Here is a 56,471-nt window from a genome sequence, read left to right on the forward strand (position 1 = left end):
GAAAATCTTTGCATGATTCTTGTTATCATCAACAACTTTTCTGAATAGATTGAATTCATTAACTATATTTTGCAGGGAACGCATATCACTAATATAAAGTGACATCTGTTTAAGAAGGGCTTTCTCATTTGATGGGAAATCAATTAATTTATTATTTAAATGAGTGTAGGCATTTCGAGTATCCATGACTGGTATCACAGGTAAGATGAAATCAAAAAATTTAGTTCTTATGTCTACTCCAAGAAAAATATCATCCCGGCAAGCATAAACAAATCTCACAGGTGAATTATATAGGTTATTATTTACTATCTGATTAATTTCTCTTAGTTTTATAAATACCTCTGTATTACCTAATCGGTCCAAATCTTCAAACACAACAATTTTATATTGAGATTGAGAAAAAAAGTAAACTATTTCGTCCAAGCAATTATTTAGCAGAGAGGATGGTTCTTGAGTGGACATATCGGCACTTGCTTGGAGAAATGCGATTTTGCTTAACTTTATCTTTTTATCGAAGATCCCTGCTTTAGATGCAACTCGTACTATAAAAAATAATGATATTATACTTAAAATAATGCTGATTATTAACCTTTCCGGATAAGCATTTATGATTGTGTTAAGTACTCCATTTTCAAGTGAAAATAATGAAAGGATCTTTCTTGGGAATACGACGGTAGTCAATAATATTAGTGGAGCTACAACTGATAACACTGTAAAAAAAAGAGATGTTACATGTTTCTTATTTCTATTCTGAATTCGATCTATACGTGAGTCTGGTAACTTATCTTTATTTTCTTTATACAAAATCTGTTGGAGTATACTCATTTCAATTTCAGAGTTATCCAGCAGATTTTTATCGCTTTTACCTGATAGCGAAAAATCAGCCAGCGAAACAGTAATGAAGTCCTTTTTAAGTCGACTTTGCAGATAAGATAATATTACAGTACTTTTTCCTGCGCCATAAGGGCCTGTGATAGCGATGTTTTTTACATCTTGTTTTGTAAATGCAAAATCCAGTGCATCGAAGTAGGGTTTAACACTGTCATCGGTAATTATTTTTGGAGTTAATGTATCATAACCTACTTGCTGATCAGTGTGTGCATCAATTACTTTTTTTGATAAGCAATGTCTTTTGATTTTTTCCAGCAGAGCCATGTCCATTCCTTAAGTTTCTGCAAAAAGAGGGCTCACGAGCCTAAGTAACTATAAAATAGCACCTAATTATACTTTATTTCCACAGATTTAAAGGAAAATGAATGCAACACAACGGGATCTTGTCAGTCAGCCTTAAGTTAGGATTGTGTAAATTTTTGTATGCACTGAGAGATTAGCTTGCACTCCTGTTCTTGATTATTAATTTTTAAAATTGGCAAAAATCAGTAAGGTTTGAAGCCAAGCAAGTCGAAGCAATGGCACACATGTGGACTCGCTTTTCTTTTCCAACCAAAGGGCGGAAAAGCAAGGTCAACCCGAAGAAGCATACGCAGTAGCTTCGTAGGGTTAGCCCTTGCTTATCTTATAATTGGCATTAGTCATTAAAGAACAATAAGATCTTCGCTTGCACAAGCGAAGCTATAATATAGATCTGGCGATTAATTATTATAAAAATATTTAACCAAAACCTATTGACATAAATAAAAAATAAGTTATTTATTAAGTATGCCATAAATAAAAGAGTTTTTATGTCATACGTCTCCTGCACCATGTGCAGTTAATATACTACTTGCCCCATATATGGGGATATTGGAAAGGTTACTTTGTTTTTGAAGTAGCCTTTCGTCCTTCAAGGCTCACCATCGCTTTTTGCTCCTACCGAAGCCAACCGAATTGAAGAACCTTTTCTATCTGAAACGACTTCGAACACCCGGTTAAGGTCCAAAAATTGTATCCCATACGTAGACCAAAGAAAAATATACTATAATTACTGTGTATTTTTCATTATCTTAGGTTTGATACTCAGATACTGCTGCATCATCGGCGTGTGGGCGTCGAGATTGTCAATTGTGCTCATGGGGTGTTATCCAGATCCCTGATTTGAAATGGCTGCGATTTTGTAGTTGTCGTCGTTATCACATGGATGAGACATAATAACGGAGATGGGCAGGTGAGGGAAACCGACGAAAGCGCGCGGCGCGATCCGGATTCCAGTTGCAGCGGGGGCGGGGTACCGTCACAGTGGCTGAATCACCGCCACGCGATCGTCTTCATACATTACGTTCGCCGTCGATGTTGTTCTGCCTTCTGGCCGCAGACCTCGTTACGACAACGGCTTGTGGTTGCTAGTCGTAAAGCCATTTACCTGCTTTTGCTGATTCGGCAAACATTTTGATGGTTAAAGGTTTACGCGTTTTTTCTACATCTTCTCGTTTTACTTTAAACCACCGAGTTAGTATTGGCGTATTCTCCCAAGGGAAATAACACGACCATTTAACACTGGAAAGATCAACATTTAATTTTTGTTCAAATTTATTTAAAGCGTCATGCAGATCGTCGCCGGGAGCATGAAATAAGTCATAATCAAGTTCCAATGGGATTTCTTTCCAATTTTTATCTAAACGGGTTGAGATCTCATCTTTAAACAAGTCTAAAACCTGATCTTGAATGCTTTTCATTAAAAGGATGTCCATTGTATACGGTCTTTGGGGCGAGCTATTAGGTTGTATTTTTCCTGAGTTTTCCTTGAAACTTGATAAATTGAGTTTACAAGTCCTATCCAACCTAACCACGGAACATAACGGGCGATAACACATCGCTACCACCTTTGATTAGTGCCCCACCGTCGTCGTATATCCACATATTACCTGGAATAGCCATGCTTCTTCTTCCCTCTATTATCATTAGTAAGAAAACAGTGTATCGAGTTGATTAAGCGCAGTAAATAATCAATGTGTCGTTTTTGGATTAATAGGGGGAATATCTTCTCTGTAATGATGGTTTATATTTAAAAATAGCTGTCGTAAATATTTTATTGGGTTATTACGCCATTGGTATAGATTTTAAATATAAATGACCCTCAATAATATAATGCAGGCAATTATTGCCAGAAAGCGTAAGCGCGGCGCGATCCGGATTCCAGTTGCGCCGCGCGGGGGTTACGGCGCCAGATAAACCTGGGGGACCGCGTTGTCCGGGTGCTGGACGAGGCGGACATCCGCCCCGTACCAGCGATGGATAACCGGCTGCTGGATCACCTCCTGCGGCGTGCCCTGGGCGACGAGATTTCCCTGGTGGAGCAGCAGAATGCGGTCGGCCCACAGGGCGGCGAGGTTAAGGTCATGCAGCACCACGCAGACATGCAGTTGCCCGCCGGCGGTGAGCCGTTTGAGCAAACGCAGCAGGTGCTGCTGATAGTAAAGGTCCAGCGCCGAGGTGGGCTCATCGAGAAACAGCCAGCCCTGCGGCGCGCCGTCGCGCCATAGCTGCGCCAGACAGCGGGCCAGCTGTACCCGCTGCTGCTCGCCGCCGGAGAGGCCGGGATAGCGGCGACCGGCAAGGCCATCGCAGCCGGTGACGGCCATCACCGCCGCCAGCACCGCCGGATCCGCCGTCGCGCCCCACGGTGAGCGTCCCATGGCAATGACCGTTTCCACCGTCCAGTCGGCCTGCAGGGCCGTTCGCTGCAGCATGACCGCCCGCCGGCGCGACAGCGCCTCGGGGGACCAGGCCTCCAGCGGCTTGCCTGCAAGATGGCGGGTGCCGCTGTCCGGAGTCAGATAGCCGGTCAACAGGCGCAGCAGAGTGGATTTCCCGGCGCCGTTCGGCCCGATAAGCGCCGTCATCTCGCCGCCGCGCAGCGCGACGGAGACGTTGTCGATAATCTGTCGTTTACCAAGGTGAAGTGACAGCCCCTGGGCGCAGTATTCATTAACCATGTCTGGAGTTCTCCCGACGAAAGACCAGCCACAGAAACCAGGGGGCGCCCAGCAGGCTGGTGAGCAGACCGACCGGTATCTCCGCCGGCGCCGCCACGGTGCGGGCCAGGGTGTCGGCCAGCAGAAGCAGGATCGCGCCGGCCAGCAGCGAGCCGGGGATCAGTCCGCGATGGTCCGGTCCCAGCCACAGGCGCATCAGGTGCGGCACCACCAGGCCGATAAAGCCGATGACTCCGCTGATGGCCACCGCGACGGCCACCAGCACCGCGCTGCACAGCAGCAGCCAGCGCTGCAGCGCCTGCACCTTGACCCCAAGATAGTGCGCCTCTTCATCGCCAAGCTGCAGCAGATTGAGGCGGGACGCCATCCACCACACCGCCAGCGCCGCCGGGATAATCAAGGTCGCGGCCACCAGCAGCGTCGGCCATTCGGCCTGGCCCAGGCTGCCCATTCCCCACAGCGATAGCTGGCGCAGCTGGGCGTCATTGCTCAGCCAGGACAGGACGCCGACCAGCGCGCCGCACAGCGCGTTGATGGCGATCCCCACCAGCAGCAGGCGCGACAGCGAACCCTCATCCGCCCGGCTGAGGATGAAAATCACCACCATCACCGCCAGGCTGCCAATAAACGCCGCCAGCATCGGCATATACAGGGCGATCAGCCCCGCAGCGGAGAACGGGAGCACCAGCCAACTGGCCACCGCCAGCGCGGCGCCGCTGCTGATGCCCAGCAGGCCCGGGTCGGCAAGCGGGTTGCGAAACAGCCCCTGCATCACGCAGCCGGAGAGGGCCAGCGCTGCGCCCACCAGCAGGGCCAGCAGCACCCGCGGCAGACGGATGGTCAGCCAGATGTGGCGCAGTATCTCATCCCCGGAAGGCAGCAGGTTGACCAGCGGCAAGCGCATGGCGCCGAGGGTGGTGGCAAACAGCGTCAGGGAGACCAGCAGCAACGTCATCAACAGCAAACGGCGGGCGAGGGCAGGGCGCATCAGGGCAACTGCTCCGCTTTGTTTCGCAGCGCGATTATCGCCTGCGGTGTGCGCGGCCCGAAGCCCAGCAGGGCCATATCGTCGATCGTCAGCAGCTGTTTATGACGCCCCGCCGGGGTCTGCGCCAGGCCGGGCAGTTTCCACAGCCCGGCTTCGCCGCCCATCCCTTTGAGACCATCGGCGGAGATCACCACCAGATCCGCCCGGCTGGCGGCCACCCCTTCCTGCGACATGGCACGATAGTGGTCAAAGCCCTGCATGGCGTTCTGCAACCCGGCGGCGCGAATGGCACCATCGGCCGCGGTGTGCTGCCCGGCCACCAGGGTATTCATTCCGCCGTGGCTGAGAATAAACAGCACCCGCTTAGCAACCGGCTGCGTTGGAATGGCGGCGATCTGTTGCTGGAGCTGCTGGCGCAGCGCGTCGCCCGCCGCCGTTTTGCCTAACGCTTCGGCAATGACGGCCACTTTGTTATCGATCGCGGACAGACTTTCGGCGCCCGGCACGTTAACCACCTTCACCCCGCTCGCCTGCACCTTGTGTAAGACCAGCGAGGGCTGCGCCTGGGCGCTCGCTAATACCAGCTGCGGGCGTAATGCGAGGATCCCCTCGGCGTTCAGCTGCCGCAGGTAGCCAACGTCCGGCAGCTTTTGCGCCGCCGGGGGCCAGCTGCTGGTGCTGTCCCGCGCCACCAGGCTCTGTTCCGCGTCAAGGGCATAGACGATCTCAGTGACATCTCCGCCGAGCGTGACGAGCCGCTCAACGGCGGCGTGGCTCAGCAGCGGGAAAGCGATGAAGAGCAGTAACCAGCGCATCATGCGGGCAGCCCTTCACGGGTCAGGTGGTCTACCTGCTGGCGCCATTGCGCCTGCTCGGGGTGGCCCTCGCTGCGCTGGCCATAGAGCTGGGCAATCTGGGTGCCGTCTTTGGCGAACAGTTCGACGCTGGTGACGTGTCCGTCCGAGGTCGGCTTGCGGGTCACCCACACTTCATCGATGCTCTCTTCGCGCAGATGCAGGGTAAAGGTGGTATTGAAAATATTCAGCCAGCCGCGCATGGGGGACAGCTTTTCCAGGGCGCCGGTGAAGATCTGCACGCAGCCGCGATTGCCGACGAAAATCATGATTTCATTACCTTCCTGGCGCACCGTCTCCAGCAGCGACGGCAGCGCATGGCGATCCACGCGGCAGGCGAGATCGTCGCTCACGAGACGAAAAGCCTGCTGGCGGGAAAGCTGATATTTTCGCAGCAGACCGAAGAACTGGTGAACGTCGGTCATCGCACGCCAGTCGTTCTCCAGGGCGGCGCCGTCGGCGGTATCGGCATATTTCACCGTCTCCAGCGGGCGCAGGGCCAGCGGTGCCGGCGCCGCCACCCGATATTCCGCGATCAGGGTGTCCCAGGCCGCCATGTTGGTCTGCGTGGTCGCATAGACTTTCAGCAGGGCATCGCCGTGGTGGTCGAAAAACTGGATGCTCTGACGGCCATTATCGTTCAGATGGAAGGCGCTGGCCCACTGGCTGAGGAACAGGCGCAGGTCGAGCGCGCGCGGGTTTAGCACCAGCCCGGCGTGGCCGCTGAGGTGCTGGTGCGTGAACTGGCCCACCTGCTCATGCACGGCATACTCGTTGCGGCAGATGCATTTGGTTTCGCCGACGTGCTCCAGGGCGGCAATCAGCGCCCGGGCGTCATCGCTCAGGCGCACGGCATCATGGCCGAGGCGGGCGGCGGTCAGCTCGGCTTCGCTGATCCCCATTTCCGCGGCGATGTCGCGGGCATATTTCGCGGTACTGGCCGCTTTGGTGGCCTGGTAGCGCTGCCACAGGTCAGGTTGTGCATTTGGCATAATCATATCCTTCTCGACGATGAATATCCCCGGCCGGCGGGCCGGGGGCAGGTGCGTTATTATTCGGGCAATCAGAAGTCGACGTTGACGCCCAGCTGCCAGGTGCGGCCCGGCATCACCGCCAGCGCTTTATCGTTGGCGTCCTGGTTGGTGCCGGTCTCGATATTGCGGCTGCTCAGGTAATCCCAGTATTTACGATCGGTGAGGTTGTAGACCCCGCCATTGAGGCGCACGTTTTTCGCCACCTGCCAGTATGCGGTCCAGTCCAGCATGCCGTAGCCCGGCACGCGCATATAGTCGCTGCTGGCATCGGTGATGGCGGACCCGCTGTTGCTGTAGCTTTCGCGGTTGGTGGCGGTCGCCTGTTTCCCTTTGACAAAGGTTGCCGTCAGGGCGGTGCCGTAGCGTTTCGCCGGATCGTCCCACGCCACGCCGACGATGGCTTTCATCGGCGCCACGCTGTCGAGGTCGACGTATTTATCGCCGCTGTAGCTGGATTTCGATTTCCCTTCGCTATAGCCGAGGGCGAGGGTGGCGCTCAGGCCGTTCACCTGCTCAAACCAGGTGCCAAAGTTAAATTTGGTGCTGATCTCACCGCCGTAGATATAGGCTTTATCGCGGTTTTCCGCCTGATAAATGGTGTAGATGTTCGACGGCACATTCGTGAACTGGCCCGGATTATTGGCGCGGGTATAGCGGGTATAGGCGATAAAGTTCTTATAGCTGTTGTAGAACAGCGCCGTGCGCAGGGTGATGCCTTCGGTGACTTCCCCTTTCAGCCCCCACTCGAGATTATCGCTGGTTTCCGTCTTCAGATCGGTATTGCCGATCAGGGCATATTGCTGGCTGCCGGCGTAGCTGGAGCCGAGGTTCCAGGAGCCATACAGCTGGCTGGCATTGGGGAACTGCGCCCCACGCTGGTACTGCAGGTAGGTCATCAGGCGCGGGGTGAGGTCGTACTGGAAGGTCAACGAGGGCAGAACCTGGGTATCGCTGTTTTTGCCGTACAGATTCGCCACCGACGATTCGGTCAGTACGCTGCTGTTGGCGGCGAGGTCGGACAGATTTTCCGGCTTCGTTGATTGATGCACCACGCGCACGCCGGGGATGATAGCGAAGTTGTGGCTATCGAGATCGAAGTTGATCTTATCCTGGACGAAGCCGCCGACGGTGTAGCTGCGGCTGTCTGCTTCCGGCTGCATGATCTCGCTGTACACGCTGGGGATCGGCGACTGGCTAAATGGCCGCTGGGTTTTGCTGGTGCTGGCGTTGAAGCCGGCGCTCAGATCGTGGCGGCCCAGGGTTTTCGCCAGCGCGGTCTGCAGGCCCCAGGTGTCGGTATCGTAGTTGGAGTTCACCGTCTGCATGCTGCGGGTGACGCTGTCCGGCATATAAGTCCAGTCATGGGCTTCGGTATGTTGGTAGTAGATTTTCGTGGAGACGCTGTCGAGGTAGTCGTTCATCGGCGTCCAGTCATCCTTCAGGCTCAGGCCCCAGCGCCGGGTCTGGCTGGTCTGGTTGGCGGTGCCGATGGTGCTGTTGCCGCTGGAGTCCCAGGTATCGTAGTGGGTGTGGTTGGTTTTATGGTAATAGTCGAAGGTGCTGGTCAGCTTGTGCTCATCGTTAGGCTGCCAGATCCCGGAGGCCAGAAAGGCATCGGAGTGCCAGTTCGCCGGGTAGGCGTCGACGGTGCCGCTGTTGTTCTCGGTTTCCTGGCCGTCACGGCGGCTGTAGACCAAAATGCCGCGCAGGAACTCGTCCCCGCCGGCGACGGTCACCCCGTTGTGCCAGCTGCGATCCGCAGAGTCGTAACCGCTGCGGTAGCCGAAGGCGCTGGTCTTGCCCGGGCGCAGGTAATCATCCGCCGATTTCGGGCGGAAGGAGACATTTCCCCCGATAGCGCTGTTGGCCGTTTCCGTCGAGGTGGCGCCGGACTGGATATCCACGCTGCCGTACATATACGGGTCGATATAATCCCGGCCGATGCCGAAGGTGTTGAGCCCGGCGCGGCCGATGTAGCCGCGGCCGGTGGCGTTGGGCTGGGCGATACCGTCCACGTCGATGCCGACGCGGTTGCTCTCCATACCGCGAATGTTATAGCCGGTGTAGCCCCCGCGGTCGAAGCCGCTTTTACCGTTGCCGGAGCCGCCGCTGGCCCCGGTGGCGCTGATGAGCGGCTCATAGCGCATGATCGAGCCGAAATCGTTAGCGCCTTTATTCTCCAGCTCCCGGGCGCTGATGCTGTGTTCGCTACCGGCTTTCTGCACCGGCGCGGGAGCGGTGACGGTCATTTGTTCCGAGGTGTCATCTACTGCCTCGCCGCTAACGGCGGAAGTGTCTGCTGCGACGGCAGAAGTCTGGTAAATTGCTGCAAGCAAAGAGGTCACCAGCAGGCGTTTTTTACACCATGCTGCTGACGGAGTCGATTTGTACATAGTCGCCACGCCTTGATCGTTATTAGTATCGGCTCACGCGTTACTTCCAGAGTTGCAGGTTGCTCCGTCTTTTCCGTTGCGGATGGGGTCTTACTCCATTTGTTGATTGCGAATGGTAATGATAGGTATTATCGTTTGCAACAAAATAATCATGTGTTCTTCATTTAAACTGCACTTTGTTTACAATTTGCCCTTTCAGACTTAGCGAGACGACGATGAACTCAAAAGCGGCCATCACCATCACCTACTGTTCCCAGTGCAACTGGATGCTGCGCGCCAGCTGGATGGCGCAGGAGCTGTTACATACTTTCAGCACCGACATCGCCTCGGTGACGCTGGTGCCGGGGACCGGCGGGATCTTCACGATCGATGTCGACGGTCAGCAGATCTGGGAGCGCAAGCAGGATGGTGGTTTTCCGGATGCGGCCGAGCTGAAACGCCGGGTGCGCGATGTCTGCTTCCCGGAGAAGCCGCTGGGCCATGTGGATAAAGGTGACCAGAAGGGGTGACAACCCCCTCCGGACGACCAGCGTCCGGAGGAGAAGCCGTTAGCGGGCTAACTGCACGTCAACCAGCACGCTTTGTCGGCGAGTGCGTATGAGGGTGACCGCCTCTTCCAGCACGCCGGGGAGATCTTCGGCCCGGGAAACCGACAGGGCCGCCGCGCGGCTGGAGGCGGCGATGGCGGCGAAATCCGGCGAGGTGGTAAAGGCGGTGGCCGGGATGGTCTCCGCGCGGGCTGCGTAGCCGTCCGGATAGAGCGCTTTGGTGCCGCCCGCGACGGCGCCCCATCCGCCATTGTTTCCGATCACAATAAGGACAGGCAGCTTCATTACCTCCGCAATATGGTGGCAGACCGCTGGGTTGGCGAACAGGTACGACCCGTCGCCGACGGCGGCAATAATCAGTTCTTCCCGGCGCGCAAGCTGCAGCCCCAGCGCGATGGGCAGGGCTTCGCCCAGGCCGCCGGCCAGCGCCTCCTGGTAATAGCTCTCGGCGTGGGTCAGCCCGGCGAACTGCGGCAGCGTGGTCAGTTCAGAGACGATCCGGCCGTGATGCTGATTGGCCAGATGGCCGAGGCAGTAGCTGAGCCAGGGTTTGGTAATGGCCCCGGTCTGGCTGGCATGCAAGAGCGCATCGCGCTGGTTTTTCTGTTGCTGGATCCGATGGAGCGTATATGCCGCCCGCTCCGCCACATGCTGCTGGCGGGCGGCCTGCAATGGATGGAGTGCCTCTTCCAGCAGGCCAAAGACTTCATCGGTCTCGCCTGCCAGGTTGATGTCCGCGCGATAGCCGCGCACTGGATAGCGGGAGAAGAGCGGGTCGGGGCCCATCTGGATCACTGTGCAGTCCTGGCGACAGTCGCCCTCGGCGATCATCCACGGCGCCTGCGAGTCGACCACCAGAATGACATCGGCGTCGGCGAGCCAGACGCTGGGATCGGCCCCGGCGAGCAGGGGATTATCGGCGCTCAGGGTAACCTCGGTGCCCCAGTATTCCACCAGCGGGATCGCCCATTCGCGCACCAGACTATCGAGGCGCGCAAAGCCTTCCGCCGTTCGGGCGCCGCGCTGGGCGAAGATGACGGGATGTCTGGCACAGGCGATTGCCTCGGCTGCACGGGCGATATCTTCCCGGACTGGCGCATAGCGGACCGGCTGCTGCGAAGGGCCAGCCTGCAGCGCGGCCTCATCGACGGCAAAGGTTTCGCACAGTGGCTCACGCGGTAAGCTCAGGTAGACCGGCCCTTTCGGCAGGGAGCTGGCAATCGCCCAGGCCCGGTCAACATGCTCGCCGATCTGATCGGCCAGCCGCAATTCAAAATCCCACTTCACGGATTCACGGATCAGCGCCGCCTGGTCGCGCATCTCCTGGCCGTAGCCAATCGGCGTATTACGGCAGCCGAAGTGGGAATGTTCGCTAATCGGCGTGCGGCCGCCAAAAATCAGCACCGGAATATTGCTGTTCGCCAGATTGATGACACCGCAAGCGGCGTTGGCTAACCCGACGTTGGTGTGAACCATCACCGCCTGCACCTTGCCGGTGCCGAGGTAGTAGCCATGCGCCATGCCGATGGCGGCGTTTTCATGCGGGCAGATCACTAACTCCGGTACCTTTTGCCCGGTCGCCCGGGCCTTTGCCCAGGCTTCAATCACCGGCGGGTAATCGGTACCCGAGTTAATAAAAATATATGCCACGTCCAGCGCCTGTAGCCGATGCAGTAACAGTTCAGCAGCCGATAATGTGATAGAGGCCATATTCTCTCCGTATTCACGCGGTGTAATCGCGGTAATTAAAAGGTTAAGAAAATAAATCCGCCCATCGTAATGATGGAGGCAATAATACTCAGCGCCATCGTCGAGGCCATTTCCTGCTCGCCGGTTTTATACTGCATGGCAATAATTATCGCGATGGAGCCTACCGGGATTGCCATCGTCAATACGACTTCCTTTATTTGCTCCATGCTGAAGCCCATTTTTAATAACAGGAGATAACAGGCGCCGGGGACCAGAATATTGCGGGCGATAACGGTGATAATGGTAGCGGTGGTGATAACAATGCTGCGCGTATAGAGCACGATCCCGGCGGCGAACAGCGCCAGTCCGCCAGAGGCTTTACCCAGCAGACCCAGCGACATCGAGATTGTCTGTGGAATATGGATATCCGCCAGCACGATGATCAGGGCGATCACCGGTGACCAGACCACAGGTTGTTTAATGGCGTTTATCACCCGTGTGCCAAAGGAGATGTGCTGGCTCTTATCGCCGGTGGCGACCGACATCAGAATCATTACCAGCGGTAGCTGGAAGACGTTTTGCGTGATGCTGGACACGGTGATCAGCGACGCGCTGACGGTGCCAAATAAAAAGGCCAGCACCGAAGTGCCGATAAACGGAACTGCCGGCGAGCCGATGGCCAGCGCTTGCAAGGTGCTGAGGGCGAGGTCGCGTCGAAACAGATAGCGGGCAGCTAATAACGGAATAACGAAACTGAGAATCAACGCCAGGATAATAGCGACAGCGACCGGGCCCATAGTCATGACAATGTGTCGCGGCGTCATCACCATATTGCTGAAAATACTCAGCGGCAATGCATAGAGCATCACAATTTTATTGATGTCTCCTGCCTGCTGCCAGTTAAAGTCTTTTCGTTTACCGCTTATATAGCCGATGATGACGGTAATGATGACCGGTAATATAGCGCCTGAAATTAATAGAATATTGTTCTGTGTCATGGTGATATATTCTCATTATAAATTATCGTCGGGTCAGAAATGTGTTTTGCCGTGCGTGATGAGGTAAATAAATCCTTTTGAAGCATGCGTTCCGGTGATTTTGAGCGTATTGATGGTGACAGTTATTCGCTAAAAAAGGCCGCAGGGGAAATGTAAAAATCGTTTGTTCAATGAGTAAATATCATGCCAATGAAATTTAAGCAGATTCAGGCATTTATTACCGTCGCCCGTGAAGGCAATATGACCCTGGCCGCAGAGAAAATGGGGATTACCCAGTCGGGACTGAGCCGACTGCTATTGACTCTGGAAGCGGACCTGAACGCGTCCTTATTCGAACGACATAAGCACGGTATGGCGTTGAGCGAGTACGGTAGCGCCTTTTTACCCTATGCGATGACGATGCTGAATACCGAACAAAAAGCCCGCGAGGAGATTGCGCTTATCCGCGGCGCCGGGAAAGGCATCCTGCGGATTGGCTGCGTTTCCAGCCTGCTGACCAGCCATTTCATCGATAAGCTGGCGGTTTTCCATCAGCGCCATCCCCAAATCCATCTGCGCATCGTCGATCGCATAGATTCCGAGCTGTTTAAATTATTGCTGATGCACGATATCGATATCGCCCTCTGCGGTCCCTTACCGCATGATGAGAAAATCGTGGTGCGTGGCAAAATTAACTGGCAGGACCGGATCTGCATCGTCGCCAGACAGCAGCATCCGCTGCATCAGGCGGCGGACGTCACCCTGGAGGCGATGCTGGACTATCCGTGGATCATGCCGCCGCCGTTAAGTACCCCAATGAACATCCTTGAGGATATCTTTCGCGCCCATCAGCTACCCTGTCCGCAACCGGTTATCGAGTGCGCCTCTTCCTCAGCCATTAAGGCCTTTCTGTGCGAGAGCGATCTGTTAACGTCGATGCCGTCTCCGGTTTACCGGCACGAAGAAGCGCTTGGCCTGCTGCGCCCGTTTGAGCTCGAGGGCAGTGTTTTTATCCGGGACTTCTACGCCTACAGCCACTTCGGGGTGCTCTCCGGGGCAGCCCTGCAGTTGATTCAGCATCTGAAGCAGTGAGTCTGGTCGGGTATGGATATTAAGGTGTATGATAAATGCATCTTAAAAGCAGACGAAAGGCGGGGAGATGGGGAAGCGCATCGAACGGGAAAAAATGACGATTCAGCGGATGATTGCTCTCTACCAGCGGCGCTGTCCCGAGGCGCTGGCCGACAATGCGCATTATCAGGCGCTGAACGCCTACGCTGACAAGCGCCTTGATAAGTGCGTGTTTGGCGAGAACAAACCGGCCTGCAAGCAGTGTCCGGTGCATTGCTACCAGCCGGCGAAGCGCGAAGAGATGAAGCAGATTATGCGCTGGGCCGGGCCGCGGATGCTCTGGCGCCACCCGATCCTCACTATTCGCCATCTGCTGGACGACAGGCGCCCGGTGCCGGCGCTACCGGAAAAATACCGACCGAAAAAATAGCGGCCTTCTCCTGGTCGGCACGGCGCGTAGCCGGGCGACAAGTCGGCCCCGGTAAGGCATTAGCCGCCACCGGGGATAGTTGCTGAAGCCCTCTGTTTCTGACTATCGCGGATTGTGCTTGCGACAAAGGCGACCACAAACAGCGCGGTAAACAGCACCACGATAGTCGGCGCTGGCGCGCTGTCGAGATAAAACGCCAGCCACACCCCTCCCGCCGAGCAGCCGATGGCCACCGCTACCGCCAGCAGCAGGGCGTGGATAAAGCGCCGCACCAGCAGAAGCGCGATCGCCCCGGGGGCAATCAGCAGCGAAATCGACAGAATAATCCCCACCGACTGCAGCGTCGCGACGATGGTCAGGGCGATCATGCACAGCAGGCCGTAGTGCAGCAGTCCCCCGCGCAGGCCGCTGGCTTTGGCCTGCGTCGGGTCAAAGGCGTGCAGCAAAAAATCGCGCCATTTGAGACCGATAATCAGCGCAATCACCAGTGCGATAGCCGTCGTTTGCCCAATATCGCGAAGGGATATCCCCAGCATATCGCCGAACAGGATATGGTCGAGATGAACATCGGACTGGATCGCTACGTACAGCACCAGTCCGGCGCCAAACATGCCGGAGAAGACAATCCCCATGATGGTATCGCGCTTGAGTCGGCTGTTATCGTCGAGAAAACCGGTCGTCACGGCGCACAGCAGCCCGGCGATAAACGCGCCGATGGCGAAAGGAATGCCAAGGATGTAGGCCAGCACCACGCCCGGAAAGACCGCGTGGCTCATGGCGTCGCCCATTAGCGCCCAGCCTTTGAGCACCAGAAACACCGACAGTAGCGCGCAGGGCACGGCCACGACGATCGATACCGCTATCGCATTGACCATAAAAGGAAACTGGAACGGGGCCAGGAACAGATTCAGCATGCGGCCTCCCTGGCGCGGCGGCGGTTGGCCAGCAGGCCGTGCTTCGGCGCGAAGATAAAGGTGATGAGGAACAACAGCGTTTGCGCGACCACGATAATGCCGCCGGTGGCGCCGTCGAGATAGTAACTGAGCCAGGCGCCGAAGAAACTGGTCAGACTGCCGATAGCCACGGCGATGGCCAGCAGGCGCGGAAAGCGGTCGGTTAACAGCCACGCGGTGGCCCCGGGAGTCACCACCAGGCAGATGACCAGAAACGCGCCGACGGTCTGCAGCGCCGCCACGGTGCAGGCGGCCAGCAGGGTAAAAAACAGCAGCTTCAGGCCGCGGGTGTTCAGGCCAATCGAGCGGGCGTGGTTTTCATCAAAGAAGGTCACCATCAGGTCTTTCCATTTCAGCAACAGGATCGCCATCGAGATAAAGCCGATCGCCGCCAGCTGGATAATATCCTCCGGGGCGATGGCCAGAATATTGCCGAGGATAATGGTCTGAATATTCACCGACGTCGGATTCAGCGACACCATAAACAGCCCGATCCCGAAGAAGGAGGAGAAGATCAGGCCGATAATGGCATCCTCTTTTAGCCGCGAGCGCTGCTGCAAAAACAGCATGCTGCCCGCCGCCAGACCGCCGGAGAGAAACGCGCCGAGCGCGAAAGGCAGGCCGAGCATATAGGCCCCGGCGACGCCGGGCACAATCGCGTGGGAAAGGGCGTCACCAATCAGCGACCAGCCTTTGAGCATCAGGTAGCAGGAGAGGAAGGCGCAGACGCCGCCCACCAGCGCCGACACCCACATCGCATTGAGCATATAGTGATAGCCAAACGGCTCCAGCAGCCAGCTCATTGCGGGCCTCCCGCCGCGCGCCGGCTGATAAACGGCCGCTCGTCATCGGTGATAACCTGGGCTTCCCCGCCGGTCAGGGCGACGTGGCGCAGCACGCCGCTGAAAGCCCGCTCCAGATTCTCGGCGGTGAAGGTGGTTTCCGTCGGGCCGCTGGCCAGCACGGTGCCTTTCACCATCACCGTATAATCACAAAATTCACTCACTGACCCGAGGTTATGGGTGGACACCAGCATGGTACAACCCTCAGCGCGGAGTTCGCGCAGCAGGCTGATGATGCGCGCTTCGGTCTGCACATCGACGCCGGTAAAAGGCTCATCCAGCAGGATCACCTGACCCTGCTGAGCGATGGCGCGGGCAAGGAAAACGCGCTTTTTCTGCCCGCCGGAGAGCTCGCCAATCTGCCGATGGCGGTACTCGCTCATGCCCACGCGGGCCAGCGCGGCATCGACAATCTCGCGATCGCGCGGCTTTGCCCGCCGCAGCCAGCCCATATGGCCGTAGCGGCCCATCATCACCACATCCTCCACCAGCACCGGGAAGGACCAGTCCACCTCTTCCGACTGCGGGACATAGGCGACCAGGTTCTGGCGCAGTGCGCGGGTAACCGGCTGGCCGAGTATGGCGATCTCGCCGTGGCCGACGCGCACAAAGCCCATCAGCGCTTTAAACAGCGTGGATTTACCCGAGCCGTTAACCCCCACCAGCGCGGCAATGGAGCCGCGCGGCACGCTGAACGAGGCGTTGCGCAGGGCAGTGTGGCCGTTGCGCCAGGTGACGGTGAGCTGGTCGACATACAGTCCCGCTTGCGCTGCATTCATGGCTGCTTCCTCATCCCGTCCTGGATACCGTTGACGATGGTTTCGGTGGTGACGCGCAGCAGGTCGAGCCAGGTCGGTACCGGGCCGTCGGCGGCGCTCAGCGAATCGACATACAGCACGCCGCCGTAGTGGGCGCCGGCTTCGCGCGCCACCTGACGCGCCGGTTTATCGGAGATGGTGCTTTCGCTGAAGATGGTCGGGATGCGTTCTTTCTTCATGGTGTCGATAACCTTGCGCACCTGTTGCGGGGTGCCCTGCTGGTCGGCATTGATCGGCCACAGATACAGTTCGCGCAGGCCATAGTCGCGGGCCAGATAGGAGAAGGCCCCCTCGCTGGTGACCAGCCAGCGCTTATCCGCCGGCAGCTGGGCCAGTCTGGCCTGCAGCGGCGCCATCGTCTGACGGATCTTCTCTTTGTAGGCCTCGGCGTTACGGCGATAGGTCTCGGCGTGAGGCGGATCGTACTTCACCAGCGCATCGCGAATGTTATCGACATAGATCAGCGCGTTATCTGCCGACATCCAGGCATGGGGATTGGGCTTCCCGCTATAGGGGCCCGCGCTTATGCCCATCGGCTGGATCCCCTCGCTGACCACCACCTCCGGAACGCCCTGTAAGTGCTGATAAAAACGGGCAAACCACCGTTCGAGATTAAGCCCATTGCTGAGGATCAGCTGCGCCCCCTGCGCGCGTTTGATATCGCCGGGCGTGGGCTGGTAATCATGGATCTCCGCGCCCGGTTTAGTAATGGAGCTCACGTCGGCGGCGTCGCCGGCCACGTTCTGCGCCATATCGGCGATAACCGTGAAGGTGGTGATAACCCTGAATTTCTCCTGCGCCGAGGCCGGCGTCGCGGCCAGCAGAGCCAGCGCGCTGGCCAGCAGCAATGATTTCAGCGGTGTCAGGTGTAGCATAGGATCCCTCGCAATAGTGTGGTTAATTTCCCAGCGTTTATAGCCATTGCTATGTTATATAGCACAAGCTATTTATAAATGAAAATAATTCTTATTTGCATGCGTGGGTAATAATGAGCCGGGAAACGAAAGCGCGAAAGGGGGAGGTAAGTCTGGCCCGGCGCCAACCGGGCGAAGATCAAGAGATATCGGCGACCGACTGGCGCGGGATCAGGCGGCCAGCCAGCGAGCGGCCCTCGGCGGTGAAAGTTGGCCGGTCGTCAATCAGGCTGCGAATACGCTGAATACAGTTATCCAGCAGCGCCTCCAGTGGCCAGGAGATGCAGGTCAGCGGCGGATAGAGCAGCGAGGCGAGGGGGGAATCCTCAAGGCTCAGCAGGGAGACCTCCTGCGGGACGGCGATGGTGAATTCGCGCAGCAGGCGCATCGCCTCAGCCGCGTAACGGTCGCGTTTAACGATAATGACCGAGTATTTACTGAAGCTGTTAATTAAGGTCAGCAGCGCCTGCTCGACGTCATCGTTGGCCGTCAGCACCAGCTGACGGTTAAAAGGAATGGAGTAGTTCTGCAGGACGTTGCGGTAGCCTTCCAGCATCTGACGGCTGGCATCGTCGCTATCGCTGTCCACCAGCAGGGCGATGTTGCGGTGTCCCTTGCCAATCACATAGCGGCAGGCGCTTTCGGTGGCAAAGGCGAAGTCATAGCCCTGGCTGTTGCTCCCGGCGACGCCGAAGCGGTCAAAGGCGATAACGTTGCGCGGCGCGTCGGCGGCAACGGCGCCCAGCACCACCACCGCCACGCACTGGCGCTGCAGATCGTCGATCACCGCCGCCTGCTCTACCGGGTCGCTGACGTACTGGACCAGCAGGCTTTTATTCAGCCCTTTCATCGCCTGAGAGAGCAGCGGCAGCAGACGCGCGCCGTGGCTTTCATCCTGCGCGGAAATCACCAGACCAACGTGGCTGGATGTCTGACTGGCGAGGTTTTGCGCGGCAAAGCTCGGGCGATAGTTGAGTTCTTCAACGGCCCGCAGCACAGCTTCCCGGCTCTCTTCGCGCACGCCCCGGGTGCCGGTCAGCACGCGGGAAACCGTCGCTCTTGAGACATTCGCTAATCTTGAAACATCATCAATCGTTGGCATGGCTTTTTCTGTCTGGACATTTTCGCCTAGCTTAACATACCTGCTGAAAAAAGTGTCTACAGCTGCCCTTGCGCAGCGCCGGGCAGACGGGGCAACCAGGCCGCGCCGCGCACGCCGCTGGCGTCGCCGAAACGGGCCGGTTTGATCTGCGTGCGGCAGGTGTCGGAGAAGATCCACGGCACGATGGCGGTAGGCAGATCGCGATAGATCTGGCTGACGTTGGACAGACCGCCGCCCAGCACAATCACCTGCGGGTCGAGAATATTGATCACCGACGCCAGGCTGCGGGCAAAGGCATCGATAAAGTGTCGCCAGTGAGCCAGCGCGCGCGGATCGCCGTTTTGCGCCGCGGCGACAATGGCTTCCGCACGGGCTTGTTCCCCATAGCGGCGGGCGAAGCCGGTGCCGGAGAGAAAGCTTTCGATGCAGTTCGTTTTGCCGCAGTAGCAGGGCTGCGGCGGACCATCGCGCTCAGGAGTATAGCCCGGCAGCGGATTATGCCCCCATTCACCGGCGATAGCGTTGGGGCCGCTGAGCAGCTGTTGATGAACGGCGATCCCGCCGCCGCAGCCGGTACCGATAATCACCCCGAAGACGGTGGAGGCCCCGGCGCCGGCGCCATCGACCGCCTCCGAAAGGGTGAAGCAGTCGGCATCGTTTGCCATCCACACCGGCTGGCCAAGCTGCTGCATGATATCCCGGCGCAGATCGTGACCGTTGAGCACCAGACAGTTGCAGTTTTTAATGCGCCCGCTTTGCGGATCGATAGCCCCGGGCAGGCCGATCCCCAGGGTGAACGGCTGCGGGCTGACCGCGCGAATATCGGCAATCAGGGTTAGCAGCTGATGCATAAAGGCGTCATAGCTCTCTTTGTGGGTCGGCCGACGCAGGCGCTGGACACATTCGCCCGCCGGATCCAGCAGTACGGCTTCCATTTTGGTGCCGCCAATATCTATTCCAAGATGTAACATAGTGACCTCGGGGAATCAGACCCGGCCAGCGCGTCTGGCCGGGCAAGGCGCTAGGCGTGAAGCGGCTGCGCGCGGTAAATCGCAATCAGTTCGGCAATCAGCTCTTTCGCCAGAATGGAGGTCATCAGGTGATCCTGAGCATGGACCATTACCAGCGTCATTTTGGTTTTTCCCTCGCCTTCGTCAGCTTCGATAAGCTGGGTCTGTACAAGGTGAGCTTCGCGGGAATAATGGGCCGCTTCCTGCATTTTGGCGTCGGCGGTGGCGAAATCACCCGCTTTAGCGGCGTGCAGCGCTTCGTAGCACAGGCTGCGTGACTGACCGGCGTTGATGATGATCCCCATCACCTGTTCTTCTAATTCCATGATTATCCTCTGAATCGTTAGCGTTAAGCGGTTTGCGCCGCGTTGTCAGCCTGGCCGACGGCGTTTTCACGCTCCTGGGCCAGCAGCTGTTTTTCGTAAGCTTTGAGAAATGGCAGGTACATCACCATGGCGGTGGCCATACAAATGAGGCACAGGATCACCGGGCTAAAGCTCCAGTTCGCCGCCCACGAGGCGCCGATGGGGGCCGGCGTTGTCCACGGCGTCATCGACACTACGCGGCTGACCAGGTCCAGCTTCAGCGCAAAGTACGCCAGGGTCGCGTTGACCATCGGCACCAGCACGAACGGCAGGAAAAACAGCGGGTTCATAATGATCGGCGCGCCGAACAGGATCGGTTCGTTAATATTGAAGACCCCCGGCACGACCCCCATCCGGCCGATCGTCCGCAGATGCACGGCCTTGCTGCGCAGCAGCATCAGCGCCAGCGGCAGGGTGGAACCGACGCCGCCGATCAGCAGATAGTGATCCCAGAAGCCCTGGACATAGATGTGCGGGATAGCGATACCTGCCGCCATGGCCGCCTGATTGACCGACAGGTTGGCCATCCAGAAGGGGTTCATGATCCCGGTGACGATCAGCGCACCGTGGATCCCGGCGAACCACAGCACCTGACAGACCAGCACTGACAGCAGGATCGCCGGCAGCGTATCGGAAGCCGCGACCAGCGGTTTGACCAGCGACATGATCGCTTCCGGAATGATCATCCCCAGTTGAGCCTCGATGAACAGGTTCAGCGGATGCAGTGTCAGAATGATCGCCAGCACCGGGATCAGGATCTCGAACGAGCGCGCCACCCCGGCAGGCACTTCCGGCGGCAGGCGAATGGTGATGTTATGCCGTTTGAGGAAGGCGTACAGCTCGGTGGAATAGATGGCCACCAGAATGGCGGTGAAGATCCCCTGGCCGGAGAAGTAGGCAGTAGAGATCTGGCCATCTTTCAGCGGGGCAGCCACCAGCAGAAACGACATTAGCGACAGCATCCCGGCGGTGAGTGAGTCCAGATGATGGTGCTTGGCGAGGCTGGCGGCGATCCCGACGGCAATGAACAGGGTCATCACCCCCATGCTGAAGTTGAACGGCAGCATCAGCGCATCGCGATGATCGAGCGAAAATTGCAGCCAGGCGCGGGCAAAGCCCCACGTCGTATCCGGAGAAAACGGCGGGAAGATAAATACCAGCAAAAACGAGCCGACGATCATAAAGGGTAGGGCGGTAATAAAACCGTCGCGGATGGAGGTGACGTATTTTTGCTGGCCGATCGCCCCCGCCATAGGCGTGATCTGCCGTTCGATCACGTCGATCAATTTAGCGTACAGAGAGCTCATGTTCTTTCCTTAGTTCTTGTTTTCGATGAGGGAAAGGGCGAAATCAAGGACCGCGGCGCCTTTTTGCATGCCGTAGTCCATCATATTGATGGGTTCGACGCGGATACCGTATTTATCCGCCTGTTTTTGCAGATCCTGCTGCATGTATTTCACCTGCGGCCCCAGCAGCACCACCTGATAATGGCCAACCTGTTCGGCGAACTCCGCTACGCCATAGGCGTTGATTTCTACCGGCAGGCCCCGCTGTTCGGCTTCGGCAATCATTTTTTTCATCAGCAGGCTGGTGGACATGCCTGCCGAACAACACAACATAATTTTTTTCATAACTACCGCTCCTGATGAGGTTGGATGTGCGGACTATAGTCAAAATGGATGCATTACGGAAAGCGCTTTCCGTTTGTGGATTTATTAATTGTGACCATGATCACCTATGGCAGGCTTTCACTTTCCGGTGTTGTGGGCGATCATCCCGGCGAGACAACCATTCGCAAAGGTACGAGTATGAACATTCAGTTAATGAATGTGGCCGTGGACATCATCGAGCAGCGGCTGGCGCCGCTGGCGAATGTCCTGACGCGCAACAACCACATTACGGCGATGCGCGATAGCTTTGCGCTGGCAATGCCCTTTGTGATTGTTGGCAGCCTGTTGGTTCCCATTTTGTTTCCGCCCGTTTCCATCGACGGCGCCTCGCGTGTCGGCCAGGTCTATTTGCTGCTGCGGCCTATCCTGCTGCCGACCTTTCAGCTAACCATTGGCCTGGTGGCGCTGATTGTCGCCTTTGGCGCCAGCGCCAGCCTCGCTAAGCAGTACCGCCTGCCGGAACGACTGTGCGGTTTAACCGGGTCTTTGGCGTTTTTGCTGTTTATCGGCTTTCGCGAGAGCGCGGTGAGCAACGTTTATCTCGGCGGCATGGGGATATTTACCGCCCTGATATCCAGCACCTATTCCATTGAGATAATTCGCTTTTTTTACAAAAAAGGCTGGTGTATCCGCCTGCCTGATGAAGTGCCGCTGATGACCCGCAATGGCTTTCAACTGCTGATCCCGCTGCTGGTGGTGATGCTGTCGATAAGCGTGATGAATGCCATACTGCTGCAGACTACCGGACGCATCGTACCGGAGTTGATCAGCGAAGCGGTGCGACCGCTGGTGCTGGCGTCCGACACGCTGATGGCGGTACTTATCTCTTTGTTTATCTGTAACTTACTCTGGTTTATTGGTATCCACGGCGCGCTGATCATCACCGGGATCATGAACCCGTTCTGGATGACCTATCTGTTTGAAAATCAGCAGGCGCTGGCGGCGGGGTCGCCAACGTTGCCGCATATTTATCTGCAGGGGTTCTGGGATTTTTACCTGCTGATCGGCGGTATTGGCTCCACTCTGCCGCTGGTGCTGATGGCGATGCGCAGCCGCTCGCGGCAGCTGAAAAGCGTGGCCAAAATTGGTCTGCTGCCGTCGCTATTTAATATCAACGAGCCGATACTGTTTGGCTTTCCGGTGATCATGAACCCGGTTTTTTTACTGCCGTTTCTCTTTGTTCCCCTGATAAATGCCTGTATCGCATGGTATTTAACTCAGCTGGGTATTCTTGACCGTGCGGTGGCGATGCTGCCATGGTCGATGCCTTCCCCGCTGGGGGCGGCATGGTCGGCGAACGGTAGCTGGAAAAATTTGTGCATGAGCCTGTTCGCGATGTTTAACGCCTGGATGCTCTATCGCCCCTTCTTCAAAGTGTACGAACGCCAGCTCGCGGAAACCGAACGCTGACCCCCTCGCCGTCGGCGGCTTATCCTCGACGGCACATATTCATCTGCTCCTCCTTCCGCTCTGCTGCCGGCTCCCGGCGGCATTCTTGTTATTTTATGTGATCAGTCTCACGAATATATTCGCCGCAGAGCTAATTTTGTGAACCAGATAGGCAATTATGGAAAGCGCTTTCCATTAACGGATGTACATTTCCATTTTTGATCCGTAAATTTCCCCTCCGTTATCGGTTCGTGTTAACAAACATAACGTGGGAAAAAAATAATGATAAAGCTGAAACACTCAATACCTCTGGCTCTCCTCTCGCTGGCAGGGGCCAGCAGCCCGGCCTGCGCCGATCCGAAGTATGATTTTGCGCTGCATGGCTATATCCGCTCCGGGATCCTGGCCAATTCCGATGGCAACCGCGCGGACTCCGTCGGCCTGATGCCGGACGGTAAGTGGCGATTGGGCAACGAAGAAGATACCAAGATCGAACTGATCCCCACCGTGACGCTGACGGCGGACAGCGGCGTGGTGGCGAAAGTGCAGGCCAACCTCACTCATCAGTCGAAATGCACCTCTGACTGGAACTGTCAGGATGACGATGGCCATGACGTACAGTTTCGTGAAGGGTTCGCCGAGCTGAGCAATCTGGATTTTGCGCCGGAGATGACCTTCTGGGCCGGTAAGCGCTACAGCAGCTCTAACACCTCCAGCCATCAGTTCGACTGGGAGTACATTCAGTACAACGGCACCGGCGGCGGCTTCGACAACATGGATCTCGGCTTCGCCCGCTTCGACGCCGGGGTATACGCCTTTTCCCCCACCGATGAAACCAAAGCCTACCCGGTGGATAAGGGAGATCAGGGCTACCCGGATGACTATTCCCTCAACCTGTGGCTGAAAAAGATTGCGGGAACAGGCTTCGATCTGGAGCTGATCGGCCACCACATGAACCGTAACGAAAACCATCCGACTTCCGCCGAGAAGGGCTATGGCGTGACCGGTATTTATAACTTTGACGGCTTCTACGGCCTGACCGGAGGCTACTCCCGCCTCGCATTGCAGTACGGCAAAGGGCTGGCGGCGGGTGACTCGCTGGGTAAAAACGGCTGGGGCTGGGCCAACCTGGAAAACACCCAGTCCTGGCGAGTGGTGCTGGATAGCGTGGCCTCGATGGGCGATCTGGAGATCTCGACCTTCGCTTTCTGGCAGAAAGATAAAAACTACCGCTGGTGGACGGAAGATGAAAATGGCTGGGGACGCTCGATGTGGGTCGCCGGTATCCGCCCCTATCATCAGATCACCCGCAACTTTGCCATGCAGTACGAGCTGGGCTACGAATATCTGGATGACAAAAACTACAAAGGGGTGAACGGCAAAGGCAAAGGCGGCCTGACTAAAGTCACCGTTGCGCCAACCCTGACCTTTGACTCCGGTTTCTGGGCACGCCCGCAGCTGCGCTTCTTCGTCACCTATGCGAAGTGGGATAAAGGTGTCTCCGATGCGTTAGACGGCAACTACAACTGGGATACCAATACCATCACCGCCGGCGGGTATTCCCGCAGTGGTTCCACTGACACCGTTAACTTCGGCGTACAGGCCGAAGTCTGGTTCTAAGGAGAGACAACGATGAAGCCGATGAAAAACCTGCTGCTGATGGGGCTGCTGTCCGCGCTGGGGGCCAGCGGGGCGCTGGCCGCCGAGCGCTCGCACTTTTCGCACTTTATCACTCGCGATGGCGCCACTCTCAAGGATGGCGACAAGGTGTTTCGCTTCGCCGGGATCCACGCCCCGGAGCTGCACCGCATTGAAGACGACGCCCGCGGCCCCTGCAAGGCAGATCCGCGCGGCTGGGGGCAATATTTTAAGTGGCCGACGGCCCAGGAGCAGCAAAACTGGATCCAGGCGATGGTGCAAACCGGGGCGAAAGCCCAGCGCGTCTACGTACTGTCGGTGCAGCAGGAGTTTGATAAGGCCTGCGGGCGCGAGACCCATATTCTGGCGCCGGAAACGGCGGACGGCATGCCGCGGCTGAATGAGAAAGCCATGCGGGTGTATGACAACATGATTGCCGAAGCGGATAAACAGGGATTGCGTTTGATCCTGCCGTTTATCGACCACTGGTGGTGGTGGGGCGGGCGCGAGCAGCTGGCGGCGTTCTATCACGAAAAAGCGGAAGACTTTTATCGGACCGATAGCAAGACCTTCAAAGCCTATCTGGATGTGATCCGTCAGGTCATCACCCGGACAAATACCGTCACCGGCCGCGCCTATTATGATGAAAAAGCGATCATGGCCTGGGAGACCGGTAACGAGCTGGAGGATACCAACGCCGATTTCCTGCATCAGACCGCGGCGTGGATTAAAAAGTGGGCCCCTCATCAGCTGGTGGTGGATGGCACCTATAAGAAAATCAATCCGTTTGCGTTGACCGACCCCAATGTGGATATCGTCAGCAATCACTATTACACCAATGCCGATAATAACCATCCCGGGCAGGTGACGCAGGATCTGCGCGCCGTCGGCGGACAAAAAGTCTATCTCGTCGGCGAGTTTGGCCTGCTGCCGGCGGATCAACTGAACGCCATTATGCAGTCGATTGTTCACAGCGAGGTCAACGGGGCGCAAGCCGCCGGCGGGCTTATCTGGGGCTTCCGCGGCCATCGTCACGACGGCGGCTTCTACTGGCATAAGGAGTCGACCGGGCACTACAGCTACCACCTGCCGGGGTTTGCCAAAGAAGGCGAAGCCAACCAGGAGCAGGCAGTGGTCGATCTGGTGCGCACCGCCGCGGCGCAGATGGCCGGGCAGCAGACGATGGCGCCGCTGCCGAAGCCGGACGCGCCTTTACTGCGCGAGACCACCTCGCCCTTCACGATCAACTGGATGGGCGCCGCGGTGGGGCGCAGTTACGATGTCGAACGCGCCGCCTCGCCGACCGGGCCGTGGACGGTGGTGGGCCAGGATATCTCCGATGGCGTTAACGAATGGAACCCGGAAACCATGGTTCTGTTCCGCGATGATTATCGTCAGCTGCAGCTCGGGCACACGTATTACTACCGGGTGACGGCGAAAAACGAGAGCGGTCGTTCGGCCCCTTCCAATGTGATTAGCGTGAAGCATAGCGAGGAGAATCAGCCGCCGGTTATCACGCTGGCACCCGCCTTAACCACCACTCAGGACCAGGGCGTTGAGCTTACGGCCAGCTGGCAGGACGATGGCCTGCCGTCGCGAGAGGTTAAGGTGGGCTGGCAGCACGCTGGCGACGGACAGGTGCACTTTTGCCATGCCGATCGGGCTCAAACCCGGGCCTGGTTTACGGCGCCAGGCACCTATGCGCTGACGTTCACGGCGGACGATGGGCTGCTGAAAAGCAGCAAAACCGTGACCGTGACGGTGGGCGAGGCGACGGGGAAAGCGCCAGCGGATTTTTGTCGTTTTCACGGCGAAGTTTATGGCGTGGCTGATGGGCGGCTGACGGTGATGAAGAGTGATAAAGACGCGCTGGCAGTTGGCGAGGACGGCTTCCTCGGCCCATTCGCCAACGAGGGGGATAAGATCGGCTGGCAGGTGCAGGCGCCGTGGAGCGGTCAGTTCCTGCTCAATGTGACCTTCAACGGCAAATGGGGAGGTAAGCAGAACTCGTTTGTCGTCAACGGGGGCGCTCCGCAGGCCGTGGCCTTCCCGCAGACGGATGAGCAGGGCCAGCAGCTACGGATACCGGTGACGCTTAACGCCGGGAGCAATCAGATTGACTTCGGCCGCTTCGCCGGCGACTGGGGTTATATGTTTATTAAATCGATCGAAGTGGTCGCGGAGTAGTACGCTCAGGCTGCGCCAGACGGGCGCAGCCTTTTTTCGAAGGAGAGGTTATGCAGCAGTATCAGTTTCCGCAAGGGTTTCTGTGGGGGGCGGCGGCGTCTGGCCCGCAAACGGAAGGAGTTACCAATAAGCGCCATCGTTCCATCTGGGACAGCTGGTTTGCCGAACAGCCGGAGCGATTTTATCAGCAGGTAGGGCCGCAAACCGTATGTGATACTTATCATCAGTATCCGCAGGACGTGGCGCTGATGAAAAAGACCGGCTTCAACTCGTTTCGCACCTCAATTCAGTGGTCACGACTGATCGCTGATTTAGAAACCGGCGCACCGGACCCGGACGCGGTGCGTTTTTATCACGCCTATCTCGATGAGATGATCGCCAACGGCATTGAGCCGATGATCAATCTTTACCACTTTGATATGCCGGAAGTGCTGCAGAAACAGTACGGCGGCTTTGAATCGGCGCACGTGGCCGAGCTGTTTGCCCGCTTTGCCCGCACCGCCTTTAGCCTGTTTGGCCATAAGGTTAAATACTGGATAACCTTCAACGAGCCGATTGTACCGGTTGAGGGGGGCTACCTGTACGACTTCCACTATCCGTGTAAGAAAGATGGCCGGCTGGCGGCGCAGGTGGCGTTTAACATTATGCTGGCGCACGCTAAAGCGGTAACGGCTTATCGTGAACTGGCGCTGGTGGGCGAGATCGGCGTGGTGCTCAACCTGACCCCGAGCTATACCCTCACCGACAGCGACGCGGATAAAAAAGCCGCCGGGTATGCCGACCTGTTTTTTAACCGCAGCTTCCTTGACCCGCTGGTAAAACATGAATTCCCCAAAGCGCTGTGCGAGATCCTCGCCGCCCACGATTGCCTGCCGACGACCAGCAAAGACGACGTGGCGTTGATCCTCGGCGCGGATATCGATTTTCTTGGGGTGAACTATTACGTGCCGCGGCGGGTAAAAGCGCGTGAGAGCGAATATGACCTCGATTATTTCACCCCGGAATACTATTTCGAAAACGCGGTTAACCCGCAGGGCCGCTTTAACCCCTATCGTGATAACAACGAGATCCTGCCGCAGGCGATCTATGATATTGCCGCCAATATTCGCGATAACTACGGCAATATTAAGTGGTATCTTGCGGAAATCGGTATCGCGATGGATCGACAAGCAGAGGGTGAGCCTGGGGCGGACGGGGTGATAGACGATACTTTCCGCATCCAGCTGATGGAGGAGCATCTGGTGCAGCTGCACCGGGCGATAGCCGACGGCGCGAACTGCTTTGGCGTACACCAATGGACGTTTATCGACAACTGGTCGTGGATCAATGCCTTCAAACGGCGCTACGGCTTCTGGCGACTGGATCTGGAGACCGGCGAGCGACAGATAAAACGCAACGCGCTGTGGTTTGCCGAACTGGCGACCAGCAACGGTTTTACCAGCGATAAATAGCGCGCTGCGCCAGCGCTCCCTCTTACCGGCGCGGAAAGGGGGAGCGCGCGAGGCTACACCAGTTCGTCTTTATTAATGCCCAGCCGCTTCATGCGCGACAGGAGCGTGGTGCGCTTGAGCCCCAGCCGCTGGGCGGCGCCTTTCGGCCCGGCCACCACGCCGTTGCTCTCCTTCAGCACCCGGACGATCAGCTGATATTCATCCTCACCTTCCTCAGGCAGGACCTCTGGCGACCGCGGAGGCTCGACGATATCCCGCTCCGGCAGGGAGAGCTGCAGCACGTTACCGCGGGTCAGCAGGACCGCACGTTCGATGACGTTTTCCAGCTCGCGTACGTTGCCCGGCCACTCCATACGGGTCAGAGTGCGCAGAGTTTCCGCCGGGATGCTGTCAATGTTGCGCCCCATGCGGCGGGCGATTTTAAAGGTAAAGGCCTTCACCAGCAGCGGGATATCGTCGGGACGTTCGCGCAGCGGCGGCAGGTGGATCGGGAACACGTTGAGCCGGTAGTAGAGATCGCTGCGGAATTCCCTGTCGATAACCATCTGCTTGAGATCGCGGTTGGTGGCGGCGATCAGCCGGACGTCGGTCTGGATCAGCTTGTTGCTTCCCAGACGTTCGAACTCCTGCTCCTGGAGGACGCGCAGCAGTTTGGGCTGCAGCTCCAGCGGCATATCGCCCACTTCATCAAGGAACAGGGAGCTTTTGTCCGCCAGCTCGAAGCGGCCGATACGCTGGGCGCTTGCCCCGGTGAAGGCGCCGCGTTCGTGACCGAACAGATCGCTCTCCAGCAGCCCGGCGGGCATCGCGGCGCAGTTCATCTTCACCATCCGCCGAGCGTTGCGTCCGCTCAGGTTGTGGATGGCGCGGGCGATAAGCTCTTTGCCGGTGCCGGTTTCACCGAGGATCAGCACGGTGCTGTCGCTGTGGGCGACCATCTCGACCTGCTTGAGCACATTGTTCATCGCCTCGCTGCGGCCGATGATCTCCCCGAATTCGCTCTCGACATTATTGAGCTGCTCGGTGAGCGCGAGGTTCTCATCCACCAGCCGCTCTTTCAGGCGCTGAATTTCGCGGTAGGCGAGGGCGTTATCGATAGCGATCGACACCCGCTCGGCGATCTGCCGCAGCAGCTTGAGATTGGTGGTGGTAAAGACCTGTTCGTCGCACTGCGCCAGCTTTAGCACCCCGAGCAGAGTATTACCGGACATCAGCGGCAGCAGGCACAGGGTCTGGATTTTATTGCCCCACATCTCGAAGAGCATTTTCTCGTATGGCGCGAGGGTGTCATGCTCATGCAGGTTGAGCAGCAGCATCTCTTTGCTTTTGAACACGCGCTCGGTGAGGGTGCCGGCTTCGTCCACCTCGCTCTGGTCGTGAACCGGGTGGCTGGCGTCGAGATAATGGGTGGAATAGATGTTGAGCTTCCCTTTGCGGTCGCTGCGCAGCACCACGCTGATGGCATCGATCCGGAAATAGCGATGGATCTCTTTCGCTACCTCGCTGACCAGCTCGTCGATGTCCAGTCGCGAGAGCACCGCGTTGGTGATGGCCACCAGAATGCGGAAGTTGTCGCGCTCGTGGCACAGTAGATCGTAGTCGACGTTGTTGCTGACCCGGTTCTGAATCTGCTCGGTGACGACGGCGACAATCTGCGTAAAGGTATGCAGCCGCTGAAATTCTTTCTCGCTCCACGGCCGGTTGTCGTGGCGGAGAAATTCGCAGCCGCCGAAGATCCGCCCGTCCGCCGCCAGCGGCAGCAGCGAGTAGTAACCGAACGGACGATACAGTCCGCTGCGGATAAGCTGCGGCCAGGTGTCGGCAAAGGTCTCATGATCGCAATGCAGGGCATCTGGCCGGGAGAGCAAGCGGCGCACCGGGCCGTGGGCCAGGACGGTTTCATCCTCGTAGCTCACTGGGTGGCCGGCCTCATCGCAGGCGTACCTGGCCGCGCGGTGATTACCCGCGTTCCACAGGATGATGGCCGCCTCATCGGCCAGCGCGGACTGTTGCACCAGGCGGGTCAAGGTTTCGCTTAGCGCGGCCAGATCGGGCTGCTGTAATAAAAGCCGGGTGATATCGAACAGCCCTTGCTGGCCGAGATCGCTCATCGGTGTATACGACATTGCTTACGTCCAAAACGCGCCGACAACGTGGCGCATAAGAAAATGATGGTACAAATAATAGTATGTTAATAAAGCGGTTGTGACCGCCGTTAACCCATCCGTGGGCGCCCGCTGGTCTGGGCGAAATAATTATGCTGGCTTTTTCCCGGCTCGCGCTGCGCTTAGCCGGGCTACATGTGTGCGCAGTTTTGTCGCCCGGATAAGGCGCCAGCCGCTATCCGGGAGCCGACGCCGTCGTTAACAAATTCTCGGCAGCGGTTCGGCGTGGGGAAGATCGAGCGTACGCTTCACGCCGTACAGCCCAACGGAACGTACGCCCGGGCGGGCGACCACTTCGCCGATTATCGCCGCATCGCGTCCTAACGCGTGAGACCGTAAATGCGCCAGCACGTTTTCCGCCTCGTCGCGGGCGACGGCGAGCACCAGCTTGCCTTCATTGGCAAAGTTCAGCGCGTCCAACCCAAGCAGCTCGCAGACGCCGCGCACCGTGTCGTTGACCGGCAGCGCCGCTTCATGCAGCTCAATGCCGCAGCCGCTGGCGGCGGCGAACTCATGGGCAACGGCGTTCACCCCGCCGCGGGTGGCGTCGCGCAGGGCTTTCACCCCGCTCAGCGGCCGCAGGGTCTGGATAAGCGGCGTCAGCACCGCGCAGTCGCTGGACAGCGCGCCGTCCAACCCCATCTGCTCACGCAGGTTAAGGATGGTGGCACCATGATCTCCCAGCGTACCGCTGACCAGCAGCATATCACCGGCGCTAATCTGCTGCGTTCCCCAGTGAACCTCTGCCGGGATGGCGCCGATACCGGCGGTGTTAATAAACAGCTTATCCGCCGCGCCGCGCGGCACCACTTTAGTATCGCCGGTGACGATGGCGATCCCTGCAGCCCGGGCGGTGTCGGCCATGCTGGCGACCACTGCTTCCAGGGTAGCCATCTCCAGCCCCTCCTCGAGAATAAACCCACAGGAAAGATAGCGTGGGATGGCGCCGCTGACCGCCACATCGTTGGCAGTACCGCAGACGGCCAGCTTGCCGATATTGCCGCCGGGGAAAAATAGCGGGTCAATCACGTAGCTGTCAGTGGAGAAGGCGAGGCGATCCCCCTGGGCTGCGAGCGCCGCCAGATCGAGGCGCGCCTGGTCCTCCTGCTCCGCCAGCCAGGGGTTGGCAAAGGCTTGCATAAACAGGTCGCCGATCAACTGCTGCATTGCCTGACCGCCGCTACCATGGGCTAACTGGACGCTTTTCATGCTTCATTTTCCTGACTGCGATATTGATACCAGGCGGCGCAGGCCCCTTCAGAGGAGACCATCAGCGCGCCAAAGGCGCTTTGCGGATTGCAGGTGCTGGCGAAGAGCGGGCACTGGTGCGGTTTGCAGCGGCCGGTCAGCACCTCACCGCAGCGGGCGCGCGGATCGTCGCACACGCGCTGCGGCGCCGGGCGAAAATGCGCCTCGGCATCGAAGCGCTGATAGGCTGGCGTGAGGTGCACGCCGGAGTCAGTGATGACCCCCAGACCGCGCCATTCGCTATCGCCATCAAGACAAAATACGTCGGCCATCGCCGCCTGCGCCAGCGGGTTACCCTCATCCGGCACCACGCGACGGTACTGATTTTCCACATCGCTGCGCTGCGCTATTGTCTGCTCAACCAGCATCACCGCGCCTTGCAGTAGATCAAGCGGTTCGAAACCGGCGACCACTAAAGGACGGTGATAGTCGCTGGCGATAAAGTCGTAGGCCTCGGTGCCGATCACCATACTGACGTGACCCGGGGCGAGAAAGGCGTCGATTCCGTTATCCGGCTGGTCCAGCAGACTGCGCAGGGTCGGCAGCAGGGTGATGTGCTGGCAGAAAAAGTAGAAGTTATCGACGTTTTGCTCCCGCGCCTGACGCAGGGTCAGGGCGGTGGCGGGCATGGTGGTTTCGAAACCGAGTCCGAAAAAGACCACCTCACGCTGCGGGTTTTGCTGCGCCAGCCGCAGAGCGTCCATCGGCGAGTAAACGATGCGGACATCGGCGCCGCGGGCTTTCGCCTGCAGCAGCGAGCCGTTTTTACCCGGCACGCGCATAGCGTCGCCGAAGGTGCAGAAAATCACTCCCGGGCGGCTGGCAATCTCAATGCAGGCATCGATGCGCCCCATCGGCAGGACGCACACCGGGCAGCCGGGCCCATGAATAAATTCGATGTTCTCCGGCAACAGCTGGTCGAGACCGAATTTAAAAATGGCATGGGTATGGCCGCCGCAGACCTCCATGATGCGCAGTGGTCGTGCGGCGGTGTGCGGCAGCAGATGCGCACGCTGCTGAAGGTGGGCCACCAGCTGCATCACCTGTTCGGGGGCGCGGTATTCATCTACGTAACGCATTATCGCTCCTCGCCGTACAGCAGCGCGCCGACGTCCGGCTCCACATCGAACATATTTTGCAGCGCCTCGAGGGTGTCGCGGGCTTCGGCTTCATTAATGACGCTCATGGCGAAGCCGACGTGCACCAGCACCCACTGGCCGAGCCGCGGCTGCCCCTGCTCATCAACGGCGCCGACCAGCGTCAGGTCGACGTCGCGCTGAATACCGCAAACTTCCACTTTTGCCAGTACGCCGTCGATGGCGCAAATTTGTCCCGGAATGCCTATGCACATCGCTGCGTCTCCAGCCAGGTGAGCCACTGGTCCATGCCTTCGCCGCTGGTGGCGGAGACAAGAATAATTTCAATATGCGGATTGACCTCGCGGGCGCAGGCCAGGCACTTCTCAACGTCGAAATTGAGATACGGCAGCAGGTCGACTTTATTGAGCAGCATCAGGCTGGCGGCGGCGAACATATGCGGATATTTCAGCGGCTTGTCTTCGCCTTCGGTGACCGACAGCACCGCCACTTTATGGCGCTCGCCAAGGTCGAAGCTCGCCGGGCAGACCAGGTTGCCGACGTTTTCGATAAACAGAATGCCGCGGTCAGCCAGCGGCAGGCGCGGGGCGGCATCGGCGATCATCTGGGCGTCGAGATGGCAGCCTTTCCCGGTATTGACCTGAATCGCCGGGGTGCCGGTGGCGCGAATGCGGGCGGCGTCATTGACCGTTTGCTGATCGCCTTCAATCACCGCGCAGTCGGCGCGTCCTTTCAGCCGGGTGAGGGTTTCGGTGAGCAGGGTGGTTTTACCGGAGCCGGGGCTGGAAACCAGATTCAGCACCAGCTGCTGTTTTGCCGCGAAGCGCGCGCGATTGCGTGCCGCCAGGCGGTTGTTTTTATCCAGCACGTCGATCTCCACTTCCAGCATCCGCCGCTGGCTTTGGCCCGGGGCGTGGGTACCCGCTTCGCCGTGGCCGTAATGCAGGTCGCCCTCTGGCGTGCGGGTGGGGGCAAAGTGGTCGGTTTTGACACCGGTGATGGTCATCTTCTGGCGTGGGGCGGGCGCGAAGGGGGCGCTGCGGAACGCGGAATGCGGGTTTCGTTCGTCTCCTTCAATATAGAGGTTGCCTTCGCCACAGCCGCATGTTGTACACATAGTTTACTCCAATTCTAAACGCTGAATCTGTAAGCCGTCATCCGCCACGATCTGCAGCTGGTCGTTGTTGCAGTGCGGGCAGCGGCGGACGTGCTGCGAGACAAGATGGATGTACTGCTGACAGCGATCGCACCAGCATTCAGCCTGTTGTTCGGCGATATGCAGTTCGCACCCCTCCGCCAACGTGCCGCGGCAGACCAGCTCAAAGCAGAAGGTCAGGGCGCTGGCTTCCACGCAGGAAAAAGCGCCGACTTTAAGCCACACGCCGGTGACCCGCCGCGCGCCAGCCTGCTGCGCCTGTTGTTCAATAATTTCCAGCGCCCGCTGGCTGAGGGTGATTTCGTGCATAGTCGCCTCCGTATCGCGATGCGCTGTATATGCAATAAATATGCCAGAATATATTCGGCCTGACAGAGGATGTCGATGACGACGCCGCCGGGCTGTCATCGACATGTCGTGTCGGCAGGGGAGGATATAAAAAACAAATAAAATCAATAAAATAAAATTTGGCATGAAAAATGCTTAGACGGTGCATCTCATGCTACGGAGAAACCGATATGACTATTTGGGAAATAAGTGAAAAGGCGGATTACATCGCCGACCGTCACCGGCAGCAGCAGGAGCAGTGGCACATCTACTGTAACTCGCTGGTTCAGGGGATCACCCTGTCGAAAGCCCGTCTGCATCACGCGATGAGCTGCGCGCCGGACAAAGAGCTGTGCTTCGTGCTGTTTGGCCATTTTCAGGTATTCGTCGCCCTCGCGGAAGGCTTCAACAGCCACACCATCGAATACTACGTCGAAAACAAAAACGGCGGTGATAAGTATCTGATTGCTCAGGCCACGCTCGCCATGGATGGCACGGTCGACGGCCGCATCAGCAACCGCTCTCGCGAGCAGGTACTGGAGCACTATCTGGCGATTATCGCCACCGTCTATGACCGTCTGTACGACGCCATGGAACAAGACCAACCGGTGGATTTAAGCCATCTGGCGCTGACCCACTGATCGTGAGGTGTCGACACGTGTCGAAAATGACACCTGCGCAACCTGATTTCGTCAAAAATGACTTTCACCCGAGGATGACCCGGTGAACCGTTTTGTAATTGCTGACTCCACTGTCTGTATCGGCTGCCGCACCTGCGAAGCCGCCTGCTCTGAGACGCATCGCCAGCACGGCCTGCAGGCTATGCCGCGGCTGCAGGTGATGCGTAATGAAAAAGAATCGGCACCGCAGATGTGCCACCACTGTGAAGATGCTCCCTGCGCCACTGTCTGCCCGGTTAACGCCATCCAGCGCGTCGATGGCGCGGTTCAGCTCAATGAGAGCCTCTGCGTAAGCTGCAAACTGTGCGGCATTGCCTGCCCGTTTGGCGCCATTGAATTCTCCGGCAGCCGTCCGCTGGATATCCCGGCGAATGCCAATACCCGGCTGGCGCCCCCTGCGCCGCCGGCGCCGGCCCGCGTCAGCTCGCTGCTCGACTGGGTACCGGGCGTGCGCGCTATTGCCGTGAAATGCGACCTCTGCCACTTCGATGACCAGGGCCCGGCCTGCGTGCGGACCTGTCCGACCAATGCGCTGATGCTGGTGGATAGCCGTGATATCGCCCAGGCCAGCAAGCGTAAACGCCAGCTGACCTTTAATACCGACCTTGGCGACTTGTCGCTGTTCCAGGCGCAACAGGGGGAGAGGGAATGAGTGTAATTGGATTAGTGAATCAGGCGGTGGCGTGGTATGCCGCCAGCGCCGTACTGGCCTTTCTGTTTGCCATGCGCAAACCGCTCAGCGGCGCCATTGCCGGGATCGGCGGCGCGGTGGCCAGCGCCATGCTGGTGGTCGCTGGCGGCGCCGCGCTGCTGATGCCGGAGCGGATCCACGGCGGCATGCTGCAGTTTCTGCATCTGACGATGCGGGTGGGCGGTGTCAACGCGCTGTGGCTGCTGGCCATCGGCCTGTCGGCGCTGCCGGTGTCATTGTTCAATATTAGCTGGCATCGCCATCCGCAGGTGAAGGCCAACGGCCTGCTGGTCAACCTGTTGCTGGCCGCCGCGACCTGCGCGGTGGTGGTGACTAATATCGGTTCGCTGGTGGTGATGGCGGAGATCATGGCGCTCTGCGCGGCGTTTCTCACCGGCTGTGCCGCCTCCGGTAAGCTGTGGTTTGCCCTGGGCCGTCTCGGCACGTTGCTGATGGCCTGGACCTGCTGGCTGGTGTGGTCGACCTACGGCACCCTCGAGCTGGCGCAGATCAACCTCCAGGCGGTGGATATGATGCAGAATCCGCTGCTGTGGCTGCCGGGGCTGGTGGGATTCGCTCTGCTGGCCGGGGCGATCCCGCTGCACGGCTGGGCGCCGCAGGCTCACGCCGGGGCCAGCGCGCCGGCCGCCGCGCTGTTTTCCACCGTGGTGATGAAGGTCGGTTTGTACGGCATGTTGACCGTTTCACTGGCCGGCGGCGTGCCGCCGCTGTGGTGGGGGATCATGCTGCTGGTGCTGGGGATGATCACCGCCTTTATCGGCGGACTGTATGCGCTGATGGAGCATAACATTCAGCGCCTGCTGGCCTATCACACTCTGGAGAATATCGGCATTATCCTGCTGGGGCTGGGCGCTTTTGTCACCGGCGTGGCGACCAGCAACACCACGCTGATGGTGCTGGGCTTTATCGGTGGCATGTATCACCTGATTAACCACAGCCTGTTCAAAACTACGCTGTTCCTCGGGGCCGGGGCGGTGTGGTTCCGCACCGGCCATCGCGATATCGAGAAGCTGGGCGGCATCGGTAAAAAAATGCCGCTGATCTCCCTTGCCATGCTGGTGGGGCTGATGGCGATGGCGGCCCTGCCGCCGCTGAACGGCTTCGCCGGCGAGTGGGTTATCTATCAATCCTTCTTCAAAATGAGCACTGGCGACCTGTTTATCGGCCGTCTGCTGGGCCCGCTGCTGGCCGTTGGTCTGGCAATCACCGGTGCACTGGCGGTGATGTGTATGGCGAAAGTCTATGGCGTGACCTTCCTTGGCGCGCCGCGGACGAAAGAGGCGGAAAACGCCACCTGCGCCCCCTGGCTGATGACCCTGAGCGTGGTGCTGGCGGCGGTGTTCTGCCTCGTTGGCGGTATTGCCGCGCCGTGGCTGCTGCCGCTGGTGAGCGGCGCCTTCCCGGTACAGGCTCAGGTATCGAGCGTGGTGTCGCAGCCGATGATCGCGCTGCTGCTTATCGCCTGCCCGCTGCTGCCGTTCCTGCTGATGATCTTCTTTAAAGGCGATCGCCTGGCGGCGCGCTCGCGCGGCGCGGCGTGGGTCTGTGGTTACGATCACGAACAGTCGATGGTGGTGACCGCCCACGGCTTTGCCATGCCGGTGAAAGAGGCCTTTGCGCCGTTGCTGAAGCTGCGTCACTGGTTGAATCCGGTGCGTCTGGTTCCGGGCTGGCAATCGTCCTCGGCGCCGGCGCTGCTGCGCGGTATCGCGCTGGTTGAGCTAGCGGTGCTGGTGGTGATTGTCATTTCGCGAGGAGCCTGAGAATGAATTTGTTAATTGCATTGCTACAGGCGCTGGTGCTGTTTGCCGTTGCGCCGCTGTTGTCCGGGATCGTTCGCGTCGCGCGCGCGCGGTTGCATAACCGCCGCGGACCGGGGGTACTGCAGGAGTATCGCGATATCCTGAAATTGCTGGGCCGCCAGAGCGTTGGCCCTGATGCCTCTGGCTGGGTGTTCCGCCTGACGCCGTATGTCATGGTGGGCGTGATGCTGACCATCGCCACCGCGCTGCCGGTGGTGACGGTGGACTCCCCGCTGCCGGTGCTCGGGGATCTCATCACCCTGATCTACCTGTTCGCCATCGCCCGTTTCTTCTTCGCCATTTCCGGTCTGGACACCGGCAGCCCGTTTACCGCGCTGGGCAGTAGCCGCGAAGCGATGCTCGGCGTGCTGGTGGAACCGATCCTGCTGCTGGGCCTGTGGGTGGCGGCGCAGGTCGCCGGCTCGACCCATATCAGCACCATCACCGATACCCTGTACCACTGGCCGGCGGCGCGCAGCATTCCACTGATCCTCGCGCTGTGCGCCTGCGCCTTCGCCACCTTTATCGAGATGGGCAAACTGCCTTTCGATCTGGCGGAAGCGGAGCAGGAGCTGCAGGAAGGGCCGCTGTCGGAATACAGCGGCAGCGGCTTTGGCATCCTGAAGTGGGGCATCAGCCTCAAACAGCTGGTGGTGCTGCAGATGTTTGTCGGCGTCTTCTTCCCGTGGGGCCAGATGACCAGCTTCAGCGTCGGTGGTCTGCTGCTGGCGCTGGTGGTGGCTATCGTCAAGCTGGTGGTGGGAGTGCTGATTATCGCCCTGTTCGAAAACAGCATGGCGCGTTTGCGCTTTTGTGCCACCTCCCGCGTCACCTGGGCCGGGTTTGGTTTCGCCTTTTTAGCTTTCGTCTCCTTGCTGGTGGCGTGATTAAGAGAGTTTGAGCATGTCTGAAGAAAAAATCGGTCAACACTATCTTGCGGCGCTGCACCAGGCCTTTCCGGGCGTGGTGCTGGACGAAGCCTGGCAGACCAAAGACCAGTTAACCATCACCGTGAAGGTCAACTACCTGCCGGAAGTGGTGGAGTTTCTCTACTACCAGCAGGGTGGTTGGCTGTCGGTGCTGTTCGGCAACGATGAACGTAAGCTCAACGGCCATTACGCGGTCTATTACGTGCTGTCGATGGAGCAGGGCACCAAATGCTGGATCACCGTGCGCGTGGAAGTGGATGCCAACAAACCGGAATACCCGTCGGTGACGCCGCGCGTCCCGGCGGCGGTGTGGGGCGAGCGCGAAGTGCGCGATATGTACGGCCTGGTGCCGGTCGGCCTGCCGGACGAACGTCGTCTGGTGCTGCCGGACGACTGGCCGGACGAACTCTATCCGCTGCGTAAAGACAGCATGGACTACCGCCAGCGTCCGGCGCCGACCACCGACGCGGAAACCTACGAGTTCATTAACGAGCTGGGTAGCAAGAAAAACAACGTGGTGCCGATCGGCCCGCTGCACGTCACCTCTGATGAACCTGGTCATTTCCGCCTGTTCGTTGACGGCGAGAACATCATTGACGCCGACTACCGCCTGTTCTACGTCCATCGCGGGATGGAAAAGCTGGCGGAAACCCGCATGGGTTATAACGAAGTGACCTTCCTGTCCGACCGGGTGTGCGGTATCTGTGGCTTTGCCCACAGCACCGCTTACACCACCTCGGTGGAGAACGCGATGGGTATCGTGGTGCCGGAGCGGGCGCAGATGATCCGCGCTATTCTGCTGGAGGTGGAACGCCTGCACTCGCACCTGCTGAACCTCGGCCTGGCCTGCCACTTTACTGGCTTTGATTCCGGCTTTATGCAGTTCTTCCGTGTGCGCGAAACCTCGATGAAGATGGCGGAAATTCTCACCGGCGCGCGTAAAACCTACGGCCTGAACTTGATCGGCGGGATCCGCCGCGACCTGCTGAAAGAGGACATGATCCAGACCCGTCAGCTGGCGCAGCAGATGCGTCGCGACGTGCAGGAGCTGGTGGATATGCTGCTCAGCACACCGAATATGGAACAGCGTACCGTCGGCATTGGCCGTCTGGACCCGGAAATCGCCCGCGACTTCAGCAACGTCGGCCCGATGGTGCGCGCCAGCGGCCACGCCCGCGACACCCGCGCCGACCACCCGTTTGTCGGCTACGGCCTGCTGCCGATGGAAGTCCACAGCGAGCAGGGCTGCGACGTGATATCTCGCCTCAAGGTGCGGATCAACGAGGTTTATACCGCGCTGAATATGATTGATTTCGGTCTCGATAACCTGCCGGGCGGTCCGCTGATGGTGGAAGGGTTCACCTATATCCCACACCGCTTCGCACTGGGTTTCTCCGAGGCGCCGCGCGGGGATGATATCCACTGGAGCATGACCGGCGACAACCAGAAACTGTACCGCTGGCGCTGCCGGGCGGCGACCTACGCCAACTGGCCGACCCTGCGCTATATGCTGCGCGGCAACACCGTTTCCGATGCGCCGTTGATCATCGGCAGCCTCGACCCGTGCTACTCCTGTACCGACCGCATGACCGTGGTCGACGTACGCAAGAAGAAGAGCAAAGTGGTGCCGTACAAAGAGCTGGAGCGCTACAGCATCGAGCGCAAAAACTCGCCGCTGAAATAATTGAGCTATTGCGTGGGGCCCCTCACCCCGACCCTCTCCCCACAGGGGAGAGGGGGAAGGACAGATCGAGTGCGAATTCACTGATCGCGCAAAACTGTCCCCTCTCCCCACAGGGGAGAGGGGGAAGGACAGATCGAGTGCGAATTCACTGACCGCGCAAAACTGTCCCTTCTCCTCACAGGGGAGAGGGGGAAGGACAGATCGAGTGCGAATTCACTGACCGCGCAAAACTGTCCCTTCTCCCCACAGGGGAGAGGGGGAAGGACAGATCGAGTGCGAATTCACTGACCGCGCAGAACTGTCCCCTCTCCTCACAGGGGAGAGGAGGAAGGACAGATCGAGTGTGAATTCACTGACCGTGCAGAACTGTCCCCTCTCCCTCTCAGGGAGAGGGCTAGGGTGAGGGGAAAAGGCCGCACGTAACCCAGGAGCAACAATGTTTACCTTTATTAAAAAAGTCATTAAGACCGGCACCGCGACGCACGCCTACCCGCTGGAGCCGATGCCGGTGGATAAAAACTTCCGCGGCAAGCCGGAGCATAACCCGCAGCAGTGTATCGGCTGCGCGGCCTGCGTGAACGCCTGCCCGTCAAACGCCCTGACGGTAGAGACCGATCTGGCCACTAACCAGCTGGCGTGGCAGTTCAACCTCGGGCGCTGCATCTTCTGCGGCCGCTGTGAAGAGGTCTGCCCGACGGCGGCGATTAAGCTGTCGCCGGAGTATGAGCTGGCGGTGTGGAAGAAAGAGGATTTCCTCCAGCAGTCGCGCTTCGCTATCTGCCACTGCCGGGAATGCCAGCGTCCGTTCGCGGTGCAGAAGGAGATCGACTACGCCATTGCGCTGCTCAAGCATAACGGCGATACCCGCGCCGAGCTGCACCGCGAAAGCTTCGAAACCTGCCCGGAATGCAAGCGCCAGAAATGCCTGGTGCCGTCCGATCGTATTGAACTGACCCGCCATATGAGGGAGGCCAGCTGATGAGCACTTTACTTGGCCCGCGCGATGAAAACGGCATTCCCGTGCCGATGACGGTGGATGAATCCATCGCCAGTATGAAGGCCTCGCTGTTGAAGAAAATCAAACGTTCCGCCTACGTCTACCGCGTCGACTGCGGCGGCTGTAACGGCTGCGAAATCGAAATTTTTGCCACTCTTTCACCGCTGTTCGATGCTGAACGCTTCGGGATTAAAGTGGTACCGTCGCCGCGTCATGCCGATATTCTGTTGTTTACCGGGGCAGTGACTCGCGCGATGCGCTCCCCGGCGCTGCGCGCCTGGCAGTCGGCGCCGGATCCGAAGATCTGTATCTCCTATGGCGCCTGCGGCAACAGCGGCGGTATCTTCCACGACCTGTACTGTGTCTGGGGCGGCACCGATAAAATCGTACCGGTCGATGTCTATATTCCGGGCTGCCCGCCGACGCCAGCCGCCACGCTGTACGGCTTCGCCATGGCGCTCGGCCTGCTGGAACAGAAAATTCACGCCCGCCTGCCGGGCGAGCTTGACGAACAGCCAACCGAGCTGCTGCATGCCGATATGGTGCAACCTCTGCGGGTACGCATCGATCGCGAAGCGCGCCGTCTGGCAGGCTATCGTTATGGCCGGCAGATTGCCGATGACTATATGCGCCTGCTCGGTCAGGGCGACAGCCAGGTGCTGCGCTGGCTGGAGGCGGAGAAAGATCCGCGTCTGACCGAGATCGTCACCCATCTCAACCAGGTGGTCGAGGGGGCGCGTATCCGATGAGCGAGACGGTGGTGTTCAGTCAACTGAGCCGTAAATTTATTGATGAGAACGATGCCACGCCGGATCAGGCGCAGCAGGTGGTCTATTACAGCCTGGCGATTGGTCACCACCTCGGCGTCATCGACTGTCTGGAGGCGGCGCTAAGCTGCCCATGGGACGCGTATCTGGCATGGATCGCCACCCTTGAGGCCGGAAGCGCCGCACGGCGCAAAATGGAGGGCGTGCCGAAGTATGGCGAAATCGTCATCGACAGCAGTCATGTGGCGATGTTGGCCAACGCCTTTGATAAAGCGCAGTCTGCGCAGACCCCGCAGCAGCAGGCGTGGAGCAAAACAATGCTCAGCATGCTGCATGATATTCACCAGGAGAGCGCCATCTACCTGATGGTGAGGAGATTACGTGACTGACGTTTTACTCTGTGTCGGCAACAGCATGATGGGCGACGACGGCGCCGGCCCGCTGCTGGCGGAGATGTGCGCGGCGAACCCGGCCGGCGAGTGGGTGGTCATCGACGGCGGCAGCGCGCCGGAAAACGACATTGTGGCGATCCGCGAATTACGCCCCGAACGGCTGCTGATTGTCGATGCCACCGATATGGGGCTTAACCCCGGCGAAATTCGCGTCATCGATCCAGACGATATCGCCGAGATGTTTATGATGACCACCCATAACATGCCGCTCAACTATCTGGTCGATCAGCTGAAAGAAGACGTCGGGGAAGTTATCTTCCTCGGCATCCAACCGGACATTGTCGGTTTTTATTATCCGATGACCCAGCCGGTGAAAGAGGCCGTTGCCCGGGTGTATCAGCAGCTGGCAGGCTGGCAGGGCAACGGCGGCTTTGCTCTGCTGGAGACTGAGGACGACTAACCCAGCGGCGAACCAGGCTCCCCGGCGGTGCTCGTCTGGCCGGCCGGGAGCCCGGTTCCCGGCGTGACCAGCGCAAGATTCTCTATCACTAATTTACCGGGCGACACCGAAACTCTGACCTGCGTGCCGACCGGAAATCCCGCCTGCTCCAGCCAGTTGCCGTTTAAGCTTAATGCCGCGTGGCGGGTGTAGCGCCGCGTCTCCCGCGTTTTGCGGTCCTCATGGCGTTTTCTGATATAGCCCACGGTTAACTGACGACTTGCCCTGGCAATGCCTCTGGTAGCGGTGGTGTGCTGTGCGGTCATGATGTGCTCCTTGCTAAAGATACCCCCGGTAAAAGTACTGGATAAAATACCAGTTATTGTGAGCAGGCGGCAAATCAGAAACTGGAATCAGGCTCGAGAAAAAAGCATGTAATGGATGCAACAGAAAGCAGACGCCCGCCCCGCTCATCGCGGGGAACGGGCGCGCATGGGCGAGGGCGCTTAATCGAGGTCGGCGCCGTTGCTGGCTATCACCTTTTGGTACCAGAAGAACGACTTTTTACGCTTACGCGCCAGCGTGCCGTTTCCGGCATCGTCGCGATCAACATAGACAAAGCCGTAGCGTTTGCTCATCTCGCCGGTTGACGCCGAGACCAGATCGATACAACCCCAGCTGGTGTAGCCCATGACCGGAATGCCGTCGCTGATGGCGTCGCGCATCGCTTTGATGTGTTCGCGCAGGTAGCTGATGCGATAATCGTCATTGATGTCGCCATTGGCATCGATCTCATCGCGGGCGCCAAGCCCGTTTTCCACGAGGAACAGCGGTTTCTGATAGCGGTCGTACATCATGTTCATGGTGATGCGCAGGCCCAGCGGGTCGATGCCCCAGCCCCATTCGCTGGCCGGAATGTGCGGGTTCTTCAGCGACTTGACGATGTTGGCGGCGTTGGTGTTGTTGGCGTTCATCTCTGCCGAGGCGCAGCGTGAGGCGTAGTAGCTAAAGGAGACGAAGTCGACGGTATTTTTGAGGATCTCGTCATCGCCCGGCTGCGTTGTAATCGTAACCCCTTTTTCCCGGAATACCCGCGCGGCCCACACCGGATAGGCGCCGCGCGCCTGGACGTCAATAAAGAACAGGTTTTCGCGGTCCTTCTCCAGCGCCATCCATACATCTTCCGGCTTGCAGGAATAAGGGTAGAAATTGCCGCCGGCCAGCATACAGCCGACCTGGTTCTGTGGGTTAATCTCATGGGCGATTTTTGTCGCCAGCGCGCTGGCCACCAGCTCGTGATGCGCGGCCTGGTATTTCACCTGATCCTGGTTCTCTCCCTCTTCAAACACCAGCCCGGCGCCGGAGTAGGGGCTGTGCAGCATGATGTTGATTTCATTGAAGGTGAGCCAGTATTTCACCAGGCCGTCAAAAGCTTCAAAGCAGGTGCGGGCGTAGTGGCTGAAAAAATCCACCATTTTGCGGTTACGCCAGGAGCCGTACTCCATCACCAGATGCATCGGCACGTCAAAATGGCACAGGGTGACCAGCGGCTCGATACCGTGCTTTTTGCACTCCTCGAACAGTGAGCGATAGAAGGCGATGCCCTGCGGATTCGGCTGCTGCTCGTCGCCGCGCGGGAACAGGCGGCTCCAGGCGATGGAGGTGCGAAAAACACTGAACCCCATCTCGGCCATCAGGGCAATATCTTCTTTATAGCGATGGTAGAAATCGATCGCCCGGTGGCTGGGGTAAAATTCGTCTTCACGCAGCGTAAAGCGCTTCTCGAGGCCTAATTTTACCGGCAGACGGTTGGCGCCGTGGGGGAGGGTATCCACGGTGGTCAGCCCCTTACCGCCTTCAAGATAAGCGCCTTCAGACTGGTTGGCGGCCAGTGCGCCGCCCCATAAAAATCCCTGTGGGAAACTCGCCATGCATTACCTCATTATCAATAGTGTTTTCAGGCGTGGGATGCCTGGGCCCGGGCCTGGCGCGCTCTGGCGTCGGCAGCGGCCTGTTCAACGGGAATGTCCTCAAAGCCGAGGATCAGCGTCAGGGCAAACGACAGCACCACCGACAGCGCCATCACGCCAAATACCCAGACGATGGTCATTGGATTGGCCGGATCGAAAAACTGCACGCTGGTAAACAGCCCCGGCGCCGCCATCGAATGGCTGGCCAGTCCGGCAATGCCTGCCACCGCGCCGCAGATAAAGCCGCTGATTAAGCTGGCGATCAGCGGGCGCTTCAGGCGCACCGCCACGCCGTACAGCGCCGGTTCGGAAATCCCGGCCAGAATCGCCGATGCCGCGGCGGCCAGCGCCGTCTGGCGCAGCTCCGGGTTTTTGGTTTTCCACGCTACCGCCAGCGAAGACCCGCCTAGCGACAGGTTGGCGCCGATCTCCGATGGCATCACCATCCCCTCTTTGCCGGTTTCGGCGATGGTCTGAATGATGGTGGGCGTAAAGACGCGATGCATGCCGGTCATCACCAACAGCGGCCACAGCCCGCCCATGATCGCCACCGACAGCCAGCCGAGATAGCTGTGGATCGTATACACCAGCGCGGAAATAGCGCTGCCGATCCAGATGCCCAGCGGGCCAATCAGCAGGATCGCCAGCGGGGCGGCGATCAGCACGATCAGCATCGGCTTAAGGAAGTTTTTCGTCACCGCCGGGGTAATGCGATCCACCCAGCGCTCGATATACGACAGGCACCAGGTCATCACCAGCGCCGGGATCACTGTATAGGTGTATTTCACCGCGGTAACCGGAATAAAGGCGAATTCAACGTGCTCACCCTGGGCGGCTTTGGCCATCAATTCGATAAACCCGGGATGCACCAGCACCCCGGCGATGGCGATGGCCAGCGACATATTGGTTTTGAATTTCACCGCTGCGGAGGCGGCCACCATCAGCGGCAGGAAGAAAAATGCGCCATCGCCGATAAGCGCCAGCAGGGTCAGCGTCGGTGAACCTTTCGGCAATGCGCCGCTCATCTCGAGGATCATCGCCAGCAGTTTGACCATCGATCCGCCGATAATCGCCGGGATCAGCGGGGACATGGTGCCGATCAGCGCGTCGAGGATCCCGGCGCCGATGCGTTTCAGGGTCAGCGGCGCTTTACCCTGCGGCTCAGCCGGGCGCAAGTCGCCAGGCAGCAGATTCACCACCTCGCGGTAGGCCTGGGAGACAGTATTGCCGATGATCACCTGGCACTGGTTATCGCTGCGCACAACGCCGAGCACCCCGGTCAGGCCTTTCAGGGTAGCGCTATCGACCTGTTCGTCGTCTTTGACCACGAAGCGCAGACGGGTCATGCAGTGGGTAACGGCGGCGACGTTGTCGACGCCGCCGATTGCCGCGACTATCTGTTGCGCCAGGGCTGCATAATTTTTCGACATCGGATTTTATCCTGTTTATCAATAGGGTACTGATCTGCTACCGCCCGGATCGCCGGGCGATACCATGTTTATATAGGAAACCGGTTCCACAAAATCATGGTGAGTTTCATTTAATTGCACAAGAAATAAAAAAACAGGATCTAAATTTTGTGATTTTGATCGCGAAGCGTCGCCGTACGCCGGATCGCGGTGATAACAGGGGAGGGCTGTAAAAGCGAGAAACGTGCAGTACACTGCCTGCAACGTTTGCAACAGGAAGAATCACATGGCAACGATGCTGGAGGTCGCAAAGCGCGCGGGCGTATCGAAGGCGACCGTTTCGCGGGTGCTGTCGGGCAACGGCTATGTTAGCCAGGAGACCAAAGACCGGGTGTTTAAGGCGGTGGCGGAGAGCGGCTACCGGCCCAATCTGCTGGCGCGCAATCTGGCGACCAAAACCACGCAAACCCTCGGTCTGGTGGTGACCAATACCCTGTACCACGGCGTCTATTTTAGCGAGCTGCTGTATCACGTGGCGCGGATGACGGAGGACAAAGGACGACAGCTGATCCTGGCCGACGGCAAGCACAGCGCGCAAGAGGAGCGGGAGGCGATCCAGTATCTGCTGGATCTGCGCTGCGATGCGATCATCATCTACCCGCGCTTTCTTACCGTCGATGAGATGGACGAGATCGTTGAGAACCACTCGCAGCCGATTATGGTGCTCAATCGCCGCCTGCGCCGCCACGCCAGCCACTGCGTCTGGTCCGATCAAAAAGCCTCGGCGATGCGGGTGGTGGAGCGGCTGATTGCGCTTGGCCATCACGATATCGCCTTTATTACCGGCTCTCTTGATTCGCCCACCGGCGTCGAACGCCTTGCCGGCTACAAAGACGCGCTGGCTGGCCACGGCATCGCCCTGAACGAGGCGCTTATCGCCGAGGGGCGCTGGACGCCGGAAACCGGCGCTGCGGCGGTGGAGAGTCTGCGTCAGCGCGGGGTGACCTACAGCGCACTGGTGGCGAGCAATGACGATATGGCCATCGGGGCGATGAAGCAGCTTCACCAGCTGGGCGTTAAGGTGCCGGAGCAGGTTTCGGTGGTGGGGTTTGACGATATTGCTCTCGCGCCGTATATGGTGCCGTCGCTCGCCAGCGTCCGGGTGCCAGTGACGGAGATGATTAAAGAGAGCATCAATCGCCTGATATTTATGCTGGATGGCGGGGAGTTCAACTTTCAGCAGAGCTTCCCCGGGGCGTTGATTGAACGCGAGTCGCTGGTGGCGGGTCCCTGCGCCTGACGTCGTCAGCTGTCATCGTCATTCCTGACGATGACAGCAAAGCGCGACTATAATAGTCATTTAAATCAACATATTAAAAACTTGGAACGTATTATGCATACTCCGGCGCGTAACCTTCTTACTGCTGGAGAAATGGATGAACCGTTTCATTATCGCCGATGCGAGCAAATGTATCGGCTGTCGCACTTGCGAAGTGGCCTGCGTGGTATCCCATCAGGAACATCAGGACTGCGCCTCCCTGACGCCTAACACCTTTCAGCCGCGTATTCACGTGATCAAAGGGGTCAATGTCTCGACGGCAACCGCCTGCCGTCAGTGTGAAGACGCCCCCTGCGCCAACGTCTGCCCGAACGGCGCCATCAGCCGCGATAAAGGCTTTGTTCATGTGATGCAGGAGCGCTGCATCGGCTGCAAAACCTGCGTCGTCGCCTGCCCGTACGGGGCGATGGAGGTGGTGGTGCGGCCGGTGATCCGCCATAGCGGCGCCGGACTGAACGTCGTCGCGGAAAAAGCCGAAGCCAACAAGTGCGATCTCTGCTTCCACCGCGAGAGCGGCCCGGCCTGCATGGAAGTCTGCCCAACGCACGCCCTGGTGTGCGTTGACCGCAACAAGCTGGAGCAGATGAATATCGAGAAACGTCGCCGTACAGCGCTGGCCTGGTAAGTCGTGGCATGAACGGGGTGCAAATCCGCATTCGCGGTAAAGTGCAGGGGGTCGGTTTCCGCCCCTTTGTCTGGCAGCTGGCCCAGGCGCAGAGCCGCTGCGGCGATGTCTGTAATGACGGTGACGGCGTACTGGTGCGGTTGGCCGGGGGCGACGATGGGTTTATCACCGCCCTGGCTGACCACTGCCCGCCGCTGGCGCGGATCGACAGTACCGCCTGCACCCCCTATCGCTGGGCGGCCACGCCGCAGGATTTCACCATTCGCGCGAGCGGGACGGGACGGATGCGGACTCAGATCGTGCCCGATGCCGCGACCTGTCCGGCGTGCCTTGCGGAGATGAATGATCCCCGGGCGCGCCGTTATCGCTACCCCTTTATCAACTGCACCCACTGCGGGCCGCGGTTGACTATTATTCGCGCCATGCCTTACGACCGGCCTTTCACCGCAATGGCGCCGTTCCCGCTCTGTTCCCCTTGTGAGGCGGAATTCCGCGATCCTGCCGATCGCCGTTTTCATGCCCAGCCGGTGGCCTGTCCAGACTGCGGGCCGCGCCTGCAATGGCGGACAGAGGGGGAAACGCTGGACGGCGAGGCGGCGCTGCAGGCGGCTATCGCCCGGCTGGCGGCGGGGGACATCGTGGCGATAAAAGGCATCGGCGGCTTTCATTTGGCCTGCGATGCCGGTAACCCCGCTGCCGTTGCCGCGCTGCGGGCGCGAAAACACCGCCCGGCAAAACCGCTGGCGGTAATGCTGCCGACGGCAACGGGGTTACCCGCCGCCGCCGCCGCGCTGATGGGCTCCCCGGCGGCGCCCATCGTACTGATTGCAAAAGCGCAGGTCTCCGGCCTGTGTGACGAGATTGCGCCAGGACTTGCGGAAGTAGGGGTGATGCTGCCGTCTAATCCGCTGCAGCATTTGCTTCTGCAGGGTCTGGCGCGCCCCATCGTAATGACCTCCGGCAACCTTAGCGGCCGTCCGCCAGCGTTAAGTAACGCTCAGGCGCTCAACGACTTAGCCGACATTGCCGACGGCTTTCTCTTGCATAATCGCGATATCGTGCAGCGGATGGATGATTCGCTGGTGCGGTCGAGCGGTGAAATGCTGCGCCGCGCCCGGGGCTATGTCCCGGATGCGCTGCCGCTACCGCCGGGGCTACGAGACATCCCGCCGCTGCTGGCTCTCGGCGCGGATATGAAAAATACTTTCTGCCTGGCGCGCGGCAGCGAAGCGGTGCTGAGCCAGCACTTTGGCGATCTTGGCGAGGAAGGCGTTGAACAGCAGTGGCGCTGCGCCCTGCAGCTGATGCAAAGCATTTACGCGTTTGTGCCGCAGCGGGTGGTGGTTGATGCCCATCCCGGCTATCGCTCAACGCAGTGGGCGGCCTCCCTGCCGCTGCCGGTGGAGACGGTGCTGCATCACCATGCTCATGCCGCGGCGTGCCTGGCCGAGCACCGCTGGCCACTTGATGGCGACGACGTTATCGCCCTGACTCTCGATGGTATTGGCATGGGCGAAAACGGTGCGCTGTGGGGAGGGGAGTGCCTACGGGTCAACTATCGCGAATGCGAACATCTGGGCGGGCTGCCGGCCGTCGCGCTGCCGGGGGGCGACCTGGCGGCGCGCCAGCCGTGGCGAAATCTGCTGGCCCACTGTCTGGCCTTTGTCCATGACTGGCAGGATTATCCGCAGACCGCCCCCCTGCGCCAGCGCAACTGGCCGCTGCTGGCGCAGGCCATCGAACGCGGGATTAATGCGCCGCGCGCCTCATCCTGCGGACGGCTGTTTGATGCCGTTGCCTGTGCGCTGGATTGTGCGCCGGAGAGCCTGAGCTATGAAGGCGAAGCGGCCTGTCGGCTGGAAGCGCTGGCCGCCAGCTGCCCCGGCGTCAGCCACCCGGTTACGCTGCCGTGGCGCGACGACGCGCTGGACATGGCGATCTTCTGGCGACAATGGCTGAACTGGCAGGCGACCCCGGCGCAGAAAGCCTGGGCATTCCATGACGCCCTGGCCTGTGGGCTGGCGGCAATGGCCCGCGACCGCGCTACCGCCCGCGGCATCGACACGGTGGTTTGCAGCGGTGGGGTGCTGCATAACCGCCTGCTGGCGGCGCGATTGACCTTTTATCTGGCGGATTTTACTCTGCTGTTTGCGCAGCAGTTGCCGGCCGGCGACGGCGCAATCGCCTATGGTCAGGCGGTGATCGCCGCCGCCCGCGGGCAGGCTCAAGGAACACAATCATGATAATGACAGTTTTACGCCAGCAGCCGCGCGCCGCGGGTCTGGTGTTGGGGTTGATCGCGGCGAACTTACTGGCCTGGTGCTGGGCGCTGCAGGCCTTTGGCGACAGCGGCGCGCTGATGGCCGCCAGCCTGCTGGCCTGGGGCTACGGCCTGCGCCACGCGGTGGACGCCGACCATATCGCGGCGATTGATAACGTGACCCGCAAGATGATGCAGCAGGGACGGCGGCCTTTCGCCGTTGGGGCGTGGTTTTCGCTGGGCCACTCATCGATTGTGGTGCTGGCCTCGGCGGCGATTGCCGCTACCGCCACGGCCTTCAGCGCGCAGATGAGCTGGCTGCACGACACCGGCAGCGTCATCGGCACCGCCGTGTCGGCCCTGTTTTTACTGGCGATGGCCTTTATCAACCTGGTGATTTTACGCAGCGTGTGGCGCAGCTTTCGGGCGTGGAAGCGCGGGGAGCCGGTGAGCGATGAAATTGTTAGCGGTGGCGGGGTGATGAGCTGGCTGTTTGGTAAAACCTTTCGTCTGGTCAGCCGCAGCTGGCAGATGTACCTGGTCGGCTTCCTGTTCGGCCTCGGTTTTGATACTGCCACTGAAATCGGCGTATTGGGTATCTCCGCCGCCGGCGCGTCGAGCGGCATTTCTGTTTGGTCGATTATGGTCTTTCCGGCGCTGTTCGCCAGCGGTATGGCGCTGGTGGATACCCTCGATAACGTGCTGATGGTCGGGGCCTACGGCTGGGCGTTCAGCAAGCCGCAGCGCAAGCTCTATTACAACATGACCATTACCGGTACCTCGGTAGTGGTGGCGCTGTTTATCGGCGGTCTGGAGGCGCTGGGCCTGCTGATGGATAAGTTTGCGCTCAGCGGTGGAATATGGCGCTGGGTGGGGGCGTTAAACGACAACCTCGGCGACGCCGGGTTTGTGGTGGTCGGGCTGTTTGTCGCCTGCTGGGCGCTGTCGGTGCTCAACTATCGCTGGCGTGGCTACGATAATCTGGCGCGTTAGGCTGGATATTTTCCCGGCTTGCGCTGCGCTTAGCCGGGCTACCAGGACAATACCGTAGCCCGGCTAAGGCGTTTACGCCGCAAGCCGGGAAAACCATCAACTCACCAGTTGCTTGAGCAGCGCAAAGGCTTCCTTCATTTTATCTTCGCTCACCACGAAGGCGCGCAGCTGATTTTCGGCATCCAGCCCTTTCGCCACCAGCCCCTCTTTGGCGGCCACGATATTCCACGTCAGATCGTCGCGGCGGGTGTCGCCGGCCAGATGCAGCGGCAGCTCCGGCGTTTTCACTTTTACCAGCATTGGCGGCAGTTTGAGTTCCCCCGCCTGCGCCAGCAGGTTTTTACTCAGGCACATGGCACTGAGTAAAATCGGCTGCAGGAACGGCAGTACCACGCCGTTGATTTCCGCGCAGTCGCCGAGGGCATAAATCGCCGGGTCGCTGGTTTGCAGCTGGTTATTGACCACAATACCGCGGTTAATTTGCAATCCGGCGTGGCGCGCCAGCGAGGTTTCCGGGCGCAGGCCAGCGGCGGCCACCACCGCATCCACGGTTATCGTGCGCTGGCGATCGAGATTGACGCGAATGCCGTCGGCGGTTTGCTCCAGCCCCTCCAGCTGCGTTTTCAGCATCAGATGTACGCCCATCTCGGTGAGCCGATGCTGCAGGCGGCTGCTGGCTTCCGGCGGCATCAGCGCCGCCAGCACGCTGGCGGAGTTATCAACCACGGTTACCGCTTTGCCGGCCCGGCAGAAATCCATCGCCAGCTCGCAGCCAATCAGGCCGCCGCCGACGATCAGCACCCGCCTGGCATCGCGGAGCTGGCTCTGCGCTGCGCCATATTCGCGCTGGCTATTGAGCGTTAGCATCAGTTCGCGCCCCGGTACCGGCGGGATAAACGGCGCCGCGCCGGTGGCCAGCACCAGTTTGTCGTAGCGCCACTGGTTATCCTGGCTCTTCACTAACCGGTTTTCGGCGTCGATATCGCTTACCCAGGTATGGGGAAACAGACGCAGATTGTACTGCTCGGCGAACTCGCCGGCGCTTTGCAGGGTCAGATCGTCGGCCTTCTGCCCGCGGCTGATGACATGGCTGAGGTCCGGTTTGTTGTACTCATCCATGCTATCGGCGGCGATTAACGTCAGCGGGATTTGCGTATCCTGCTTACGGATATTTTTCACCAGCTGGCGGGCCGCGAAGCCCGAGCCGATGATGACGATGCCATCACTCATTTTGCCTCCGTCGCCAGTACGTCAAAGACATCTTTGCCAAGAGAACACTCAGGGCAGAGGAAATTGTCCGGCACTTCATTCCACGGCGTACCCGGCTGTACATCCTGGTTAGGTTCGCCTTTCGCCGGGTCATAGACCCACTGGCACACGCTGCACTGCATCATGGGACCGAGGTCAGCGGCCGCGGCGGCGGCGCAGACGCAATCCTGTGGTTCCGGCGTTGTCGCTGCTTCAGCAACCGGCAGCGGAGAGAGGGCCCACTGGCGGGCGATGTCGCGACCGTGTTGGCGGCACAGTTCCAGCGCGTCGATATCCGGGCGCCATTTGGCTTTCAGGCTCAGCGACATCTCAAAACCGGCATCCTGCAGGCGGGTGGACAGGCGGTCTACCGCGCCGCCGCTCCAGCCGTGCGAGCCAAAGGCGCTGGCGCGTTTATTGCGAAAACGCAGCCCGGTCATCTCTTCCACCAGCCCGGCGATTTTCGGCATCATCACGTTGTTCATGGTGGAGGTGCCCACCAGTACGCCTTTCGAGCGGAAAACGTTGGTCAGAATGTCGTTTTTGTCGCTGCGGGCGACATTGAAGATTTTTACCGCCACCCGCGGGTCAACTTCGGTGATCCCCTGGGCAATGGCGTCCGCCATCATACGGGTGTTGTTGGACATGGTGTCGTAGAAAATCGTGATGCGATCTTCCTGGTAATCCGCCGCCCACTCGAGGTATTTTTCGACGATTTGCGTCGGGTTATCGCGCCAGACCACGCCGTGGGAGGTGGCAATCATCTCCACCGGCAGGTTGAAGCCGAGGATTTCAGTAATTTTCGGCGTCACCAGGCGGCTGAACGGCGTCAGAATGTTGGCGTAGTAGCGCTGGCACTGTTCGTACAGTTCAATCTGGTCCACTTCATCGTTGAACAGGTGTTCGTCGCAGTAGTGCTGGCCGAAGGCGTCGTTGCTGAACAGCACCGCGTCACCGGTCAGGTAGGTCATCATGCTGTCAGGCCAGTGCAGCATCGGCGTTTCCACGAAGATCAGCTGTTTACCATTACCGATATCGAGAGTATCGCCGGTTTTCACCACGTGGAAGTTCCACTCAGGATGATGATGATGGCCGTTGATCGAGTCGATGGCGTTGGCGGTGCAGTAGATCGGCGTATCCGGGATCTGCATCATCAGTTCGGTCAGCGCGCCGGCATGATCCTCTTCGGCGTGGTTAATGACGATGTAGTCGAGGTCAGCGAGATCGATTTCGCTGCGCAGGTTCTGCACGAACTCGCGGCTGAATTTATGATCGACGGTATCGATCAGCACGTTTTTTTCCTCGCGAATGAGATAGCTGTTGTAGCTGCTGCCGCGCAGCGTTTTATATTCGGTGCCGTGGAAATCACGCACTTCCCAATCGCGTTGGCCAACCCAAAGAATGTTATTTTTAACCACAATAGACATAGCAACCTCAATCAATACAGTGTGTTTAAATTCAGTTGATTGGCTTATATCAAGTTGCGTGCCAACTTTTTAATTAATTGATAATTATCTGTTTTTTATTTTTTCCGATTTTAGTTGTTGTCAAAATGACAATGGTTAAAATAGTCGATATGACAATGTGTATTGTCAAAATGACAATGGAGCGGCAATGAGTTTTTCCGTCGACGAGCTGGCGAGAATCGCCATTGATTTACAAAGCGATATTGGTCACACCGACCGTTTTTCGCGCCTGATTACCACCCTGCGGCAGATCCTCGGCTGCGATGCTTCAGCGCTGCTGCGCTATGAGGCGCATCAGTTTGTGCCGCTGGCGATCGATGGCCTGGCGCAGGATGTGCTAGGTCGGCGCTTTGCTCTGGAAGGACACCCGCGGCTGGAGGCGATTGCGCGCGCCGGGGATGTGGTACGCTTCCCGGCGGATAGCGACCTGCCCGACCCCTATGACGGCCTGATCCCCGGTCAGGAGAGCCTCAAAGTCCATGCCTGCGTGGGACTGCCGCTGTTTGCCGGGCAGACGCTGATTGGCGCGCTGACCCTTGATGGCATGGATGCCGACCGTTTCGATAGCTTTAGCGATGAAGAGCTGCGGCTAATTGCCGCGCTGGTGGCCGGGGCATTGAATAACGCGCTGCTTATCGCCCGCCTCGAGGCGCAAAACGTCCTGCCGGCGCAGGCGGTGAATTACCCGCTGCCGGAACGTCAGGAGATCATCGGCCTGTCGGCGCCCATGCTGCAGCTGAAAAAAGAGATCGATATCGTCGCCGCCTCGGATTTAAACGTGCTGATCAGCGGCGAAACCGGCACCGGTAAAGAGCTGGTGGCGAAGGCGGTGCATCAGGGGTCGCCGCGAGCCGCCAATCCGCTGGTGTACCTCAACTGCGCGGCGCTGCCGGAAAGCGTGGCGGAGAGCGAGCTGTTCGGCCATGTGAAAGGGGCATTTACCGGGGCTATCAGCAACCGCAGCGGTAAATTTGAGATGGCTGATAACGGCACCCTGTTCCTTGACGAAATCGGCGAACTGTCGCTGGCGCTGCAGGCGAAACTGCTGCGCGTGCTGCAGTATGGCGATATTCAGCGCGTCGGCGATGACCGCAGCCTGCGGGTCGATGTGCGGGTGCTGGCGGCGACTAACCGCGATCTGCGCCAGGAAGTGGTGGCAGGGCGCTTTCGCGCCGATCTCTATCACCGCCTGAGCGTCTTCCCGCTGTCGGTTCCGCCGCTACGCGAGCGGGAAAACGATGTGGTGCTGCTGGCGGGCTATTTCTGCGAGCAGTGCCGTCTGCGGATGGGGCTGGCGCGGGTCATTTTGGCTGAGGCGGCGCGAAACCGGCTGCAGCAGTGGTCCTGGCCGGGCAACGTGCGCGAACTGGAGCATGCTATTCACCGGGCGGTGGTGCTGGCGCGGGCCACCCAGGCCGGTGATGAAGTGGTCCTGGAGCCGCAGCATTTCCAGTTTGCGGTGGCGGCGCCGATGTTGCTGACTGACACAGCGGCAGCGGCGCCCGCGACGGGAAACGTCAATCTGAGCGAGGCGACCGACTCTTTTCAGCGAGAAGCCATTAGCCGTGCGCTGGAGGCGAACCAGGGCAACTGGGCGGCGACCGCCCGCGCGCTGGAACTGGACGTCGCCAACCTGCATCGGTTGGCGAAACGTCTGGGTCTTAAAGGATCCCCGCCTGGTAAAAGTTCTGCAGGTTGATGGCACCGACCAGTTGGCCGTTTTCATCTACGACCGGCGCGGCGCTGATTTTGTGTTTCATCAGCCGCTCTTTGGCTTCCACCGCGCGGCTCTCCGCCTGCAGCGTCACGCCGTTGCGGGTCATCGCCTGCGTGACGCCATCGTCTAACGTGCCGCCGCCTACCAGCCAGCGGCGCAGGTCACCGTCGGTGAAAACGCCCTGCACGCGGTTGGCTTCATCGCAGACCGCCACCAGGCCGAGTCCGGTGCGGCTGAGTTCAAGCATGGCGTCCATGACGTTGGCCTCGGTATTGACCCGCGGCACTTCTTCATCGCGACGCATCAGGTGATGCACTTTGTTCAGCAGCCGCGCGCCGAGGGCGCCCGCCGGGTGGGAACGGGCGAAATCCTCTTCATTGAAACCGCGCGCCTGCATCACCGCCATCGCCAACGCGTCGCCCAGCATCAGCGTGTTGACGGTGCTGGAGGTTGGCGCCAGATGCATCGGACAGGCTTCGCGCTCCACGGCGATATCCAGCACCGCTTTCGCCGCCAGCGCCAGCGGCGAGGTGGATTTGCCGGTCATCGCCAGCAGCGGAATGGATTTTTCTTCCAGCCGCGGCACGATGAGATCCAGCTCTTTCGCGCTGCCGGAGTAGGAGATAAACAGCATCACGTCGCGGCTATCGAGCATGCCGAGATCGCCATGCAGGGCTTCCGCCGGATGGACGAAAAAGGCCGGGGTGCCGGTGCTGGCGAAGGTGGCCGCCAGCTTTTTACCGATGTGGCCGGATTTACCGATACCGGAGACAATCAGTTTGCCCTCGCAGTGGATGATGGTTTCCGCCGCGCGGATGAAGTCGTCGCCCAGGCGTTCCGGCAGGCGGCTCGCC

Annotated in this window: 51 protein-coding genes and 2 pseudogenes (2 of these 53 running past the window's edge); 21 read left to right on the forward strand and 32 right to left on the reverse strand. The window is 59.1% G+C overall.

Going from position 1 to position 56,471, the window contains the following annotated elements:
- The 9 genes and pseudogenes from LGL98_RS05260 to LGL98_RS05300 form a co-directional block, all read right to left on the reverse strand.
- A protein-coding gene (locus LGL98_RS05260) for a YobI family P-loop NTPase (protein ID WP_065801005.1) crosses the window boundary here: on the reverse strand, positions 1-1,155 show its 5' portion. 2,658 nt of this gene lie to the left of the window's left edge; 1,155 of the gene's 3,813 nt are visible here — the first part of the coding sequence; its start codon is at positions 1,153-1,155; its stop codon lies off the left edge, out of view.
- A 1,124-nt stretch (positions 1,156-2,279) separates the two neighbouring features.
- Positions 2,280-2,627: a DUF1493 family protein gene (locus LGL98_RS05265; protein WP_136030322.1), complete on the reverse strand. Its 348-nt coding sequence runs from the start codon at positions 2,625-2,627 to the stop codon at positions 2,280-2,282.
- Positions 2,612-2,746, reverse strand: a pseudogene (locus LGL98_RS05270) (STM2901 family protein); the annotation flags it as partial. The gene LGL98_RS05265 and the pseudogene LGL98_RS05270, both read right to left, overlap by 16 nt.
- Positions 2,746-2,814 (reverse strand): annotated as a pseudogene (locus LGL98_RS05275) (type VI secretion system tube protein Hcp); the annotation flags it as partial. The pseudogenes LGL98_RS05270 and LGL98_RS05275, both read right to left, overlap by 1 nt.
- 278 nt (positions 2,815-3,092) lie before the next feature.
- Entirely contained in the window at positions 3,093-3,872 is a 780-nt protein-coding gene (locus LGL98_RS05280) for a heme ABC transporter ATP-binding protein (RefSeq protein WP_110200066.1), read from the reverse strand.
- Complete coding sequence (locus tag LGL98_RS05285; RefSeq protein ID WP_136030324.1) at positions 3,865-4,860, reverse strand: FecCD family ABC transporter permease; 996 nt, start codon at positions 4,858-4,860, stop codon at positions 3,865-3,867. The genes LGL98_RS05280 and LGL98_RS05285 overlap by 8 nt, the downstream gene beginning before the upstream one ends.
- On the reverse strand, positions 4,860-5,678 hold the full coding sequence (locus LGL98_RS05290; protein WP_136030326.1) for a heme/hemin ABC transporter substrate-binding protein: 819 nt from the start codon (positions 5,676-5,678) through the stop codon (positions 4,860-4,862). The genes LGL98_RS05285 and LGL98_RS05290 overlap by 1 nt, the downstream gene beginning before the upstream one ends.
- Positions 5,675-6,706, reverse strand: a complete 1,032-nt coding sequence (locus LGL98_RS05295; protein ID WP_136030328.1) for a hemin-degrading factor — start codon at positions 6,704-6,706, stop codon at positions 5,675-5,677. Before LGL98_RS05295 ends, LGL98_RS05290 begins: the two co-directional genes overlap by 4 nt.
- Positions 6,707-6,777: 71 nt before the next feature.
- Positions 6,778-9,141 carry a TonB-dependent receptor domain-containing protein gene (locus tag LGL98_RS05300; protein WP_136030330.1) on the reverse strand — a complete coding sequence of 788 codons (2,364 nt, stop codon included), beginning with the start codon at positions 9,139-9,141 and terminating at the stop codon, positions 6,778-6,780.
- 215 nt (positions 9,142-9,356) lie between these two features.
- Between LGL98_RS05300 and LGL98_RS05305 the strand changes: the two genes are divergently transcribed.
- Complete coding sequence (locus tag LGL98_RS05305; protein ID WP_002915045.1) at positions 9,357-9,650, forward strand: Rdx family protein; 294 nt, start codon at positions 9,357-9,359, stop codon at positions 9,648-9,650.
- Positions 9,651-9,689: 39 nt separating this feature from the next.
- Here the strand turns inward: LGL98_RS05305 and LGL98_RS05310 are convergent, their stop codons facing one another.
- Both LGL98_RS05310 and LGL98_RS05315 read right to left on the reverse strand, forming a co-directional pair.
- Entirely contained in the window at positions 9,690-11,399 is a 1,710-nt protein-coding gene (locus LGL98_RS05310; RefSeq protein ID WP_136030332.1) for a thiamine pyrophosphate-requiring protein, read from the reverse strand.
- A 35-nt stretch (positions 11,400-11,434) separates the two neighbouring features.
- Positions 11,435-12,376 carry an AEC family transporter gene (locus LGL98_RS05315; RefSeq protein WP_136030334.1) on the reverse strand — a complete coding sequence of 314 codons (942 nt, stop codon included), beginning with the start codon at positions 12,374-12,376 and terminating at the stop codon, positions 11,435-11,437.
- A 183-nt stretch (positions 12,377-12,559) separates the two neighbouring features.
- Between LGL98_RS05315 and LGL98_RS05320 the strand changes: the two genes are divergently transcribed.
- Together LGL98_RS05320 and LGL98_RS05325 are read left to right on the forward strand one after the other, a co-directional pair.
- Positions 12,560-13,447, forward strand: a complete 888-nt coding sequence (locus LGL98_RS05320) for a LysR family transcriptional regulator (RefSeq protein WP_136030336.1) — start codon at positions 12,560-12,562, stop codon at positions 13,445-13,447.
- Between the two features lie 67 nt (positions 13,448-13,514).
- Entirely contained in the window at positions 13,515-13,856 is a 342-nt protein-coding gene (locus tag LGL98_RS05325) for a nitrous oxide-stimulated promoter family protein (RefSeq protein ID WP_136030338.1), read from the forward strand.
- Between the two features lie 59 nt (positions 13,857-13,915).
- Here the strand turns inward: LGL98_RS05325 and LGL98_RS05330 are convergent, their stop codons facing one another.
- The 9 genes from LGL98_RS05330 to LGL98_RS05370 form a co-directional block, all read right to left on the reverse strand.
- On the reverse strand, positions 13,916-14,770 hold the full coding sequence (locus LGL98_RS05330) for a metal ABC transporter permease (RefSeq protein WP_136030340.1): 855 nt from the start codon (positions 14,768-14,770) through the stop codon (positions 13,916-13,918).
- On the reverse strand, positions 14,764-15,612 hold the full coding sequence (sitC, locus tag LGL98_RS05335) for an iron/manganese ABC transporter permease subunit SitC (protein WP_009308489.1): 849 nt from the start codon (positions 15,610-15,612) through the stop codon (positions 14,764-14,766). Before sitC ends, LGL98_RS05330 begins: the two co-directional genes overlap by 7 nt.
- Positions 15,609-16,430: a manganese/iron ABC transporter ATP-binding protein gene (locus LGL98_RS05340; protein ID WP_136030341.1), complete on the reverse strand. Its 822-nt coding sequence runs from the start codon at positions 16,428-16,430 to the stop codon at positions 15,609-15,611. The genes sitC and LGL98_RS05340 overlap by 4 nt, the downstream gene beginning before the upstream one ends.
- Positions 16,427-17,344, reverse strand: a complete 918-nt coding sequence (locus LGL98_RS05345) for a metal ABC transporter substrate-binding protein (protein ID WP_136030343.1) — start codon at positions 17,342-17,344, stop codon at positions 16,427-16,429. Before LGL98_RS05345 ends, LGL98_RS05340 begins: the two co-directional genes overlap by 4 nt.
- Before the next feature lie 178 nt (positions 17,345-17,522).
- Positions 17,523-18,485, reverse strand: a complete 963-nt coding sequence (locus LGL98_RS05350) for a LacI family DNA-binding transcriptional regulator (protein WP_136030345.1) — start codon at positions 18,483-18,485, stop codon at positions 17,523-17,525.
- 56 nt (positions 18,486-18,541) lie between these two features.
- Positions 18,542-19,456, reverse strand: a complete 915-nt coding sequence (locus tag LGL98_RS05355) for an ROK family protein (RefSeq protein ID WP_136030347.1) — start codon at positions 19,454-19,456, stop codon at positions 18,542-18,544.
- 50 nt (positions 19,457-19,506) lie between these two features.
- Positions 19,507-19,821, reverse strand: a complete 315-nt coding sequence (locus LGL98_RS05360) for a PTS lactose/cellobiose transporter subunit IIA (RefSeq protein WP_002914983.1) — start codon at positions 19,819-19,821, stop codon at positions 19,507-19,509.
- 23 nt (positions 19,822-19,844) lie between these two features.
- Positions 19,845-21,167: a PTS sugar transporter subunit IIC gene (locus LGL98_RS05365; protein WP_136030349.1), complete on the reverse strand. Its 1,323-nt coding sequence runs from the start codon at positions 21,165-21,167 to the stop codon at positions 19,845-19,847.
- Between the two features lie 9 nt (positions 21,168-21,176).
- Positions 21,177-21,491 carry a PTS sugar transporter subunit IIB gene (locus tag LGL98_RS05370; protein WP_002914979.1) on the reverse strand — a complete coding sequence of 105 codons (315 nt, stop codon included), beginning with the start codon at positions 21,489-21,491 and terminating at the stop codon, positions 21,177-21,179.
- A gap of 177 nt (positions 21,492-21,668) precedes the next feature.
- Between LGL98_RS05370 and LGL98_RS05375 the strand changes: the two genes are divergently transcribed.
- From LGL98_RS05375 to LGL98_RS05390, 4 genes are all read left to right on the forward strand, one after another.
- Positions 21,669-22,940 carry a PTS sugar transporter subunit IIC gene (locus LGL98_RS05375; RefSeq protein WP_136030350.1) on the forward strand — a complete coding sequence of 424 codons (1,272 nt, stop codon included), beginning with the start codon at positions 21,669-21,671 and terminating at the stop codon, positions 22,938-22,940.
- 261 nt (positions 22,941-23,201) lie between these two features.
- Positions 23,202-24,539, forward strand: a complete 1,338-nt coding sequence (locus LGL98_RS05380; RefSeq protein ID WP_002914972.1) for a maltoporin — start codon at positions 23,202-23,204, stop codon at positions 24,537-24,539.
- Between the two features lie 12 nt (positions 24,540-24,551).
- Positions 24,552-26,744: a CBM35 domain-containing protein gene (locus tag LGL98_RS05385; protein WP_136030352.1), complete on the forward strand. Its 2,193-nt coding sequence runs from the start codon at positions 24,552-24,554 to the stop codon at positions 26,742-26,744.
- Positions 26,745-26,794: 50 nt separating this feature from the next.
- Positions 26,795-28,195 (forward strand): glycoside hydrolase family 1 protein, encoded by a 1,401-nt coding sequence (locus LGL98_RS05390; RefSeq protein WP_136030354.1) that lies wholly within the window; start codon positions 26,795-26,797, stop codon positions 28,193-28,195.
- A gap of 53 nt (positions 28,196-28,248) precedes the next feature.
- On the opposite strand, the gene flhA is transcribed toward LGL98_RS05390, so the two are convergent.
- From flhA to hypA, 6 genes are all read right to left on the reverse strand, one after another.
- Positions 28,249-30,321, reverse strand: a complete 2,073-nt coding sequence (flhA, locus tag LGL98_RS05395; protein ID WP_136030356.1) for a formate hydrogenlyase transcriptional activator FlhA — start codon at positions 30,319-30,321, stop codon at positions 28,249-28,251.
- A 237-nt stretch (positions 30,322-30,558) separates the two neighbouring features.
- On the reverse strand, positions 30,559-31,569 hold the full coding sequence (gene hypE, locus LGL98_RS05400) for a hydrogenase expression/formation protein HypE (RefSeq protein WP_136030358.1): 1,011 nt from the start codon (positions 31,567-31,569) through the stop codon (positions 30,559-30,561).
- A complete protein-coding gene (gene hypD, locus LGL98_RS05405) occupies positions 31,566-32,687 on the reverse strand; it encodes a hydrogenase formation protein HypD (RefSeq protein ID WP_136030359.1) in 1,122 nt (373 codons plus the stop codon). Before hypD ends, hypE begins: the two co-directional genes overlap by 4 nt.
- Positions 32,687-32,959 carry a HypC/HybG/HupF family hydrogenase formation chaperone gene (locus LGL98_RS05410; protein ID WP_002914934.1) on the reverse strand — a complete coding sequence of 91 codons (273 nt, stop codon included), beginning with the start codon at positions 32,957-32,959 and terminating at the stop codon, positions 32,687-32,689. The genes hypD and LGL98_RS05410 overlap by 1 nt, the downstream gene beginning before the upstream one ends.
- Positions 32,950-33,822, reverse strand: a complete 873-nt coding sequence (gene hypB / locus LGL98_RS05415; protein WP_136030361.1) for a hydrogenase nickel incorporation protein HypB — start codon at positions 33,820-33,822, stop codon at positions 32,950-32,952. Before hypB ends, LGL98_RS05410 begins: the two co-directional genes overlap by 10 nt.
- A 3-nt stretch (positions 33,823-33,825) precedes the next feature.
- Entirely contained in the window at positions 33,826-34,170 is a 345-nt protein-coding gene (hypA, locus tag LGL98_RS05420) for a hydrogenase maturation nickel metallochaperone HypA (protein ID WP_102023676.1), read from the reverse strand.
- Positions 34,171-34,379: 209 nt separating this feature from the next.
- Here hypA and hycA point away from each other — a divergent pair, with 209 nt between their 5' ends.
- The 9 genes from hycA to hycI all read left to right on the forward strand — a co-directional run bounded on the left by hycA (position 34,380) and on the right by hycI (position 42,611).
- Complete coding sequence (gene hycA, locus LGL98_RS05425) at positions 34,380-34,829, forward strand: formate hydrogenlyase regulator HycA (protein ID WP_136030363.1); 450 nt, start codon at positions 34,380-34,382, stop codon at positions 34,827-34,829.
- Between the two features lie 82 nt (positions 34,830-34,911).
- Positions 34,912-35,520: a 4Fe-4S dicluster domain-containing protein gene (locus LGL98_RS05430; RefSeq protein ID WP_004151047.1), complete on the forward strand. Its 609-nt coding sequence runs from the start codon at positions 34,912-34,914 to the stop codon at positions 35,518-35,520.
- Positions 35,517-37,343 carry a formate hydrogenlyase subunit 3 gene (gene hycC, locus LGL98_RS05435; RefSeq protein WP_136030365.1) on the forward strand — a complete coding sequence of 609 codons (1,827 nt, stop codon included), beginning with the start codon at positions 35,517-35,519 and terminating at the stop codon, positions 37,341-37,343. Before LGL98_RS05430 ends, hycC begins: the two co-directional genes overlap by 4 nt.
- 2 nt (positions 37,344-37,345) lie before the next feature.
- Entirely contained in the window at positions 37,346-38,269 is a 924-nt protein-coding gene (locus LGL98_RS05440; protein ID WP_136030367.1) for a respiratory chain complex I subunit 1 family protein, read from the forward strand.
- 16 nt (positions 38,270-38,285) lie between these two features.
- Positions 38,286-39,995, forward strand: a complete 1,710-nt coding sequence (gene hycE, locus LGL98_RS05445; protein WP_004151044.1) for a formate hydrogenlyase subunit HycE — start codon at positions 38,286-38,288, stop codon at positions 39,993-39,995.
- Between the two features lie 436 nt (positions 39,996-40,431).
- Positions 40,432-40,974 carry a formate hydrogenlyase complex iron-sulfur subunit gene (locus LGL98_RS05450; RefSeq protein ID WP_023290793.1) on the forward strand — a complete coding sequence of 181 codons (543 nt, stop codon included), beginning with the start codon at positions 40,432-40,434 and terminating at the stop codon, positions 40,972-40,974.
- Positions 40,974-41,741, forward strand: coding sequence for an NADH-quinone oxidoreductase subunit B family protein (locus LGL98_RS05455; RefSeq protein ID WP_002914891.1), 768 nt, complete (start codon positions 40,974-40,976; stop codon positions 41,739-41,741). The genes LGL98_RS05450 and LGL98_RS05455 overlap by 1 nt, the downstream gene beginning before the upstream one ends.
- Positions 41,738-42,148 (forward strand): formate hydrogenlyase maturation HycH family protein, encoded by a 411-nt coding sequence (locus LGL98_RS05460; RefSeq protein WP_008806180.1) that lies wholly within the window; start codon positions 41,738-41,740, stop codon positions 42,146-42,148. The genes LGL98_RS05455 and LGL98_RS05460 overlap by 4 nt, the downstream gene beginning before the upstream one ends.
- Positions 42,141-42,611 carry a hydrogenase maturation peptidase HycI gene (hycI, locus tag LGL98_RS05465; protein ID WP_136030369.1) on the forward strand — a complete coding sequence of 157 codons (471 nt, stop codon included), beginning with the start codon at positions 42,141-42,143 and terminating at the stop codon, positions 42,609-42,611. Before LGL98_RS05460 ends, hycI begins: the two co-directional genes overlap by 8 nt.
- On the opposite strand, the gene LGL98_RS05470 is transcribed toward hycI, so the two are convergent.
- The 3 genes from LGL98_RS05470 to ascF form a co-directional block, all read right to left on the reverse strand.
- The gene (locus LGL98_RS05470; protein ID WP_136030371.1) at positions 42,608-42,916 is read right to left on the reverse strand and encodes a SymE family type I addiction module toxin; all 309 of its coding nucleotides are present in this window, start codon (positions 42,914-42,916) and stop codon (positions 42,608-42,610) included. The genes hycI and LGL98_RS05470 overlap by 4 nt on opposite strands.
- 180 nt (positions 42,917-43,096) lie before the next feature.
- Positions 43,097-44,521, reverse strand: a complete 1,425-nt coding sequence (locus tag LGL98_RS05475; protein WP_136030372.1) for a 6-phospho-beta-glucosidase — start codon at positions 44,519-44,521, stop codon at positions 43,097-43,099.
- Positions 44,522-44,547: 26 nt separating this feature from the next.
- Positions 44,548-45,990, reverse strand: a complete 1,443-nt coding sequence (gene ascF / locus LGL98_RS05480; protein WP_136030373.1) for a PTS cellobiose/arbutin/salicin transporter subunit IIBC — start codon at positions 45,988-45,990, stop codon at positions 44,548-44,550.
- A 265-nt stretch (positions 45,991-46,255) separates the two neighbouring features.
- Between ascF and LGL98_RS05485 the strand changes: the two genes are divergently transcribed.
- From LGL98_RS05485 to LGL98_RS05500, 4 genes are all read left to right on the forward strand, one after another.
- Entirely contained in the window at positions 46,256-47,269 is a 1,014-nt protein-coding gene (locus LGL98_RS05485) for a LacI family DNA-binding transcriptional regulator (protein WP_136030375.1), read from the forward strand.
- A 136-nt stretch (positions 47,270-47,405) separates the two neighbouring features.
- Entirely contained in the window at positions 47,406-47,933 is a 528-nt protein-coding gene (gene hydN, locus LGL98_RS05490; protein ID WP_136030377.1) for an electron transport protein HydN, read from the forward strand.
- Between the two features lie 8 nt (positions 47,934-47,941).
- Entirely contained in the window at positions 47,942-50,176 is a 2,235-nt protein-coding gene (gene hypF, locus LGL98_RS05495) for a carbamoyltransferase HypF (protein ID WP_136030379.1), read from the forward strand.
- The gene (locus LGL98_RS05500; RefSeq protein ID WP_025712776.1) at positions 50,173-51,186 is read left to right on the forward strand and encodes a HoxN/HupN/NixA family nickel/cobalt transporter; all 1,014 of its coding nucleotides are present in this window, start codon (positions 50,173-50,175) and stop codon (positions 51,184-51,186) included. Before hypF ends, LGL98_RS05500 begins: the two co-directional genes overlap by 4 nt.
- A gap of 96 nt (positions 51,187-51,282) precedes the next feature.
- Here the strand turns inward: LGL98_RS05500 and norW are convergent, their stop codons facing one another.
- Positions 51,283-52,416: an NADH:flavorubredoxin reductase NorW gene (gene norW / locus LGL98_RS05505; RefSeq protein ID WP_136030380.1), complete on the reverse strand. Its 1,134-nt coding sequence runs from the start codon at positions 52,414-52,416 to the stop codon at positions 51,283-51,285.
- Positions 52,413-53,861 (reverse strand): anaerobic nitric oxide reductase flavorubredoxin, encoded by a 1,449-nt coding sequence (gene norV, locus LGL98_RS05510; protein WP_136030383.1) that lies wholly within the window; start codon positions 53,859-53,861, stop codon positions 52,413-52,415. The genes norW and norV overlap by 4 nt, the downstream gene beginning before the upstream one ends.
- A 187-nt stretch (positions 53,862-54,048) precedes the next feature.
- Between norV and norR the strand changes: the two genes are divergently transcribed.
- Positions 54,049-55,599: a nitric oxide reductase transcriptional regulator NorR gene (gene norR / locus LGL98_RS05515; protein ID WP_136030385.1), complete on the forward strand. Its 1,551-nt coding sequence runs from the start codon at positions 54,049-54,051 to the stop codon at positions 55,597-55,599.
- On the opposite strand, the gene gutQ is transcribed toward norR, so the two are convergent.
- Positions 55,562-56,471, reverse strand: the 3' portion of a protein-coding gene (gutQ, locus tag LGL98_RS05520; protein ID WP_136030387.1) for an arabinose-5-phosphate isomerase GutQ. 56 nt of this gene lie beyond the right edge of the window; only the last 910 of its 966 coding nucleotides appear in the window; the start codon falls outside the window, past its right edge; it ends in the stop codon at positions 55,562-55,564. The genes norR and gutQ overlap by 38 nt on opposite strands.

This window comes from Klebsiella africana (assembly GCF_020526085.1).
Classification (GTDB): Bacteria; Pseudomonadota; Gammaproteobacteria; order Enterobacterales; family Enterobacteriaceae; genus Klebsiella; species Klebsiella africana.

Bases quoted from the DNA above. Each gene is read 5' to 3' on its own strand.
- LGL98_RS05455 (WP_002914891.1), top strand. From the start codon at position 40,974: ATGAGCACTTTACTTGGCCCGCGCGATGAAAACGGCATTCCCGTGCCG.
- LGL98_RS05345 (WP_136030343.1), bottom strand. From the start codon at position 17,344: ATGCTACACCTGACACCGCTGAAATCATTGCTGCTGGCCAGCGCGCTG.
- LGL98_RS05450 (WP_023290793.1), top strand. From the start codon at position 40,432: ATGTTTACCTTTATTAAAAAAGTCATTAAGACCGGCACCGCGACGCAC.
- hydN (WP_136030377.1), top strand. From the start codon at position 47,406: ATGAACCGTTTCATTATCGCCGATGCGAGCAAATGTATCGGCTGTCGC.
- hycE (WP_004151044.1), top strand. From the start codon at position 38,286: ATGTCTGAAGAAAAAATCGGTCAACACTATCTTGCGGCGCTGCACCAG.
- norV (WP_136030383.1), bottom strand. From the start codon at position 53,861: ATGTCTATTGTGGTTAAAAATAACATTCTTTGGGTTGGCCAACGCGAT.
- flhA (WP_136030356.1), bottom strand. From the start codon at position 30,321: ATGTCGTATACACCGATGAGCGATCTCGGCCAGCAAGGGCTGTTCGAT.
- LGL98_RS05305 (WP_002915045.1), top strand. From the start codon at position 9,357: ATGAACTCAAAAGCGGCCATCACCATCACCTACTGTTCCCAGTGCAAC.
- LGL98_RS05365 (WP_136030349.1), bottom strand. From the start codon at position 21,167: ATGAGCTCTCTGTACGCTAAATTGATCGACGTGATCGAACGGCAGATC.
- LGL98_RS05470 (WP_136030371.1), bottom strand. From the start codon at position 42,916: ATGACCGCACAGCACACCACCGCTACCAGAGGCATTGCCAGGGCAAGT.
- hypD (WP_136030359.1), bottom strand. From the start codon at position 32,687: ATGCGTTACGTAGATGAATACCGCGCCCCCGAACAGGTGATGCAGCTG.
- hypF (WP_136030379.1), top strand. From the start codon at position 47,942: ATGAACGGGGTGCAAATCCGCATTCGCGGTAAAGTGCAGGGGGTCGGT.
- LGL98_RS05355 (WP_136030347.1), bottom strand. From the start codon at position 19,456: ATGTTACATCTTGGAATAGATATTGGCGGCACCAAAATGGAAGCCGTA.
- LGL98_RS05295 (WP_136030328.1), bottom strand. From the start codon at position 6,706: ATGCCAAATGCACAACCTGACCTGTGGCAGCGCTACCAGGCCACCAAA.
- LGL98_RS05375 (WP_136030350.1), top strand. From the start codon at position 21,669: ATGAACATTCAGTTAATGAATGTGGCCGTGGACATCATCGAGCAGCGG.
- LGL98_RS05390 (WP_136030354.1), top strand. From the start codon at position 26,795: ATGCAGCAGTATCAGTTTCCGCAAGGGTTTCTGTGGGGGGCGGCGGCG.
- LGL98_RS05340 (WP_136030341.1), bottom strand. From the start codon at position 16,430: ATGAATGCAGCGCAAGCGGGACTGTATGTCGACCAGCTCACCGTCACC.
- hycA (WP_136030363.1), top strand. From the start codon at position 34,380: ATGACTATTTGGGAAATAAGTGAAAAGGCGGATTACATCGCCGACCGT.
- hypA (WP_102023676.1), bottom strand. From the start codon at position 34,170: ATGCACGAAATCACCCTCAGCCAGCGGGCGCTGGAAATTATTGAACAA.
- LGL98_RS05370 (WP_002914979.1), bottom strand. From the start codon at position 21,491: ATGAAAAAAATTATGTTGTGTTGTTCGGCAGGCATGTCCACCAGCCTG.
- LGL98_RS05360 (WP_002914983.1), bottom strand. From the start codon at position 19,821: ATGGAATTAGAAGAACAGGTGATGGGGATCATCATCAACGCCGGTCAG.
- LGL98_RS05380 (WP_002914972.1), top strand. From the start codon at position 23,202: ATGATAAAGCTGAAACACTCAATACCTCTGGCTCTCCTCTCGCTGGCA.
- hypB (WP_136030361.1), bottom strand. From the start codon at position 33,822: ATGTGTACAACATGCGGCTGTGGCGAAGGCAACCTCTATATTGAAGGA.
- LGL98_RS05310 (WP_136030332.1), bottom strand. From the start codon at position 11,399: ATGGCCTCTATCACATTATCGGCTGCTGAACTGTTACTGCATCGGCTA.
- LGL98_RS05330 (WP_136030340.1), bottom strand. From the start codon at position 14,770: ATGCTGAATCTGTTCCTGGCCCCGTTCCAGTTTCCTTTTATGGTCAAT.
- ascF (WP_136030373.1), bottom strand. From the start codon at position 45,990: ATGTCGAAAAATTATGCAGCCCTGGCGCAACAGATAGTCGCGGCAATC.
- LGL98_RS05475 (WP_136030372.1), bottom strand. From the start codon at position 44,521: ATGGCGAGTTTCCCACAGGGATTTTTATGGGGCGGCGCACTGGCCGCC.
- LGL98_RS05410 (WP_002914934.1), bottom strand. From the start codon at position 32,959: ATGTGCATAGGCATTCCGGGACAAATTTGCGCCATCGACGGCGTACTG.
- LGL98_RS05300 (WP_136030330.1), bottom strand. From the start codon at position 9,141: ATGTACAAATCGACTCCGTCAGCAGCATGGTGTAAAAAACGCCTGCTG.
- hypE (WP_136030358.1), bottom strand. From the start codon at position 31,569: ATGAAAAGCGTCCAGTTAGCCCATGGTAGCGGCGGTCAGGCAATGCAG.
- sitC (WP_009308489.1), bottom strand. From the start codon at position 15,612: ATGAGCTGGCTGCTGGAGCCGTTTGGCTATCACTATATGCTCAATGCG.
- norW (WP_136030380.1), bottom strand. From the start codon at position 52,416: ATGAGTGATGGCATCGTCATCATCGGCTCGGGCTTCGCGGCCCGCCAG.
- LGL98_RS05500 (WP_025712776.1), top strand. From the start codon at position 50,173: ATGATAATGACAGTTTTACGCCAGCAGCCGCGCGCCGCGGGTCTGGTG.
- LGL98_RS05440 (WP_136030367.1), top strand. From the start codon at position 37,346: ATGAATTTGTTAATTGCATTGCTACAGGCGCTGGTGCTGTTTGCCGTT.
- LGL98_RS05350 (WP_136030345.1), bottom strand. From the start codon at position 18,485: ATGCCAACGATTGATGATGTTTCAAGATTAGCGAATGTCTCAAGAGCG.
- LGL98_RS05285 (WP_136030324.1), bottom strand. From the start codon at position 4,860: ATGCGCCCTGCCCTCGCCCGCCGTTTGCTGTTGATGACGTTGCTGCTG.
- LGL98_RS05385 (WP_136030352.1), top strand. From the start codon at position 24,552: ATGAAGCCGATGAAAAACCTGCTGCTGATGGGGCTGCTGTCCGCGCTG.
- LGL98_RS05290 (WP_136030326.1), bottom strand. From the start codon at position 5,678: ATGATGCGCTGGTTACTGCTCTTCATCGCTTTCCCGCTGCTGAGCCAC.
- LGL98_RS05485 (WP_136030375.1), top strand. From the start codon at position 46,256: ATGGCAACGATGCTGGAGGTCGCAAAGCGCGCGGGCGTATCGAAGGCG.
- norR (WP_136030385.1), top strand. From the start codon at position 54,049: ATGAGTTTTTCCGTCGACGAGCTGGCGAGAATCGCCATTGATTTACAA.
- LGL98_RS05265 (WP_136030322.1), bottom strand. From the start codon at position 2,627: ATGGACATCCTTTTAATGAAAAGCATTCAAGATCAGGTTTTAGACTTG.
- LGL98_RS05460 (WP_008806180.1), top strand. From the start codon at position 41,738: ATGAGCGAGACGGTGGTGTTCAGTCAACTGAGCCGTAAATTTATTGAT.
- LGL98_RS05315 (WP_136030334.1), bottom strand. From the start codon at position 12,376: ATGACACAGAACAATATTCTATTAATTTCAGGCGCTATATTACCGGTC.
- LGL98_RS05325 (WP_136030338.1), top strand. From the start codon at position 13,515: ATGGGGAAGCGCATCGAACGGGAAAAAATGACGATTCAGCGGATGATT.
- LGL98_RS05280 (WP_110200066.1), bottom strand. From the start codon at position 3,872: ATGGTTAATGAATACTGCGCCCAGGGGCTGTCACTTCACCTTGGTAAA.
- LGL98_RS05320 (WP_136030336.1), top strand. From the start codon at position 12,560: ATGCCAATGAAATTTAAGCAGATTCAGGCATTTATTACCGTCGCCCGT.
- hycC (WP_136030365.1), top strand. From the start codon at position 35,517: ATGAGTGTAATTGGATTAGTGAATCAGGCGGTGGCGTGGTATGCCGCC.